This is a genomic window from Actinomycetota bacterium, assembly GCA_035759705.1.
Classification (GTDB): Bacteria; Actinomycetota; CADDZG01; order JAHWKV01; family JAHWKV01; genus JAJCYE01.
This window is the reverse complement of sequence record DASTUJ010000068.1, coordinates 1-45,896: the sequence shown is the minus strand read 5'-3', so window position 1 is coordinate 45,896 and position 45,896 is coordinate 1. Positions and strand designations below refer to the sequence as shown.

Here is a 45,896-nt window from a genome sequence, read left to right as displayed (position 1 = left end):
GTCGGTGCCGGCGTAATCGTCGGTCAAGTTGACGATGCTCTCGTTGGCGGCATCGGTCCCGGAGTGCCTCATGATCGTCATAGGGTGGGATACCTCATCTCAGCTCGATCTCCTTTGTGTAAAGCGGCTTGATCTCTCCCTGCGGCTGGTCTCGCCGGAGGGTCCGCTCCCAGAAGTTGCGGTCGTCGTAGGGCCGGTGCCTCCAGATGGAAAGCTCGAATCGGACCCGGCCGTTGGTGCCCGTCGACATCTTCACCACGCCGACGTTGTTGTCGATCATCGGCGTCCACGGCCCGTCGTCCTCGTCGACCTCCCAGGGCGCCTCCCTGCCGTTGACTATCGGGAACAGCCGGGCCGGCGGGGGCTCGGGGTTGGGCGTCTTGATGTAGGGGCCGATCCGGGAGGCCGGGGACGCAACGAACTCGTAGACCTTGCCCTCCCCGATGCCGGGGAAGGTGGCGGCGGAGAACCTCCCGCGGTGGATGTCGCCGGTCAGGATCATGATGTCGTGAGGGGTCCGGCCCTCGCCCTTGACGGTGCGTACGATCTGGTCGCACAACCGGCCGTAGTCGTCCTTGAAGTTGGACAGCGAGTGGTCCTTCATGTCGCCGTCCTTCTGGAACAGCGGCTGCCCGAGCACCAGCAGACCGGGGCCCTCGAGGGAGTTGAACCACGCCTCCAGGTCGACCCACTGTTCCTTGGGGATGAAGTTGTGCGGCTCATCCTTGATGTTCGTGCGCTGAGAGCGGGTGTCGCAGAAAAAGATCCCCACCGGGCCGATCTTGATGCTCTTCCAGGTGTTCCCCCCGCCGTTGGCCGAGTGCTGGAACAGCTGGTAGAGGTTGCCGGCGACCTCGCCGTACTCCTTGCCGTTCCTCCAGGTGCGCATGAGCTGTGCCTGGCGCTCCGGGTAGTCGTTCCAGAACTCGTGGTCGTCACACAAAAAGTAGTTCGGGGAGGCGCCGAAGACCTCCTGATACGCCGGGTCGCCCCAGTAGAGGCAGTACCGCTGGGCGTACAGCTCGGCCGAGCTCAGGCCGGTCAGCGGAGCCGGGGGCCAGTCCTGGTAGACCTGGTCGCCGATGAGCATCTTGAACGCCGGCTGGTGGAGCTTGGTGAGGGTGCGCATGCCGGCCCCGTAGGCGCCCTCCTTGTCGTTGTCCCGCCAGAAGCACGACGAGATGAAGAAGCTCACGGGCTCGTCGAGGCCCCCGGGCAGCGTCTTCCAGTGGTAGGTGTTGCCCAGCACCTTGATCTCGTACATGCGTGCGATGGGGTCCGGCGTCTTAAGTCGGATCTCCTGCACCGCCATCCGGCGCTTGAGGCCCTCGGCGAGGGGCAGCTGCTTCAGCTCCCCGGCGGTGAACTCAACCGCCTCGCCGCCGCGGCGGACGTCGATCTCGGGAGTTGGGACCTTCCCGGTGCCGGGCTTCGAGTACCAGATACGCCAGCCGGCGCCCCCATCCAACGGGGCACCCGGAACGACCCAAGTTGCCATGCAGTGCGAATCCTTCCCTGTGCGTCAGAGCCTTCAAGTATCGGGCCGGCATCAGGACGTGTAAAGGTGCCGAACGGCCCCGTCTTTCGGGTCCGAATGGCCCAGTTTCATCTGGGTAGTTCCGGCACCTGCCGGATCTAGGAGAGGTCGAGCGCCTCGTTGGCTCCGGAGAAGGCGAATCCCGGCTGCGGGCCGCCGGCCAGGACGTAAACCGTGTTGCCGACGGCGACGACGCCGAGCCCGTGCCGCGGCGTCGGGAGGCCCTCCAGGCGCGCCCAGGTCCCCTTCTTCGGGTCGTACGCCTCGACCTCCGGGAAGGTCTGCTCGGCCTCGCCGCCGGCGGCGACGATCAGGCCGTCGGACGTGCCGGCCGCAGCCAGGCCGCCCCGGGCGGTTGGCATGTCGTCCAGGCGGTCCCACTCCCCGGTCGACGGGTCGAACGCCTCCATTCGGTCGGTGTTCGGCGGCCTGCCGCCGGTCACGAACAGCTTCGCCCCGTCGGTCGCAACGCCCAGGTGTTCACGGGGCGTCGGCACCCCTGGAGCCTCCGACCACGTCCTTTCTGCGGTGTCGAACACCAGGGTGCTGTCCGCCAGGCCAACCGGCCCCACTCCCCCGGCGACGTAGACCTTCCCGTCTATGGCCGCCGCCCCGGCCGCCGCGCGGACCTCGGGCATCGGGGGCAGTTCTTCCCACCGGTCCTCCCGAAATGCGAACGCCCGGTCGGTCGGAGCGCTGAGGTCGGACTCGCCGGCGTAGCCGCCCAGGGCGTAGATCACCCCGTCGGCCGCCGCCGCCATGCCGTGGTTGACCGCCAGCGGCAGATCCGGACCGCGGGACCAGGAGTCGGCGCCGGTGTCGTAGACCTCGACTATGGCGACGGTTCGGCCCGGCGGGACGAAGCCCCCCATGACGTAGATCTTGCCGTCGACCGCAGCCGCGGCGACCTCCGTCCTCTGGTTGGGTGCGCTCTTGAGCGTCCTCCACCCGGCGGTCGAACGTTCGGGGGCCGGACTGGATTCCGGAGCATCGGAGCCGCAGGCGGCCATGAAGGCGACGAGCATCAGGATCGAGACGAGCTTGCCGCCGGACCTCTTTATGGAGTCGGGCGGGGGCATCTGGCGGCCTAGTCGAAGCTGGGCGGCTGCGGTCCCCGAACCGTACGAAGGCCCATCCACAGGCAGCCGTAGAGGCTGAGCAGAGCCACAACGGCCAGCCCGACGACCTCGTCGATGCCGGTGTTCGGCTCATTGGCCGAGTAGCCGAGCCAGGATCGGTAGGCCAGGTTCCCGAGGAACGCCGCCAGTAGGAGGAGCGTGACCTGGACGACCCGGAGGGCGCCCCTTTGGCGGGGCAGCGGCGGGGCGCCGCGGCGGCCCTTTCCCGATATCGCTTGTTTGACCATCTGGGAATTATGCCGCCAATCGGCGATCGGGCCAATGAGCCCCGCTTTCCGGACGCCATATGAACAGTTTGCTGAATTTGTCCTACGGGAAGATCTCTCAGCCCGAATGGGAAGAATTCGGGTTACGCTGAGTTATTCCTTTGAGAGACGGCTGAAACCGCAATGGCCGAAACAACCACCGACGAAACTTTCGTGCCGGCATCGTTTCCGGAGGCTCCCGAGCCCCCGGTCCAGCGTCTGATCAACCGCGAGCTTTCCTGGCTCGACTTCAACGACCGGGTCCTCGCCATCGCAGCCGACAACGATGTCCCGCTGCTGGAGCGGGTCCGCTTCTGCGCCATCTTCTCCGCCAACCTGGACGAGTTCTTCATGGTTCGGGTCGCCGGCCTCATGGGCCGGGCCCTCGCCGTTGCGTCGCTCCCCTCGGCCGACGGCATGACCGCCGCCGAAGCCCTGGCCCAGATCCGTGACCGGGCCCTGATGATGTTCAAGACCCAGACCCAGCTGTGGAGAAGCGAGCTGCAACCCCAGCTCGCCGAGGCCGGCATCCTGATCGGCCGGGTGGAGGATTGCACCGAGGAGGAGCTGGCCGAGCTGGAGACAAAGTTCAAGGAAGAGCTCTACCCCGTGCTCACCCCGCTCGCCGTCGGTCCGGGGCAGCCCTTCCCCTACATTTCCGGCCTGTCGCTCAGCCTCGGCCTGTTCGTTCGGGATCCCGCCACCGGCGAGGAGCGCTTTGCCCGGGTGAAGGTCCCCGAGGGTCTTCCGCGCTTCGTGACGGTCGGCACCAGGCACCTGATGATCCCTCATGAGGAGGTAATCGGGCATTTCCTCAGCTACCTGTTCCCCGGCGTCGAGATAGTCGAGCGGACGATGTTCCGGGTCACCCGGGATGCCGACTTCGAGGTGGACGACGAGGCCGCCGACCTGATGGAGGCCATCGAGCACGAGCTTCGCAGGCGCCGCTTCGGCGACGTGGTCCGCCTGGAGGTGTCCGACACCGCTTCTCCCAAGCTGCTGGACCTGCTGCGGGACGCCATGGACGTAGGGCCCGACCAGATCTACCCGATAGAGGGCATCCTCGACTTTGCCGACTTCTCGAACCTTGCCGACATCGACCGCCCGGACCTGCGGTTCGAACCCTGGGTGCCGCTGACCCAGCCACGGCTCCAGTCCAACCTTGCATCGGACTTCTTCGGCCAGATCCGCCGGGGCGACCTGCTGGTTCACCTTCCCTATGACTCCTTCACCACCAGCGTCGAGGCGTTCGTCATGGGCGCCGCCCGGGACCCCAATGTGATCGCGCTCAAGACCACCGTGTACCGGACGTCGGAGAAGTCCCCGGTTGTCCCGGCGTTGATCGAGGCGGCGGAGTCCGGCAAACAGAGCGTGGCCCTGGTCGAGCTGAAGGCGCGCTTCGACGAAGGCCACAACATCGAGTGGTCCAAGCGCCTCGAGCGGGCGGGCGTTCACGTGGTTCACGGTTTCCCCAACCTCAAGATCCACGCCAAAACCGTCCTTGTGGTCAGGCGGGAGGAGGGCGTCCTCCGCCGGTACGTCCACATCGGCACGGGCAACTACCACTCGGCCACCGCCCGGATCTACGAGGACTTCGGCCTGTTCACCGCCGACCCGGACATCGCCGCCGACGTCGCCGAGCTCTTCAATTACCTGACCGGCTTCAGCAAGCCGGTCCACTTCCGCAAGATCCTGGTGGCTCCTTTCGGGCTTAGGGCCGCCCTCAAGGAGCAGATCAAGCAGGTGGCCAAAGCGGCCGAGAACGGCAAGCCGGCAATCATCCGGCTGAAGCTGAACGCGCTCACCGACCCCGAGCTGATCGAGGAGCTCTACAGGGCGTCCGCGGCCGGCGTCGACATCCGGATCCTGGTCCGGGGCATCTGCTCGCTGCGGGCCGGGGTGCCGGGGATGAGCGAGAACATCACCGTGCGCAGCGTGCTCGGACGATTCCTGGAGCACAGCCGGGTATATAGCTTCGAGGCCGGCGACCGGATGACGTACTACATGGGAAGCGCCGACCTCATGCCCCGCAACCTCGACGAGAGGGTGGAGGTTGTCGTCCCGGTGGAGGACGAGGCGGTGCGCAAAGAGCTATCCACGGCCTTCGAAACCGGCTGGAAGGACGACGTCTTCTGCTGGGAGCTGCAGCCGGACGGACACTGGCTCCGGGAGAGCAAGTCCAGGCCCGGCCGCCTGGGGACCGGAAGCCAGGAGAAGTTGATGCTCGGCGCCAAAGCGGCGCACGGGGGCAAGAAGAAGAAGGCTAAGAAAAAGAAGAACTAAGCCTCTAGGTCTGGCGGGGGGACGTAGCGCATCGGCTCCACCCCGTTGTCGACCTTCTTCACCAGCCAGAAGCCCCCTTTTCGGTTGGGCGCCTCGGTGCCGACGATCTGTTCCACTACATCGCCGTGCGAACAGAGAACCGCTAGGCCGCCGTCCAGGCCGTCGATCAGTCCTTCGACCTCTTCGATGCTTGCCCCTTCGGCGAGCTGCTCGACCTCGAGCACCGGCAGCCCGAGCCGCTTGGCGAGCGGCTTCACCGTCTGGGTGCAGCGGAGGTAGGGGCTAGAGAGGACGTGCTTCACCGGGTAGTGGATGAGGCTGTCGGCCAGGGCTTCCGCCTGGCGCCGGCCCTTTTCGTCGAGCGGCCGCAGCCGGTCGTCGCCTTCCCAGTCCTTGCGGTTGCCGGCGGTGCCGTGGCGGACCAGCAGAGCCGAGGCTTCCCCAACCTCACGCACCATCAGCTCCTCCAGCATCGAAAGATCGTGTTCGTAGGAGAGCAGCCTCGCCGCCTCGGAAAAATTGACCCACCGGGCCTCGTCGACCTCGGAGTTCGGCACGAACTTGCCCGACACCACCGTCATGCTCCAGTACCGAACGGTTTTCGGCCGCCCCTTCCGGTCGGTGTACGCCGTGCCCGGAAGCTCCCGGCCGGTCTCGCAGAGCAGCCCGGTCTCCTCCTGAACCTCCCGAATTGCGCACTGCTGCTCACTTTCGCCGTTCTCCAGCTTGCCTTTAGGGAAGCTCCAGTCGTCGTAGCGGGGACGATGCACGATCAGCACCTCGGTCCCCCCGGAAGGCGCGGTGCGCGCGATGACCCCTCCGGCGGCACGTACCGCGGCAACCGTACCGAACAGGCGCTTCAGGACCACGCCTTCTTACCGCTCTTTTTGACCTTGCTCCAGACCGGCGGGAAATCCGATCGTACCCGGCGCTTCTTGATTGCCTCGAGCTCCGCCATCCGTCCGAGCACGAACGACTCCTGCGACGTGTTTGCGTCGGGGAGGAAGGCCTTGATCCGTTCTTCCGCCACCACCGAGTCCTGGAAGTCGCCGAGCACCTCCTGGAGCCGCTTGATGTCCTCCAGGTACCTGGCTACCTTCTTGCCGCCAGAGTCCTTGACCAGATCGGCCGTGTAGCGGGCCTTCTTGGCCAGGCGACGCACCCGGTGAAGGTCTTCGTCCTCGGGCGGCGAAGTCAGGTCCTTCACCGCCTTGCGCATCTTGCGGAACTGGCGGGCGGCGCCGGACTTGAGGTCGTCTTCTGCCGGACGCACCACCAGGGAGACGGTCGCCGCCTCCAGCGTCCTCAGCATCGCCAGGTAACGGTCGCTCTCGAGCCCCTCCAGCATCTGTTTGCGTGCCGCCTCCCGCTCGACGCCCAGGCTGGCGATGAACCGCTCCATGACGGCAGCCTCGCTGGGGTCGAGAAGCTGCATGTCGGCGCGGAGGTAGGGCACCATTACATCCAGGTCCCTCACCGGGTTCATCAGGTCTCCGATCCACTCCAGCTCGGCCCGCAGCGATGCGGACCACTCCGGCTCCAGCATGCGGGCAGAGCCCAGCAGGCTTCGAAGTTTTCGGATACCCACCCGGTGCTGGTGCAAATCCTCCGGGTCGTCGCCCAGGCGGGTGCCGGGGTCGTGTCGCAACAGGTTGCGGAACTGGTCCCGGATCATGCCCTGGATCTGTGCAAGCTCGGAGACCGGCCGCTTGTCCGAGTCGGGCTGGGCGACCACGATATCGAGCGCCTGCAAGAGCTTCGGCCGCTCGTCGCCCGTGAAGGCTCCGAGCGACTTGAGGGCCGATCCCAGCTGCCTGAGGTCGTCCTCGTTGCCGTCGAGCAGCTCTACTTCGATCTCGCTGAACCGGTTGACGATCGTGATCCCCTGCAGCACCTGGACCGAGTCGAAAACCACCTCGGCGACCTTCCGGTCGCCGTCCATGACCGTGGTGCCGGTGCGCAGGGTCCTCAGCTTGGCAACCACCTTCAACGGCTCGCCCATCAGGGGGGCGACGATCAGCTTTGCAAACGAGGGAGGCGGGCGGAGCGGCCCTCCCCTCTCCTCCAGCTCCATCCGGGCGTTCCCCCGGGGAAGCTTGAGCTGCCACAAACCCCTCCGGTTCTCCACGCGCCGCCGCATGGTGATGCCGGCGGCGGCCAGGCGAAAGTCCTCTGTGTCGAGGTAGGTCGAGGTGAACCTGCGCGGCCCAATCTGGGTGCCCGGGAACTGCGGTAGCGAGAACCCGGGAGGGGCCTGGAGTTTGATCTCCCGTTCGAGAGTGGATTTCACGCCCTCAGACTAACCAAAACCGGTCGCTGGATTCGATTGCAGCTTCCGCCATTTGTTCAAGTAACGGTCACCTGGGCGTAACCTTCCGTCAAGGGTGCGTTAACGCGGCGCTGCTAGCTTGTCGCCATGGCTTTCGAAGGCGGCACCCGGGTTAAGGACCGGAGCGATCACCCGCCCTCGTCCCGGGCCCTTCCCGAACCGACCCCTCCGAAAGCCGCAAGGTTGCAGGATTCCGACGAGGTGTCAGCGAGAACGCTCTCAGATGCGACCGAGGTCGTCCGGGCCCTCTACCACGCCACCGCCGAGATGATCGAGGCCGTGTACCTCCGCTAGTTCTTGCCCTCTTTGAACATGGCCACCGACTTGTCGATCCGGCGCTGCCGGGTTTCCGCCGCCTTCGCCCCTTCGATCGCCAGCACGTGCCGTCGCTTGTTGCTGTAGGAGAGGCCATCGAAGTAGCTCTTGGCCTCGGGCTCCCTCTCCAGCGCTTCCGTCAGGTCCGCAGGGATCTCGAGCACCCGGGGTTCGGTGTCGAGCTCAAGTTCGACCTCGATCTCTTCGCCGGCCTCGACACCGGCGCCCTCCCGGTGCTCCGCGCTCACCCCGAGCATGTAGACGCCGCCGTAAACCGCCACCGTGTTCCGGTAGGTGTAGCCGTTGATGGTCACCTTGACCGGCGGCTTCTTTCCTTTGCCGAGGGCCTCGACCACCTCGGGGGGAACGACGAATCCGGTAGCGGTCTTGCCGCCCAGTTCTAGCTTGGTGGTGAACTTCATGCCGGCTTCTCCAGCATCGTCTTGATCTGGCTCTCCAGCAGCGCCGGATCGATAGCTCCCAACGTCTTCGTCGTCCCACTCTGGCCAACCTGGCGGCCGGACCCGACTCCCACGAACACGCCCTCTTTGTCTATGAAGAACGTCTCGGGCAGGCCCCGCACGCCGAACTCCTTGTAGAGGGTCAGGTTGGGGTCACGGACGATCGGATAGGTCACGTCGAACTTGTCGGCAAAGGCAAGCGCGTCCTTCTCCGAGTCCTGCACGTTCACGCCCAGCACCACCACGTCCTGGTCCGAGTACTTGGCGTACGCCTCCTGCAGATCGGGCGCCTCTTTCACGCACGGCACGCACCACGAGGCCCAGAAGTTCACCACCACGGCCTTGCCTTCGAGGTCGGCCGAGGTCAGGCGCTCCTCCGAGCCGAGCTGCTCCAGCGAGAACTCCGGCATCTTCTCCCCCACCAGGGTGTCGGGCGGAGCGGTCTGGAACAGGGTGAAAGCGATAAAGGCGATGAACAGGGCCGGCACCATGGCGAACGCCAGAAACCGGATCACCTTCAGCTTGGGCGGGGTGACGATCTCGGGGGTTGGGGCTTCAGCCTCGATTGCTTCCATCGCTACCAAGAATAGTGGCCAGCAGGCGAATAGCTCCCGCCTTGTCCAGCGGCTCGTTGCCGTTGCCGCATTTGGGCGACTGCACGCATGAGGGGCAGCCGGTCTTGCACGGGCACCGGGACACCGCCTCCAGGGTGGCCGCCTGGTGCTCGGCCGCCTCGGCAAACCCACGGGCCGCGATGCCGGCTCCGCCGGGGTAGCCGTCGTAGACGAAGACCGTGGGCATGCCGGTGTCGGCCGAAAAGGCGGTGCTCACCCCTCCGATGTCCCACCGGTCGGCCATAGCAAACAGCGGCAGCATGCCGATCGCTGCGTGCTCGGCGGCGTGCAGGCTCCCGGGCAGGTCGGCCGCCGTCAGCCGGGCCTTGCGGATCACCAGGTCGTCGACCGTGTACCAGACCGCTACCGTCGACAGGATCGTCTCCGGGAGGTCCAGGTCGACCACCGCCAGGGTCTCGCCCGAGGCGATGTCCTTGCGGGCGAACGCCACCACCCGGTTGGTCACCTCGACCCGGCCGAGGTAGAACTCCGCCCGGCCGACCCGCTTGTGCTGCAGCGTCTCCAGCACCCGGATGTCGGAGGTCTCCCGGGACTGCGTGAAGTAGCGGCCCTTCGACGGCTCCACCAGCGCCACGTGGTTGGCCCGGTCAAGCTCCTGCACCTCCCAGTTGTCACCCTGGTGCAGGTAGACCGCCCCGGGGTGGATCTGGGAGAACGCCTTGCCTCCGTCGACGGTCCCCAGCAAAGCGCCGGTCTGAGCTTCGACTATCGAGTAGGTGGAGCCCATCGACCTGAGATCCAGGTCTCCGGGCTCGGTGTCGCCCCGGTAGTGGTACCGCTGGACGCCCTTGGCCTTGCGCAGAGCCAGCTGACCGGCCGCCTCCATCTCCTCCGCCTGCCGCAGCGCCTCCTCGCCGAAGTAGGTCGTGACGTCCTCCGGGGTGATCGGCTTCTCCCAGGCGGCGCACGCCAGGTGGGGCTGCAAGATGTTTGGGTTGGTGGTGTCGACCAGCGCCATTTCGAACGGTTTGGTCAGCAGGAACTCCGGGTGGGCGACGTAGTACTGGTCCAGCGGGTCGTCCCGGCCGACCAGGACGGCGACCGAGGCATCGGTAGACCTCCCGGCCCGCCCGGCCTGCTGCCAGACCTGGGCGACGGTCCCCGGAAAGCCGTTCATGACCACCGCGTCCATGCCCCCGACGTCGATGCCGAGCTCCAGAGCCGAGGTCGCCGCGACCCCGACCAGCTCACCGGAGAACAACCGCTTCTCGATCGCCCGCCGCTCCTCGGCCAGGTACCCGGCCCGGTAGGCGGTCATCCGGTCGCCGGTGTCGCCGGTGGCCATGGTCTTTGCGTACTTGGCGACCAGCTCGGCAGCCCGGCGGGACTTGGCAAAAGCAATGGTCTTGATCTCACGGTTGGCGAACGTGGCCATCAGCCGGGCGCTCTCCCAGTTGGCCGAGCTGCGGGTGGCGGTCGCCTCGTCGACGAACGGCGGGTTCCAGAAGGCGAACAGCCGCTCTCCCCTAGGGGCGCCGTCCTCGGTCACCTCGGTGAACGGCACGCCGACCAGTCGCTCCGCCAGCCCGCCCGGGTTGGGGATGGTGGCCGAGGTGAGGATGAACACCGGCTCGGCGCCGTAGTAGTTAGCGATCCGGCGCAGCCTTCTCAGAATGCAGCCCACGTGGGACCCGAAGACCCCCCTGAAGACGTGGCCTTCGTCGATCACCACTAACTTGAGGCTGGCGAAGAAGTTCGCCCAGCGGGAGTGGGAGCGCAGGATGCCGAAGTGCAGCATGTCCGGGTTGGTCAGCACGATGTTGGCGAACTTGCGGACCGATGCCCGCTCGTCGCCCGGGGTGTCGCCGTCGTAGGTCGCCGGGAGCACCTCGGTGAGCCCGAAGCCCCGCAGGGCCCGCAGCTGGTCCTGGGCCAGGGCTTTGGTCGGGTAGAGGTAGAGCGCCCGGGAGCGGCGGTCGGCCAGGATCTGCTCGATCGCCGGCAGGTTGAAGCACATGCTCTTACCGCTGGCGGTCCCGGTCGAGACGGCCACGTTCTCACCCCGCCGGACGGCGGAGAGCGCCTCCGCCTGGTGGGTCCACAGGCCGTCGATCCCCTTGGCCTGCAGCCTCCTTCTCAGGGTGCCGGGGAGCGGGGGCTCGGGCCGCACGGTGATTCCGGTCTTTGCCGGGAACGGGACGACCGCCTTCAGGCCCTCGCTCTCAAGCGTGGCCGACAGTGACTTCAGGAGCAGCTGCAGGTCGGAGCTAGTCGTTCTCAAACCGGATCTCTACCACCGCAGGCCGGTCCCAAAGCGCCCGGTTGGCGATGGCGACCATCGGGTTCATGCGCTTGAGCACCGCGCCGGGGTCCTCATCGGGGAGCAGCCGGATGGTTGCCGGGCGGGGCCGGTCGCCGCCGGCCTGGACCTGCACGGTGCCCGCAGCCCGGGCGTTGCGGTACCAGTCGGATCGCTCGCCGTGCTCGGAGACCGCCCACACAGTGTCGTCGTCGATCCGGACGTAGCCCATAGGCGTGGTCCGTGGCTTCCCGGACTTCCGCCCGACGGTGGAGAGGGTCATCACCGTCTTTCGGCCGATGCCCGGAAGCGGGATGCCCGAACGGATCAGGGCGAGAACGATTGGGTTCACCGTCAGCCGGCCGAAGTGCTGGACCGCCCGTTTCGGTGAGATCACTGCCGGAGCGACTCCGCCTCCCGGACCGCCCTGATGAACGAGCGGATCTTCACGCCGTCCTTCTTACCCGGCCCGGATTCGACGCCTCCCGAGACGTCCACCCCCCACGGCCGCATGCCCGACACCAGCGAGCCCACGTTTTGGGGGTTCAGCCCGCCGGCGACCACGAACCGGGCCGAGGAGATCCCATCGAGCCACTCCAGCGGAATCGGCGCCACCGCCTCGAAGGGGTTTGCCGGGTCACGGGGGTCCAGGAAGATGGCGTCGACCGGGAACGCTGCCGCCTGGGCGACGTCGTCGGCGGACAGGGGGCGGATGACCTTGAACACCGTGAGGGAGGGCATCGCTTTGCGCAGCTCGTCCACGAACTCAGGCGATTCGGAGCCCTGGAGCTGGACCCCGTCCAGGCCGGCCCGGTCGACGACCTCGCCGATCCGGTCGACCGTTGCGTTGACGAAAACCCCGATCCGATTGACCGCTGGGTGTAGATGGGAGGTGATGGCGGCGGCCTCGTTGGCGGAGACCCGCCGGAGGCTGCGGGCAAAGATGAAGCCGACCGCGTTCGCTCCGGCGCTCACCGCAGCGCGGGCATCGCTGAGCCGGGTGATGCCGCAGATCTTGATGAACGTCCGATCGGCAGAAACCATGGCTCTTAAGCCTAGTGCGTAAGGTGGGGTAACTAGTGCGGTTCGGGCTCCATCGGGCTCAAAACCAGGTCCAGGATCGCCTTCTCCGGGTCGGCGCCCCCGAAAAGGACCGAGTGGGTCATCTCCACCACCGGCAGCCGCATGCCGTGGCGCTTCGCCAGCAGAACGGCCTCCCGGGTGTTGTCGAAGCCCTCCACCGTGGTCCCCATGTGCTCGAACGCTTTGATCGGGTCCAGCCCGGCGCCCACCAGACGCCCGAACCGGCCGTTCCGGCCTCCGGCCACCGTGAGGTAGAGGTCGCCGGCCCCCGACAGCCCCAACACGGTTTCCTGCCGCCCCCCCAGAGCCACCGCCAGGCGGCCCATCTCCATCAGCCCCCGGGAGAACAGCGCGCCTTTGGTGTTGGTCATCGGGCGACCCTTGACCTCCTCCAGCCCGTCGCACATGCCGATGGCGATGGCCAGCACGTTCTTAACCGCCGCCCCCACCTCCACTCCGGCGACGTCGTCGGTGACGAACCCCCGCAGGGTGGCCGACGAAATAGCTCCGGCAACCGTGGCCGCCGCCGCCGCGTCCTTGCTTGCGCAGACCAGAGCCGTCGGCGTCCCGGCCGCAATCTCCGAAGCCAGGGACGGGCCCACCATCATCACGATCGGGTGCCCGGGAGAGACCTCCTCGATGAACTCGGACATCGGCCTGCCGCTCCCGGCGACCCACCCCTTGGTGGCAACCGCCCAGATGGCGTTCTTGCCGAGGTACTCCAGCGCAACGGTGACGCTGCTCAGCACGCCGACCGACGGCACCGCCAGCACTGCGATGTCTGCCCGGCGGAAGCCCCGGCTCCAGTGCCGGTAGTCGTGAATGTCGACTGCCTCGGGTATCCAGTGGCCGAGGGTCGGGTGTTTACGGTCCTTGCGGATCGCGTCGATGATGTGGCCGTCGAACTTGGTGGCGCAGATGGCGACCGAGTTGCCGGACCGGTGAAAGTGGATGCCCAGGGCTCCGGCCATTGCTCCGGCCCCGATGATCGCAACTTTCACAGGCGGACCCGGGGTTCCCCGGGGGTCAAACGCCCGGCCTGCCGGCCCCTACGTAGCCGCTCCGGAGCATCGACCTGACCGCCACCGGCTTTCCGTAGGTTGATGCGTCGATCATGTTGCCCCCGCCGACATACATGCCGACGTGGTGGATCGGGCTCCCGAAGAACACGAGGTCCCCGGGCTGCAGGTCCTCACGGGAGACCCGCTTGGTGGCGGCGTACTGCGCCCGGGATGAGTGCGGCAGGTTCACACCGGCCGCCCGCCAGGCGTAGCTGGTGAAGCCGGAGCAGTCGAAGGCGCCGGGGCCGCTGGCGCCCCACGAGTACGGAGTGCCCATCTTGGAATATCCGGCGGCCAGGGCCGCCCGGGCGTTGCCCGATCCCGGTAGGGGCGGGGCCGGGATCTTCGAGTCCTGGCGCAAAAGAGGCGTGAGCGGCCTGGTGCTGCGGCTGCGGGCAGCGGCTGCAGCACGGTTGCGTTCCTCGGCCGCAACCCGGGCCATCAGCGCCTCGTGCTCGTTTACCCGCTCCTGAAGCGCCGACCGCTTCTTGGCGATGGAGTTGCTTAGCGCCTTCGCCCGGTCCCGCTCCTTGCGAAGCTGCTCCTCCTTCTCCTGGGAGCGGTTGTTCGCAATCTCGAGCTCGGTGACGATGCCCGACTCCCAGTCGCCGACACGGCTGCTGATGCCCATCCGGCGAGAGAAGTCGTTGAAGCTCTCGGAGCCGAACAGGGCGAGGATCATGTTCGGCATGCCGATCCGATAGGAGGCGGCGGCGCGTTGCGAGGCGGTCTTGCGCAGCTCGGCGAGCTCCCGGTTGGCGTCCTCCTTCGCGATGCCCAGCTCCCGCATCTGCCGCTCGGCGGCGCTCAGCTGGATGCGAGCGTGGTTGTAGTCCTCGTCGAGCGATGAGATCTGGGTGGTTAGCTGGTCAACTTCCTTCTGCAGGTTGGCGCGCGAAGGAGCCGCATCGACCCTCGTAGCAGGGACCAGGGAGGCGAGGAGTAACAGTGACAAAATTGCGCCCGGTCTGCGCCTCATGGGCGCAATGCTATCCGACTCCGCCGACCGGTTGCTATACGGACGCCTCATTTAGCCGGTCGACCAGCTGGCGCAGCCGCCCGGCGTGGATTCGGTCGAAGTTGAGTGCGATCCTCGGCAGGTCCACCACGTCGTCGTCCCGGATCTCCCCCGACGACGGCCCCACCGCCACTACCGGGCCCTCCAGGATGTCGCCGAACTCCTCCGACAACGCTGCGAGCTGCGCCTCCGTGGGTGCCACATTCAACCGAAGGATCAGCCGGTTGTTGACGTAACGCTGCGAGTGGTAGACCCGGTAGAACTTCTCGATCTCGTTCACCGCCTGGTCTATGTCGTCGGTGTAGGTGAACAGGTTGAGGTCGCTCTCGTCGATGTACCCGTCGGCGAGCAGCTCCTCCCGCAGGTAGCGGTCGAAGGACTTCCAGTAGGTCCCGCCGGGCACGTCGAGCATGACGATGGGGTGCAGGTCGGACTTTCCGGTCTGGATCAGCGTCAGCAGCTCGAACGCCTCGTCGAGCGTCCCGAACCCGCCCGGCATCAGGACGAAGGCGTCGGACTCCTTGATGAACATCAGCTTGCGGGTGAAGAAATACTTGAAGTTGATGAGCTTGGGGTCGCCGGCAATGAACGGGTTGGCCGTCGCCTCGAAGGGCAGGACGATGTTCACGCCGAAAGACCTGCTGCCGCCGGCGCCCTCGTGGCCGGCCTCCATGATTCCCGGCCCGGCGCCGGTCACGATCATCCAGCCCCGGTCGGCGATGGTTCGGGAGAAGTCCCGGGCGAGGGCGTACTCGGGCCGGCCCTTGGCCGTGCGGGAGGAGCCGAAGATCGTCGCCTTCCTCGTGTTGCGGTAGGGGGCGAACACGGCGAAAGCTCGCCGCATCTCCTGTAGGGCGGAGTTGGCTATCTTGCGGTCGAGACGGGAGATGGGGGCTTCGGCCAGGGCAAGCGCGGAGGTCATCATCTCGAAGACCAGCTGGGCGTCGCCGGGTGGAAGTTCGGAGACCATCTCCCGCAGCCGCTCGTCCACCTGCGGGTCACCCGTGGTGGCGGCGGGTTTGGGTTCTTTCATTGCTTCCATGGTAGCGGCGACCCGCTACCCCGCCTGTTGGCCCCTGGCGTAGCCATAGGAGGTCTTCAACAGCTTGAAGACCACGTCAAGCTCCTCCTCGTCCCGGGGGCCGTAGACCATGAGGGTGTTCATGGGGATCAGACCCATCTTTGCCACCGGGTGCTGCTCCCCCCAGCCGCGCTCCACCACCTGCCGGACGAGATGCGGTGGGAGGACCATGTGAAGGCTGCCGTCGTAGGACGGGTGGATGTGGGCGTACTCCCGGCCGATCATGAAGACCTCCGACGCGGGCGTGGGGGACGAGTCGTCCAGCACGAAGGCCCGGGATCCGGGCATCGAGATCAGGCTGGGGGCGATGTAGGTCCCCGAAAGCAGGCGGCCGCGCTCCACCAGGGCGTCCTGCATCTCGATCGGAGCGATCTGCGTCAGCTGGCGGTGGGGGTCGTCCGGAGTGGTCCGGGGAGGGTTGCCCGACCGGTACTTCAGCCACTCGCGCCGGGGGTCGTCGGGTTCCATCAACCGATTTTATGTCCGCCCTTATCCTTGTATTTATGTACTGGGTAAAAGTCGATCTCACCAAAGTCGCCGATTTCGCCCGGGACCAGCACTTCATCAACTACGTCTGGGACCTCGTCGAGCGCAAAGAGGGCGAAGAGTACGAGCAGGCTCGCTTCCACGGACAGTCGCTCGGGGTAATCTCGGAACCGCCGGGCTACGTTGCCCAGGTTGACTGGGCCAGGTGCCGCAAATGCGGTAACGAAGACCTGACCGTAAAAGGGCTCTGCCGCAACTGCCGCGGGCCGCTGATCTAAGGTGGCCTCACATGACTGATTACTGCAAACACGGCGTCGACCTGGCCAGGACCTGCCGCAAGTGCGGACGCATCATGGTGGTGGAGGCGCCCGAATTCGCGGCCAAGAAGTTGGGGTTCACCAGCAGCATCGGCAGGCTCGAGGAGACCGTCCGCCAGATGAACGCGGAGCTGGCCCGGCCCGTCACCTCCGCTCCACCGACCTGGGCCACGCCGGCGAAGCCCGAACCTGCGCGGTCGGATGACGACGATGACGACAACCCCCCGCCCCCGCCGCCCGTCGAAAGGTTCCCGTGGCAGCGAAGGTAGTTCGGCGCCTGGCCGTAATCGCCCTGGTGGCGGCCCTGGCCGGGTGCTCCCGCTCCGCAGACACCGACCCGACCCCATCGGCCTCCCCCAGTCCCGAGGAGGAGGCTTCGCTCGAAACCGCGGTCTGGGAGGGCAGGTGGGAATTCAACTACACGCTCGTCCGGCTGGTCGGCGCCACCCAGGAGGAGACCTCCTTCCAGCCCGGGAACAAGATCCGGCGCATCTGGGAGGTCACACCCGGCTGCGAGGACCGGCCCTGCAACTCGGAGATCTCGGCCACCAACCCCGACGAGCCCGACGGCGGCGCGGTCGTCTCCACCGTCACCTACGACGCCGGCGTCTACAAGATCGGCCAGACGTTCCCGCCCGAGGTGAGCAACTCGTGCAAGGGCTCGGACGGCAAGGTCATCCCGCAGGCTTTCGAGGCCACGAACACCGTGGAGGTGACTCCGACCGACTTCGAAGTCAAGGACGGAAAGGCGGTGGTCACACAGATGAAGGCGACCAAACGGACCGCATTCGTGCCCAAGGGCGAGGCGGAAGCCGCCGGCGGGACCTGCGAGCAGAAGTCCGCCGAGTGGGCTGCGACGGTGACTCCGGCGGCCGCAGAAGCCGATTAGATTTTTTCGCGCACCTTGCCGCGGACCTTCACAGCCCGGTAGGCTAGTATCGAAACTGAACCCAACAACCAGGAGGTAGGCATGAAGGCATCGAGGGCCATGGGTATGGTCGCTTTGGCGGTGACCGTCTTCTTCCTTCTTACGGTTGTTGCGTACGCGGAGAACAACTGCAACGGCGACAACGCCCAATGCACCCAGACCGCTGAAATGACCACCGGCGACACCGGCCCCTCGGGTGCCACCGGCAGCGGCGGCAGCGGAGCCCGCAGCGGCGACTCCGGCGACGGCGGCAGCGGCGGGCCCACCGGCGCATCGGTCGGGGGCGGCGGTAACGGCGGCAGCGGCGGACCCGCAAACGCGGCCCCCGGAAGCACGGCCGGCGACGGCGGCAGCGGTGGCGGTAACGGCGGCGGAGGCGGAGGCGGAGGCACCGCAGGCGGCAGCGGCGACCACTCCGGGATCACCCAGGACGAAGATCCCCCCGCAGGAGCCAGCGCCTCCAACTGGGCCGCTCCCTCAACCGGCAACGCAACGCTGAAGGCTCCCGCGAAGGTGGGTTCGGCCGCGGCATCGTCATCCAGCACCGCCACGGTTCCGGGCGGCGCGGGCGGCGGCAACGTCCAGGGCAACGCCGGTGGCAGCATCGGCGGCTTCTCCTTCGACCTCGGGGTCTAAAACCCCCCTGCAAACAATTTCCCGACTGGACTTTTCTTTTGCGCGCCCAAACGTCAGGATTCAGCCCAAAGTAATCGAGAACTCGTAATTAAAGGTCTGGGGTTTCTGCCGATAGATACATGACCCAACTCGATATCTGGGGTGACTCGAGGTTGGAATCTCAGCCTTCACGCCTCATCGGACGGAAAGGAATATCCGGACGTGAGTAAGAAAGTTAAGTGTCCTTCGTGTGACATGGCGGGCGACCCCGCGGGTGATGACTACGCTCTGGTCACCACTTACCACGGCCGTCCGGTCCTGCAGTGCTTCTGGTGCGACTCCCACGTCATGATTCGCAAGATGGGCGGGGCCATGGTCCTCGACCTCAACCACAAGGCCATCCGGCACCTCCGCAGCGACCTGGACCACGAGGAGATGGTTTCCCTTCTGCTCGACGAGGAGGCGGAAGACCTCGCAGTCATCGCCCAGGAGTCGGCTCCGGCCGCGGCTCTGGAGGAAGTGGCTCCGATCGAGGTTGCAGAGTCCGAGCTTCTGGTTGCAGCTGTCGAAGCTGCCCCTGAGGAGGCCGCCCCGAAGCGCAAGAAGGCCCGCAAGACCGCTCCCAAGCCCGCACTTCAGCTCGGCGACTTCGAGCCGGCGATGATGGCGGAAGAGACCGTCGTCGACAACACCCCGGTTTTGCTGAGGCCCTCCGACGACTACTCCAACACCCCTGTCGGCACCGAGGCCGAACTGGTCTCGAGCATTCCGGTCACGGCACGGGCACTGGATCACCAGAGCCTGATCCACATCGCCAAGCAGGTCGGCTGGACCTACACCCCTTCGAACCCCAAGTACCGCTCCGAGTGGCTGAACTTCGACTACCAGCTGCCTGAGGTCGTGCAATTGAGCCCGTTCAGGGAGAAGCTTCGCCAAACCATCAACATGATGAAGTACTTCCGGGTCAACGCCGGCAGCAAGGACCAGCGGCGGATGGAGACACTGGCCAGGCGCCAGCGGCTGCAGGAGTACCGCAGGCGTGTCTTCACCGACAGGCTCGACGTCCTGAACGCCATGCAGGCAATCGAGTACAAGCCCAAGACCATCTAGATCCGCAAAGCCCCAGGCCCCCGGAGGGATTCCTTCCGGGGGCTTTTGCGTTCAGCTGCCGGATTGGACGGCTCGCCGCGGAAGTGGTTTAGGATTGGGGCAGATGGCACCCCCCAAGAAGCGCCCCCCTCAGAAACGACCCGCAGGCAAGAAGCCTCCCCAGGCGCGCAAGCCTGCCGGGGCGGCTGCCGGCGCGGGCGCAGCCAAAGCCGCATCGGCTCCAGGAGGCGACGCCGAAAAGGCGACCTCCGAGGCTGCAGAGAACGCCGCAGCAGGCGCTTCGGCAGCGCAGCTCAGCAAGTCGGCGGAGGAGAAGAAGCTCAAGCGAGAGGCCGCCCGTCAGGAACGGGTCGCCGCCGCCCGGAAACGCCAGCAGGCCAAACGGCGTAAGCAGGTTCTTATCTCGATAGTCCTGCTCGTCGCCCTGGGCGCCGCAGTCTTCTATGGGATCCAAAGGTCCAAGGGCGAGAGGGCGGCTTTTGCAGCCGCCGCCGACGAGGCGGGTTGCGGCGACATCGAGTCCTTCCCGGACGAGCTGGACGAGAAGCCCCACCTGGGCGCCGACGAGACCTTCGACGACTACAAGACCAACCCGCCCACCTCAGGTGTCCACCGCGGCCAGACCTCCCCGTGGGGCTCCTACCGTGAGGCGCCGGACCACGAGACCCTGGTTCACAACCTCGAGCACGGCGGGATCATCATCCACTACAAGGATCTTTCCGACGAAGAGATCGACGAGGTGGACGCCTTCGCCGACTCGTTCATCGACGGCGTGATCTCCATCCCCAACCCGGACATAGAGAAGCCCATTGCCCTGGCCTCCTGGAGACACATGCAGGAGTGCGACGAGTTGAACACCAAGGCCATCGAAGGGTTCATCGACGACCGCTGCAACAAGGGCCCGGAGAAGCTCGGCATCACCTGTAACAGGGAGTAGCTCCCCCGGCTATGCCGGGTGCGGCAGGCGTACCGTGAAGGTTGAGCCGGAGCCCAACTCGCTTGCCACCTCCACCACTCCCCCGTGGCTCTCGGCCACGTGCCTCACTATCGCCAGACCCAGGCCGGTGCCTCCGGTGTCGCGGCTGCGGGCCTTGTCCACCCGGTAGAAGCGCTCGAAGATGCGCTCCAGGTCCGTTGTGGGGATGCCGGAGCCGGTGTCGGCCACCTTCAGCTCGAATGCCTCGCCGGCGTCGGCCATCGTTACCTCGATCGAACCCTCCGCGGTGTAGACGAGCGCGTTCTCCAGCAGGTTGCGGACCATCAACGCCAGGTCCTCCTGCACCCCCAGGACCTCGACCTCCCGGTCCAGCTCGACGGTCAACGCCAGGCCCTTTCTCTCGATGCGCTCCCGAAGCGAGTCGACCTCCTCCTCGACCACCCCCACCAGGCGCAGCCTGATCCGCTCCCCCTGCCCCCTCTCCAGCCGGGCGAGGTCGAGCAGATCCTGTACCAGGGCGCTCAGGCGCCGGGCCTCCCGGACCAGGTTGGCGGCGAACCGTTTGGCGTGGGTTATGTCCTCGTCGATGGCCCGCTCGACCGTCTCCGCAGTGACCATGATCCCGGCGACCGGAGTCTTGAGCTCGTGGGAGGCGTTGGCCACGAAGTCCCGGCGGATCGACTCCACCCGCTTGCGTTCCGTCTCGTCCTGGATCACCACCAGGGTGCGGCCGTCGGCCAGCCTCACCGACGTCGACCTCAGCTCGCGCCTGCGGGGGTGGTGGATCGTGAGCTCGTGCTCCCCGGGCTCCTCGAGCTGGGCGGGCAGCAGATCCCGCGGACTGCGCCCGAACATGTCATGGGCGGCCTGGTTGGCGTAGATCACCTCTCCGTAGCCGTCGGCCAGCACCACTCCCTCCCGCATTGAGGCCAGGATCTGCTCCCGCAGCGCGGTCTCCGACCGCAGCTCGTCGATGACGCCGGCCAGCTCCTCGGCCATGCCGTTGATGGCCTCGGAGAGCTTCACCGTCTCCTGGGGGCCGCTGGCCGTGACCCGGTCCGAGTGCCCACGAGCGATAAGAGCGAGATCCCGTGCCAGCAGCTCCAGCGACTGTTTGATCCAGTTGGCGGCCATCGACGAGGCAGCCAGGGTCGCCAGGAGGACGCCGGCACCGACGAGCACGAACGGCCCTCTGGAAGACCCCAGGCGGTCGCCGAGCACCAGGTAGAGCGCAACCAGACCTGCGAGCGTCACCGCGACCTGAACTCCCGCGATCCTGGAACGGAGGGCCGGCGCCCGCTTCACGACACTTTGGGCTTGACGCGGAACCGGTAGCCGACGCCTCGCACCGTCACGATGTAGGTGTAGGCAGAAGGCACCTCAACCTTGCGGCGCAGGTTTTTGATATGGGTGTCGATGGTGCGGGTGTCGGTCATCTTGTCGTACCCCCAGACCTTGTCGGCCAGCTCGGCACGGGAGAACAGCCGGCCCGGCTCGGACGCCAGGGTTGCCAGGAGGGTGAGCTCCTTGGGCCTCAGGTCGACCTCGGTTTCCCCCACCCAGCACCGAAAGTCCCGGGTCACCAACCTCAGGTCCCCGAAAACCAGTTCGGCCGGTGCTCCGGAGCGCAGCGCCTCCACCCGGGAGCGCCGCAGCAGCGCCTTGACCCGGGCCACCAGCTCGCCCATCGAGAAGGGCTTGGCGAGGAAGTCGTCGATGCCCGAGCCGAAACCCTGCAGCCGGACCTTCTCCTCGGAGCGGGCGGTGAGCATGAGGATGATCAGGTCGTGGCGCCTCTGGCGGATCTCCCGGGTGATCTGCATACCGTCGATGCCGGGAAGCATGAGGTCCACGATCATCATCGAGACATCCGGCGAGTTGGCCTTTGCCAGGCCGGTTTCACCGTCCGCGGCGGTGTCGACGTCGAACCCCTCACGGCGAAGGTTGTAGGCGAGCATCTCGCACATGGTGGGATCGTCCTCCACCACCAGCACCTTGGACACCGATTCGCTCCGATGTTCAGAAAGAGTTCAGATTCAGACCACCATAACAGTGGCCCATGTTCCTAGTGTGGCGGTAGATGCGTGACGCTAGCAGCCGATCCACCCCCATATGTACAGCCCGCCGGCTCCTACCGGCGTTGCTGGCCCTGGCGATGGCAGCCGCAGGCTGCGGCGGAGACAGTGATGAAACGGGCCTCAAGGGCACCATCGTGATCTCGGGGTCGTCCACCGTCGAGCCCATCTCCATAGGCATCGCCGAGGTGTTCGACGACAACAACCCCAACGTCAAGATCTCGGTCGACGGTCCCGGAACCGGTGACGGCTTCGAGCTGTTCTGCCAGGGCGACACCGACATCTCAGACGCCTCCCGGGCGATCTCCGAGGAGGAGGTCGAGTCCTGCCGGCAGGCCGGCGTCGAGTACCTCGAGCTGAAGGTCGCCAACGACGGCCTCGCCGTCCTGACCTCACCCGACAACGACAGGATCGGCAGGTGCCTGTCCTTCTCCGACATCTACGCCCTTACCGGGCCCGAGTCCAAAAACGTCGACAACTGGGAGGAGGCCAACGAGCTGGCCGCCGAGGTGGGCGGCAGCAAAGGGGCTCCCTTCGCGAGCGCCCGGCTGGCCATCACCGGCCCGGGCGAAGAATCCGGCACCTACGACAGCTTCGTCGAGCTGGTGCTCGCCGGCATCGCAGAGGCACGGGGCCAGGAGCCCCAAACCCGGCCCGACTACCAGGCCTCGGCCGACGACAACGTCATCATTCAGGGAATCGGGGGCTCGAAGACCTCGTTCGGGTGGGTGGGTTACGCCTTCTACGACGCGAACCGGGACCAGTTGAAGGCGTTCGAGGTCGCCGGCGAGAACGGCGTATGTGTGGCCCCCAGCCACGAGACGATCGCCGACAACTCCTATCCGGTCTCCCGGCCGCTGTTCATCTACGTCAACAAAGCCAAGCTCGCTTCCAAGCCCGCCCTGAGGGCGTTCGTCGAGTACTACGTAAGCGAACGGGGACTGGCCACGGCCGGCGAGGTCGGATACGTGAACCTGAACCCGGATGAGGCTGCGGCCACCGCCAGGGCGTTCGAGGAGAGCGGAATCTAATGGCATCCGGACCCACGGAGGAGAACTTCAGCCTGGCGTCGCTTCGTGGGGAGCGTGGCCGCATGCGCAAGGAATCGGTCATCCGGGCGGCGTTCCTCGGAACCGCGGCCCTGTCGATAGTCATCAGCGCCCTGATCGTCCTGACGCTTGCCCGGGAGACATTCACCTTTGTCACCCAGGTCGACCTCTCCTCGCTCTGGAGTGAGGGCTGGTTCCCCCGCCGGGACCTGTACGACATCCGCACGCTCTTTGTCGGGAGCGTGCTGGTCACGCTGATCGGCATGCTGGTGGCCGCCCCGCTCGGGATGGGGGCTGCGGTCTTCCTGGCCGAGTACGCCAAGCCGAAGGTGCGGCGGGTTCTCAAGCCGATCCTGGAGATCCTGGCCGGCATCCCAAGCGTGGTGCTCGGGTTCTTCGCCCTGACCTGGATCTCGCCTCAGATCGTCCAGCGGATGAACGAGGAGGCGGCCCTGTTCAACCTGATGGCCGCCGGCATCGGCGTCGGGCTCCTGGTCACGCCGCTGGTGGCTTCGATTGCCGAGGACGCCATGAAGGCGGTGCCGAAAGCTCTGCGAGAGGCGTCCTACGGCATGGGGGCCCGCAAGGTGACCACGTCGATCCGGGTGGTAATCCCCGCCTCGGTGTCCGGGCTGGTGGCTGCGTTCATCATCGGGATCTCCCGGGCCATCGGGGAGACCATGGTCGTCGCCATCGCTGCCGGAGCCAGCGGCGGCTCGCTTTTCAGCATGAACGTCTTCGACCGGGGCCAGACGATGACCGCCGCTATGGCGTCGATGGCGGGGGGGACCGACGCGGTCAAGGGCGCCGGCCTCACCTTCCAGAGCCTGTTCTTCGTCGGCATGATGCTTTTCCTGATGACCCTGCTGCTCAACACCTTCGCCGGTAGGTTCGTCCGCCGGGTCAGGCAGAAGTACTGATGTCCTCGAGAGCCGTCACGAGCTCCCCCGAGTACGTAAAAGCGCGCCTCAAGGGCAAGCGGTTCGACACCGCCGGATTCTTCTTCCGGCTGCTGCTCCTGGCGACCATGTTCATCACCCTCTCCCTTCTCGCTCTGCTTCTGTTCGACGTGGTGTCCGGCGGGTGGGGTGTCCTGTCGACCAGGCTGGGTGACTTCGTGACCGGCAAGCTCGGCATCACCGCCGCCCGCGCCGGCATCAGCCAGGGCCTTCGGGGCACCTTCTTCATCGGGATGTTCGTGGTTCTGATCGCCTTCCCCCTCGGGGTCGGGGCCGCCATCTACCTCGAGGAGTACGCCCCCCAATCCCGGCTCACCCGGTTCATCGACGTGAACATCCGCAACCTCGCCGGAGTCCCGTCGGTGGTCTTCGGGCTGCTCGGGTTCGCGATCTTCGTGAAGGCGCTGCGCTTCATCACCGGGCCCGAGTCGAACGGCGCCACGGTGGTTTCGGCCGGGCTGACGCTGGCCGTCCTGGTGCTGCCGATTGTGATCATCACGTCGGCCGAGGCGCTACGAGCGGTCCCGGACTCCCTCCGGGAGGCCGGCTTCGGCGTCGGCGCCACCCGGTGGGAGGTGGTCCGCAGCCACGTCCTCCCCTATGCCGGCCCCGGCATCCTGACCGGAACCGTGCTCTCTCTTGCCCGGGCGCTGGGGGAGGCGGCGCCCCTGATCCTGGTCGGTGCGACCACGGGCTACCTGTCGGAGGGCGCCGGCTACAGCCTGTCGTCTTTGCAGGAGCGCTTCACCGCCATGCCGATCATCATCTATACGTGGGCGGGAAGGCCCCAGGCGGGCTTTAGGGAGTCGACCTCCGCGGCGATTGTGGTGCTTTTGGTGGTGGTACTGTTGGCTAATACGGTCGCCATCCTGTTGCGTAACAAGTACGAGAAGAGGAGATGAGCGACGTGCCCCCGGACTCCAAACTGAAGCCCCCGAACAGCCCCTCCCCCCGGTTGGACATCTCACGCTCCCCTAAAGACGTCCCGCTCACCGACACCGAGGACGTCCCCGTCTTCGAAGTCAACGACCTGTCGGTCTACTACGGCGCCTTCCGGGCCATCCGCAACGTCAACATGACCGTCTGCGAACGGCAGATCACCGCGTTTATCGGCCCCTCGGGGTGCGGCAAGACCACGCTGCTGAGGTGTTTCAACCGCATGAACGACCTGGTGGAGATTGCACGGGTCGAGGGCAGCATCCTGTTCCACGGGGTCGACCTGTACCACCAGGATGTGAACGCGGTGGAGGTCCGCCGGAGGGTCGGAATGGTCTTCCAGAAGCCGAATCCGTTCCCCAAGTCGATCTACGACAACATCACTTTTGGCCCGAAAATCGCCGGAATCAAGGGCGATATGGACGAAATTGTCGAAAAATCGCTAAGAAGGGCTGCTTTGTGGGACGAGGTCAAAGACCGCCTGAAGGACTCCGCCATGGGGCTTTCGGGAGGACAGCAACAGCGGCTGTGCATCGCACGCGCTCTGGCGGTCGACCCCGAGGTGATCCTCATGGACGAGCCCTGCTCGGCCCTGGACCCCATCGCAACCGGGCGCATCGAGGACCTCATGGAGGAGATCAAGCACGACTACAGCATCATCATCGTCACCCACAACATGCAGCAGGCAGCCCGGGTAAGCGACATGTGCGCCTTCTTCACCGCGGAGGTCAACGAGACATCCGACACCAGAACCGGGATCCTGGTCGAGTACGACAAGACCGAGAAGATGTTCTCCAACCCCTCCGACGAGCGGACCGAGAACTACGTCACCGGCCGGTTCGGTTAGGAGCTGTCTGATGGGCCAGGAGGAGAGCGCCCCGCCCGGCATCCGGATCCACTTCGACGCCGAGCTGGACCAGGTGCGCCTGCAGGTGGAGGTCATGGCGGTTCGGGTCGGGGAGGCCCTCAGCCGGATGCGAACCGTGCTCGCCACCGGCGACCTTGCGGTGGCCGCGCTGGCCCTCGGGGCGGACGACGAGATCGACGCCATGCTCGTCTCGCTCACGGAACGCTGCTACGACATGCTGCGCCGGCAGGCCCCGGTCGCATCCGACCTGCGGTTCATCGTCTCGGTGCTGAGGCTGCTCGAGGAGCTGGAGCGCATGGGCGACCTGGCGCTGCGGGTGATCAAGCACGCCCCGGAGATTCCGGCCGGGTCGGAATTGTTCGTCTCACTGGACTCCATGGCCGAGATCGCCCAGGAGCTCTACCGGACCGCCGTGGGCGCCTGGTCGAGCCAGAACCTGGAGCTGGCGAGCACCCTGGTGGCCCGCAACCAGGACATGGAGGGACGCTACACCCGGCTGCTGGAGCAGATTCTTCGCCTGGACGGCCCGGGCGCGACGCAGATCGCAGTGAGCGCGGTCTTGATGGGCAAAGCCCTGGACCGCATAGCCGATCACAGCGTGATCGTCGGGGAGAGGCTCCAGTATCTGCTCACGGCCGACCCCGCCTACCTGGCATCGGAGGTGCGTTGAGGAAAAAGCTTGCCGATTGAGACTTAAGTGCCATGATTGAACGGTGATGGTTCAGACCCAGCCGTCAACAAATTTTCAGGGAGGTTGAAAATCACCACCGTACCGGACTCAACCCCCCACATCCGCAGGCGGCTGGACCACGACCTTCGGGACCTGAAGGTCATGATTCGCTCGATGGGCGCGGCCGCCCAGACGATGTTCGAGAACTCCCTGGACGGAATCGTCAACAACCACGCCGACATCTTCGACCACGTTATTGCCAGCGACGACGAGGTCGACCAGCACTACATGGAGATCGAGCGCCGGATCCTGGACGTTCTCTCCCTCCAGGCTCCGGTAGCCTCGGACCTTCGCTTCATCACCGCCCTGCTTCACGTCAGCCTGCACCTGGAACGGGTGGCCGACATGGCCGTGAACATCGCCAAGATCGGTTCCTTGATCGCCCACCTTCCGCGCAACGAACAGGTGGTGACCACCATCAGGGAGATGGGCGGGATCGCCCTCGGGATGATCGAGGCCTCAATGGACGCCTTTGCCAATCGGGACCTCGAATTGTGCCTGCAACTGCCCACAATGGACGACCCGGTGGACCGGCTGAACCGGGGAATCATCCAGGAGATCCTGCCGATGTGCAACGACATGCGGCTGCTCGAGTGGGGTATGCAGATCCATGTGGTGGCCCGCCAGATCGAACGGGTCGCCGACCACGCAGTGGACATCGCAGAGCAAACTGCGTTCTTGATCACCGGTGAATTCAGGGAGTTCACCGACGCCTCTCACCCGGAAAACGCCGGTCTCTAAGCGGTCCACCTCGGGGTTCCCCGGGCCGATTTATACCCTCGAACGTCTGCTGGGCGTCTATCGCCGATTTGCGTAATCACACGCTTGTAGCTTAGAGTCGCCGCCTAATCCCAGAACGCAGTCGCGATTCAACGCGCAACACTTAAGCCGAAAGCTTGGTTTCGGCTGCCTTCTGGTTAGCCCCGATAGCTAGGAGGTCGCATGTTTGGCGAGAATAGCCATGCGTAAGTGGATTTGTGTAGGAGTTCTCGGAGGACTTCTCGAGTTTGGAATCGTCTATCAGGTTGCATTCTCCGGTAGCGATTCCCCGGCCCCCGAGACCCTTCGGTCCGCCGAGAGCAGCGGCTCGAATACCAGCCGCGACGCAAAAAGGGCGGGCCGGCGCACCCCTCGCCACATCGCCTCAGCAGCGGGAAGCGCCGATCAGGCTGCTCCCGTCAACCCGACGGTTGCGGTAAACGTCCCGACCGGCGCGGGGAACCCCCCGGCAGTTCCGGCTTCCCCGGCCGCCGGCTCACCAACTCCCCCCGTTCAAAACTCCGCGTCCACTCCCCCGGCCGACGACCCGTTGACCGCCACCCTCAAGGCCGCAGCATCAGCGGTCGCCGCGCTGCCGATGAACCTCGGTCTAAGCGGCGCCCCGGTTGACGGCGCTCTGATTCCGGGTCTTCCGGTCTCCCTGGCCGGCCTGCCTCCGATAGACGGAGTCGAGGACCTGGCGAAGGTGATTCCGCTGCCGACTGCGGCGCCGGTGCCTGCCCCCGTGGACGTCTCCAAACTCCCGGTCGAAGAGCTGATCCGTCACATCTTCGGCGCAGAAGGGGACAAGGCGGTTGCGGTGGCACGATGCGAGTCGACGCTGCGCACGCACGCCAAGAAGGGACAGTTCCTCGGCTTGTTCCAAATGGGAGCCAACGAGCGGGCCGACTACGGACACGGGCCCGATGCGCTGGCTCAGGTGCTTGCCGCCCACGCCCTGTTCCTGGACCGGGGCTGGCAACCGTGGGCATGCGCCTAAAACTAGCTCGTCTGTAGCGGGCGGGACGTGATGTGCAGGATCGCCGAGGACGGTTGGATCACCACCACCAATCCAACGTCCGGGCGGCCCTGCACATCCGCCCACCCGTCGACGATCAGGGCGTGCTGGCCCGGCGCCGGAGCCGGCCAGAGGAGGGCAACAACGTCGTTCTGCCTGATGTTGGAGGCGGTCTGACGCCCGCAGCCGCCTTTCAGCACCCCGTCCTCCATGGCCAGCACAACCGAAGCGGCGTGGGGGGTTGAATCGGGCGCCACGGTGATCAGGTAGGGGGTCGACCCGAACCGGGCAACCTGCTCTGGGAGCTCACCGAGAGAGACCGGGATGGACATCGCATCACTCTACGACGATGCTGTTTCTATGGCAGCCGAAGATCAGCTGGAACGTCTCCGTTCGATCTGCCTCGCGATGCCGGAGGCAACCGAGCGGTTGAGCCACGGCGAGCCGACCTGGTTCGTCCGGGGCAAGAAGACCTTCGTCATGTACGCCGACCACCACCACGACGACCGGCTGGCCTTCTGGTGCGCCGCCCCGGACGGGGTACAGGCGGAGATGGTCTCGGCGGAGCCCGAACGATTCTTCGTCCCCCCGTACGTCGGGGTGAGAGGCTGGCTGGGCGTCCGGCTGGACATCTCCACGGACTGGGACGAGATTGCCGAGATAGTCACCGAGGCCTACCGGCACGTGGCGCCCCGCAAGCTGATTGCCCTTCTCGATTCCAACCGGGGGCCGGCAGCCAATGTTTAGCCGGCGCGGGTTCCGGCAACCCTTGGAGTCGCCTGAAGCAAGAGGGTTCTCGGGGGGTCAACCGGCCGCCGGGGGTACCATGGTGACCTGGTATTTGCCGGGTCTCTAGGACTAAGGTGTCGCCATGTCGATACGGCTGCTCTTCAAGTGTGAGATTTGCTCCGCCGCCCCGGACAAGCTGACGCAGGGAAGCATCGAACGCCAACTCCTGAACGCCCGGTTCGGTCAGTGGGTCGACGCGTACCCGGAGAAGTGGCTCATCTGGAGCGGGAACGGCATCTACGGGGCAACCCTCTACGCCTGCGGCAAACACCGGGGCGAGCTCAAGTCGTTCATCCGGGAGCACTACGGCGCGATCGGCTGGCACCCCTGGTCGATGGATTCGTATCCGTGCGTTCCCCCGGACGACCTGGAGAAGGCGCGCAAACGCCTGCGCCACACCGGCTCGAAGTTCACGGCCATCTAGCTGTCAAATGGCAGCGCGGGCCGTTGGGTCAACAGGTTGAAGCCTGGCGGCGATTGCCTGCCGGTATCGGGTTGCGTTAACTTGGCAACCCTACAAAACTAGCCAATCCGGCCCATGGCCCCTGGCCGGACGGAGGCCCGGCAACGCGCAAGACTGTTAGTCCCGAGAACATGGACCGTGGGAAGGTCGCTTCCCCTCAAACAACGCCGGCGTCCAACCCCGCCGTCCGGCGCTCCTCCGGACCGCCATGGATCCACGACGGTGCGACCCTTCTCGACCTTCAGCGATCAGCGGGCAACCGCGCCGTGTCGGCTCTGGTCGCGACTTCAAAATCCAACGGGTCGACAGCGCGGAACTCGAAAGAACCCGGCGGGTTGCTCCCGCCCATCCAGCGCTTAATGAGCAGCGCAGCCTTCATCCGTGGATATCCCGCCCAAATTGAGGGTGGAGCCGCGCTGATGCTTGCCGGATTGCTCGAGGAGTATCACTCGACCTGGGGAATCTCGATAGGTCCATACGAGTACCTGGGCAAAGAGCGGCGGCAAAAACGAATCCAACTGCTATCGGAGATGCAGCACGAGATTCATCGGCACTTCCGGGATTCAGCCGCGCAAGAGATCAAGGATTCTCCCGAGTCGAAACTACTCCTCCTACTGCTCGACGAAATCCAGGAGGAGCACGAAAAGCAGATCCAGAGGCTTAGCGAAGAGTCCGACGAGCTTCCGATAGACGAGAGGGGCCTAAGCAGCGTGGAGAAGGCCGAGGTCCTGCAACTCTGGCAGAGCATCGTCACCGGCACCGGAAATCTAAAGATAACGGAAGAACAGGTGAGCCACGTCACCCTGCCCCCCACCAAACGCCAGCACGCGGGCTTTCGATCCAAGGCATTGTCCAGTCTGGCTCGGCTGCTACAGCACAAACAAGGCAGGAAGCTGATCAGGGAGGCGAATCGAGGCGGGAGTGATCCTTCGATGCACATAACCATCGCACCCAGTAGCAAAACCGCTTCGCCGCCGGATAAGTGGGGTGGTGTCACCTTCGCTGCCGGAAGTTGGGAGGCCTCCGGAATCGATCCTTCGAAGGGCTCGCCGCAGAAGACCGGTGACGAGGACGAGGAGCTCACGGATCTTCCCGACAGTCCCGAGGCCCTGGCTGCCTACGAAAAGGCGGTGCGCTCGAAAGCGACCGGCGTGCAGCTTCCGGACGGTACCCGATACAGGTTCGGCCCCGGAACCGGCTCGCTTGTCTCCTACATAAAGGAGCACAAGGACTCGGAGAACCGGGTACTTGCAACCACCAAACGAGAGGGACTTAGTCCCACGTTTATCGCCCTGGGCCACGAGCTGGGCCATGCCCTTCGCCTTCGCCGGGGTGCGAGCGTTTCGGGAGGGGCGGCGCCGGGAGGGTTCCTCGAGAAAAGTCACGGCGTGACCAGCACGCGAAAGAAAGGTCTCTGGACCGAGCCCGAGGAGCTGCTGAACATCAAGTTGGTCGAGAACAAACTGCTGGTGGAGAACGACCTCGCCCCCCGCCTCTATCACAAGGACTACGCGGAGTACCAGCAGTCCTAGACCGGAATGCGGCTACTCGGTGGAGATAGCCTCCAGCACGTTCAACCGGGACGCCCGCCGGGCAGGGAAGAACGCAGCCACCACACCGGCCGCAGCTGCAAGGCCCACGTAGCTCAGAAGCTGCCCATAAGGGATGGTGAGCACCGAAATTCCCTCGCTCTCCAGGCTCTTGACCAGAGCCCAGCCGAAGAAAAGGCCTATGGCCAGACCGAGGACCGCACCGATGATTGAGATGATCACCGCCTCCCAGCGAATCATCCTCCTCGTCTGGCGCCGGGACATGCCCACCGCTCGCAGCAGGCCCAGCTCACGCGTCCGCTCGAACACGGACAGGGCCAGCGTGTTCGTGATGCCGAACAGGGCGATGACCAGCGCCAGGCCGAGCATGGCGGTGACCATGCCGAGCAGCTGGTTCACCTGGGTCGCTTGCTTTTCCTTCGTCTCGGTCTGGTTCTCCAGATTCAGCGCCGGGTAGTCCTCGAGTACGCCCTCAATTGCGTTGCGGGCGGATGAGAGCTTCACGCCGTCGGCCACCTTCACGAAGACCTGCAGGTCGACCTTCTCCGGGAAATGGGCCTCGTACGTCGGGATGGCGAGCACGTAGTCGCTCTGTACGAGGGATTTGTTGTCGAACAACCCCGCGATCTTCAGATCTTGTTCGCCGGTTGCTGCGAACTCCATCACGAACGTGTCCCCCACCTCCAGCTCCAACTCCTCGGCGACGTCGGCAAAGAGGAAGATTTCTCCCTCGCCCAGCGAAGCCAGCGAGCCATCGGTGACACCAATGTCGGTTACTGCTTCGAGACCCGCCGGATCCACGCCCACAACGAAGGAGGAGCCGCCGTCTTCCCGCCGAAACTGGCCCAGGCGGATGGAGGCAGTCACGTCCACCTCCGGGAGCTTGGCGATGTCGGACGCAACCTGGGGACTGATGAAGGAGGGCGCAAAGCCCCCGGTGGCGACCGTGAAGTCCGCCTCCAGCGACTCGTCGAGCACCTTGTTGGTCGAATCCTTGATCGACGACCCCATGATGCTCACCAGGGCAACCAGCGCCAGGCCGATCATCAGGGCTGCGGCGGTGGCCGCGGTTCGCTTTGGATTGCGGGCAGCGTTACGGCGGGCCAGCTTGCCGGGCATCCTAAGCACCTGCATGGGCGAGCCGATCAGGTTAGCCAGGGGCCCGGCAAAGAGCGGGGTCAGGATGGCAACCCCCAGGAAGGTGACGAACGCCCCGGCGCCCACGAGCTGAGCCGGCTCCCCGATGTCGCCGAAAAGTCCGGCAAACAGGATCCCGACACCGAGCAAGGTCACCGCCAGGCCGGCGATGGTACGGCGCGGCGAGAACCTGGCGGCCTTCGGGGCGTTTTCGCGCATAGCCGCCATGGGCGAAATCTTCGCTGCACGGCGGGCGGGAGCGATTGCCGAGATCATGGTCACCGAGATGCCGAGCACCGCCCCGACGATCCCGGTACGGGGCAGGAATACTAGTCCCTCCGACGGAAGATCGATTCCGAAGCTCTTGAGCAGGGCCTGCAGACCCAGGGCAATTCCGAACCCGGCCGCAATTCCTGCGGCGGACGCCACGATGCCGATTACCAGTGCCTCCAGGAAGACGGCGCCGGTCACCTGCCTTCCGCTGGCCCCGAGTGCCCTCAGCAGTGCGAACTCCCGGGTCCGCTGGGCGACGGTGATCGAGAACGTGTTGAAGATCAAAAAGGCGCCCACGAACAGCGAGATTCCTGCGAAGACAAGAAGAGCGGTGTTGAAGAAGCCGAGGCCCTCCTTGATGGCACCGGAGATCTCCGCCGCCACCTCCTGCGCGTCGGCCGCCTCGACTCCGTCCGGCAGAACCTCCTCCAGGCTTTCCCTAAGCTCCACAACCGATACGCCGTTCTCGGCCGAGATGTCGATGCTGTCAACCTCTCCCGGCTTGTTGAACACCTCCTGCGCGGTCGGCAGGTCGAAGATCGCCAACGTGGCCCCGCCCAGGTTGTCCGCCTCGCCGAAGCCTGCGATGCCGGTGACCTCGAACTCCCGGGGAGCGATCTGGGTGATGACGGTGATCCGGTCGCCCACCTCGAAGCCATGCTTGTCCGCCGTCGCTGCGTCGGCCACCACCTGATCCGGGCCCACGGGCGCCTCACCCTCCCGTATAACGACCGACCCCTCCGGTTCGTCGTACCAGCTCGCTCCCAGCGTCGGCGCACCTCCGGTAGTCACCGCCTCGCCGTCCTCGGTGACGAATTGGGCGTACCCCCCGACGTTGCCGGCGGCCGCGTCGACCCCGTCGACCCCGCGGACCGTCTCGATCAGGGTGTCCGGTATGGGCTGTCGGGATCCGCCCAGCTGGCTTTCGAACTCGCTCTCGGAGCGAACAATCACGTCCAGCCCCTCGTTCACGTCGCTGAACAGGTTGTCGAAAGCAGAGTTCATCGTGTCGGTGAGAACAAAGGTCCCGGCGACGAAACCTACGCCGAGAACCACCGCCAGGGCGGTCATGGCCAGCCGCAGCTTGCGCGCCTTGAGGTTTTTTATCGTCAGCTTCCACACGGGTCAGCTCTCCAGGGTTTTGATGAGGTCCAGGATCTGGTCCGCCTTGGGATCCATCATTTCCTCGACCACCCGGCCGTCGGCCAGGAACACCACCCGGTCGGCCACACTGGCGGCGAACGGGTCGTGGGTGACCATGACGATGGTCTGCCCGAACTCGTCGACCGTGCGCCTCAGGAACTGCAGGATCTCCTGCCCACGCCGTGAGTCGAGGTTGCCGGTCGGCTCGTCGGCAAATACGATCTCGGGCCGGCTCGCCAGGGCCCGGGCTGCGGCCACCCGCTGCTGCTGGCCGCCGGAAAGCTCGCCGGGAAGGTGGTGCAGGCGGTCCCCGAGCCCGACTGTTTTGATCAGGTAGTCCATCCACTTCTTGTCCGGCGGGCGCTTGGCCAGGTTCATGGGAAGGGAGATGTTCTCCATGGCGTTCAGGGTGGGGACCAGGTTGAACGCCTGAAAGATGAAGCCGACCTTGTCCCGGCGCAGAATCGTGCGCTCCTTCTCGTCCAGGCCCGAAATCTCGACGCCGCCGATGAAAACCTTGCCCGACGTGAGGTCGTCCAATGCCGCCAGGCACTGCAAAAGCGTGGACTTGCCGGACCCCGAGGGGCCCATGATCGCCGTGAACGTCCCCTTCGGAACCACCAGGCTGACGCCGTCCAGCGCCCGAACCGCGGCTTCGCCCTCTCCGTAGACCTTCGTCACGTCGACGGCAACGACCGCCGCCCGGCTCAACAGGTCTTCGACGTTGCTGACCGGCGCGGCCGGTCCGGTCCTTCTAAGGCTCATAGTCCCCCCTGAAATGTGCTCGACCCTGCCGGATAACTATCGCAGGACGTGGACCAACGTTACCAGGGGTTTAGTTGCAGTCCGACCGATTTTCGACGACCCGTTTCTACCCCGCGAGAATCCTCACGATCGCCACAATTCCCACCGCCAGGACCGCCGCCCGGAGCACCCCGGCGGGCATCCGCCGGCCAACCTTGGCCCCGACCTGGCCCCCGATCACCGACCCGGCACCCAGCAGAAGGGCGACCTGCCAGGACACGTCGGCCACCAGGACGAACAGCACCGCAGGAACGGTGTTGACGGTGGCGGCGATCACGTTCTTGGCGGCGTTCACCCGCTGGAGGTGTTCGTTCAGCCCGATCCCGAGCAAGCCGAGCAGCAGCACCCCCTGCGCGGCCCCGAAGTAGCCGCCGTAGATCCCGGCGAGGTAGACACCCGCCAGCAGACCGACGCCCACGTCGGGCCTGGCCAGTCCTTCCCGGGCCGACGTTCGGTTCTCAAGCCGCCGGGCGACCGCGGGCTGCAGCAGCACGAGGACGCACGCAAGCGCGATCAGAAACGGGACCACGCCCTCGAAAACCGCCTCGGGCATGGCCAGAAGGATCAGCCCGCCGGACAGGCCGCCCAGCCCCCCGGCAGCGCACAGGCGTAGGAGCCGGGGCCGCTGCCCCTCTAGTTCCCGCCGGTAGCCGAAGGCGCCGGAAACCGAGCCGGGTATCAGGCCGACGGTGTTGCTGACGTTGGCGATCACCGGCGGGTAGCCGATGGCCAGCAGCAGTGGAAACGTGATGAGGGACCCGGCTCCGACGATGGTGTTGACTGCTCCCGCCGCCATGCCCCCGAAGAACACAGCGACCTGCTCCCAGCCGGTCAATTCGGCTTCACTCCGATTCGGGCTCCGGGGCTGCGGTGCGCTTGGCTGCCGACTCCCTCATGGCCTTCAGGCTTTCGGCGACCTCCTCCGGTTCCAGGTCGTTGGCCAGCTCACCCGGCGGGTCCGACAGCACGGCTTCCTGCTCGAAGAACTCGCGCCGGTCGGCGACGACCGGGATGTTGAAGTCGAAGCCCTTCTCTTCTTGCGTGCCCATGCCTGCCCCCCGTTCCAAACCGATTTCGGAACTAGAGGCTAGCAGGCCGCCGGGTGGGTTCCGGGAGCGTATTAGTGCCCTGTCCGCCAACAGGGCACTAGGCCGGCTTGCGCGCCCGGATGATGGCCGACCCTGCGCTCGAGTGAACCCGGTGCGTCTCCGTGATCTCCGCCTCCACCAGACCGGCGGCGGCCAGGTGGCCCAGGAACTCGGACCGGGTCAGCGCCCCGGCCACGCAGCCGGTCCACTGCTGCATGTCCAGGCGGGTCGCCTCGTCCATGTCGTCGTCGGCAATAACGTCGCTCACTGCAAAACGGCCCCCGGGGCGAAGCACCCGGGCGGCCTCGGCCAGGACCTGCGCCTTGTCCGACGAAAGGTTGATCACGCAGTTGGAGATCACCACGTCCACCGACGCGTCGGGAAGCGGGATGTGCTCGATGTGCCCCTTGAGGAACTCGACGTTGCCCACCCCGGCGTCGGCTGCGTTGCGGCGGGCGAGGTCGAGCATCTGGTCGGTCATGTCCAGGCCGTACGCCTTCCCGGACTCGCCCACCCGTCTTGCGGACAGGAGTACGTCGATGCCGCCGCCCGACCCGAGGTCGAGCACAACCTCACCCTCGCTGAGCTCGGCGATAGCAGTCGGGTTGCCGCAGCCGAGCGATGCGTTCGCCGCCAGTTGCGGGAGTGCGGCCAGGTCGGCCTCCCCGTAGCCGGAGGGACCAAAACAGCAATCGCTCCCCTCCCCGCAACAGCTGACCCCTCCGTCTACCGCCACGACCGCCAGCTCGGCATAACGGGTTTGTACGGCTGCCCGGATCTCAGAGTCCTCCACGTGGTCCTCCTCACATCGATGATTGTCGATATGAACGTTGCCAGACTTATCGATAGCTGTCAATATGAATTCATGAAACGAGAGCTAGACCTGTTGTCGGTCACCGAAGGCGAGTGTTGCGATCCGATTGAGCAGCCGATCTCCGAGGCCGATGCGGCGGGCATGGCGCGGGGCTTCGCTGCTCTGGCCGACCCGGCGCGTCTGAGGCTTTTTTCGCTGATTGCCTCCCAGCCCGGTCAGGTCTGCGCTTGCGCCCTGGTGGAACCGGTGGGCCGCTCCCAACCGACCGTCAGCCACCACCTGAAGGTCCTCTACGAAGCGGGCCTGGTGGACCGGGAGCGCCGGGGCTCATGGATCTGGTATTGGGCGGTGCCGGGCAAGGTCGGCGAGCTCGTGTCGGCCCTGGGTCTCCCCGATAGGGTCTCGCCCGCCCGCTGAAAGGTTCGCATCAAAAAGGACGGGCCCCCTTTCGGGGACCCGTCCTCTTGTTTCTGGTCAGCGGTTTAGCAGTTGTTGTTGTTGTCGGCATCGGCACAAACGTCGCCGGTGTCACCGGAGTCGCCGCTGTTGCCGCTGCGTCCGCCACGTCCTCCGTCGCCGGAGTCGCCGCCTTCGCCGCCTTCGCCGCCGTCGCCGGACTCGGCATCGCCGCCGTTGCCCTCGCCGCCGTCGCCGCCGGTACCCGAGCCGCCGTCGCCGCCGTTGCAACCACCGGAGTCGCCGCCGTTGCTGCTGCCGTCACAGGCGCCGTCGCCGCCCGCACCGCCGCTGCCGCCGCCGCCGTCGCCGCCGCCTGTGGTGGCGCCGGCAAACTTGCCGCTGCCTCCCGCTGCGCCGCCGCCGCCGCCCGCACCGCCGTTACCGCCTCCGCTTCCACCGGAGCCGCCGGTACCTGCTCCGCCGTTACCGCCGTCGCCGCTGCCACCCCGGGCGCTGCCGGAGTCGCCGCCGTCGCCGCCATCTCCTGCGTCGCCGGAAGCACCGCCGTCGCCACCGTCGCCCGTGGCGCCGGTGTCGCCGGAGTCGCCGCTGGTCAGGTCGAACTCCTGGGTACACGCGGTGGTGTCCGCACCTGGGCCGTTGGCGTCACAGTTGTTCTCTGCGCTCGCTGGAGGCACTGCCAGCACAGCCAAAAAGCATGCAATGACTGCAAGCTTGAAGATCTTCAAAGGAAACCCCTTTCCTTCCTGCCGATTACTGACCTGAAAACCAACCGGGGGCATCGATTGGCCTGAGATATTTTATGCCCCGCCTCGAATTACTCCAAGCAAAATTTGAGGAAAATCGAGTCCTGCAATCGGCCGTCTAATGGTTCGGGATCGAATGTGAGCCCTCTGCCGTCAACTGAAGATATGATTTCCGCTATGCAATTCCGCTTTGGTTGACCTTCCCTAGCCCCCGAAACACGCCGGCTTAGCCGGCTTGTAGTCGGATGGGCAACGCTTGCCGACACCGTGCCGCTCTACGCGGTCTACGCGCTGCTCTTCGCCGACACCGGCCTTTCCGACGCAAAGATCTCGGTGCTGTTCATGCTCTGGTCGACCACGGCCATCGTTGCCGAGGTCCCTTCGGGAGCCCTCGCCGACCGGTTCTCCCGCCGGGCAGCCCTGATCGCATCGAGCCTGTTTCAGGCGGTGGGCTTCGGTTTGTGGATCGTGCTCCCAGGGTTTGTCTCCTTCGCCGCCGGCTTCATCCTGTGGGGATTTGGGGGCGCACTGGTCACCGGCGCCTACGAGGCGCTGCTCTACGAGGGGCTGGTGGAGCGCAGCGCAGAGCAGCACTATGCCCGCATCAACGGGTGGGTCAACTCGCTGGCGCTGTTGTGCCAGATTCCGGCCGCCGGGGCGGCAGCGCTACTTCTCTCGGTCGGGGGTTACGAGCTGGTCGGCTGGGTCAGCATCGGGATCTGCCTGGCTGCTTCACTCCTTGCAACCCGGCTGCCCGAGCCCGCCCGGATCAAGGGAGAGGACGGCGGCGGTCCGAGCTACTTCGAGGTGCTGCGTGCGGGCATCCGGGAAGCGACCACGTCCCCGGTGGTTCGTGCTGCCGTGGTCGCAGCAGCGCTGATCGGGGGCCTCGACGGCCTGGAGGAGTACTTCCCTCTGATGGCCAGGGACTGGGGTGTTCCGACGGCGGTGATTCCACTGGCCGTAATCGGCCTTCCGCTGGCCGGTGCGGCCGGTTCTGCCTGGAGCGGGCGGGGTGACAGGCTGGGCGCGGGAGCGCTGTCGTCGGTCATGTTCGGAGCGCTGGCCCTGCTGGGGGCGATGGCCCTGATCGCGCTGCCGGCCGGGCTGCTGGGCGTTGCGGCGTTCTACTGCCTGCACCAGATGGTGCTGGTGGTGGTCGGTGCCCGGGTCCAGGACCGAATCGAGGGCCCGTCCCGGGCCACCGTGACCTCGGTTGCGAGCCTGGGGACCGAGATCGTCGCAATCGCTTTGTTTGCGGCATGGGCGGTGCAGGGTCTGTTGCTGGTCGTCGGGATCTGGCTGCTGGTGGCGCTCGCCCTGCCCGTGTGGCTGAAGGAGCGGGGGGTCTAGCCTTCTCCTACGCTCGGTTCGGACGGCTGGCGCTCACTCGGAGGGTTGGGGACCCGGGTGGACCAGGCTTCGTGATGCCCGGGCATGCCTAGGCTCGGGTTGGAGACGACCACCGCGAGCAGCCGCTGCTCGGGCTGGGTCAACGCGGTCACCGGAACATTCTCGGCCAGGAAGAAGCACGCCATGCGTCCTTCGGGCCGGTCGGCGGAGTGTGTGTAGTGCCAGGTGTCCTGGCTGGGGACGCCGGCTTTGCAGCCGCCCGGCCTAAGCGGGAGGTTCAGATGCCCGATCTGCTCGTCGAAGTGGGCATCCATGGCCGCCACGGTCACATACCGCGTATAGAAGGCGCGCGTGAGGCCTTCGGAGCACTCCAGGGTCTCGTAGGCGAAGCCTTTGTTGTCCATCGGGATGCAGTACTGCCGGTACTTGGCGGGAACCCGGTAGATGAGGTCGCTGGTGGGGAGCAGCGCCGGCGCCGGCGAAGCGTTTGGGTCCGGGGCCGCCTCAGTTGGGGCCTGGGGTTCGATCTGGGGCGTGACCCCGTCCCCCGGCAGGGCGAGCGCCAATGCAGCGAGAACCCATATGAGGAGGACGATGCGCGCGCCGGAGCCGCGGCGCCGCTCCAGCGGGCGCTGAATTCCGAGGTCCTGGGTTCCGTCCATACCGCTCTCCGTCTGGGTTCAATCGGCTTGTGGCGGAAGTGTTGTACCCACTATCGGCCAAGTGCGCCGGAATTCGGCGGAATGCCTCCGGGGGGCTCGGGCCGCAAGCAGGGGTGGTAGCGTCTAGGTACGCACGAAACTTCAAGCGCAACCACAGGGGAGCCCCGCACGGGGCTGAGAGGCCGAAAGGCGACCCTTGAACCTGATCCGGGTAATGCCGGCGGAGGGAGGCCCACATGAGCACATCCGAGTTGATCCCAGTCGAGGCCCTGACCAAAAAGCCTGACGCCGCGCGCCCGGAGGACAGCTTCCCGTCCAGCAGCAAGGTCTACGTGACGGGCAGCCGCCCCGACATCCGGGTCCCATTCCGACAGATCGTCCTCTCCCCCACCCCCGGGTCGGCGGGCGTCGAGGACAACCCGCCGCACCGGGTGTACGACACCAGCGGCCCGTACACCGACCCGGCCATCAGGGTCGACGTCGAGAAGGGGCTCGCCCCCCTCAGGCGCGACTGGATCACCGGCCGGGGCGATGTGGAGCCGGTGGCCGGCGCCGTGACCGACCCCGCTTTCCAGCGCCGCGAGGGCGTCCTTCGCGCAAAGCCGGGAGCAACCGTCACCCAGATGCACTACGCCCGCCGGGGCACGATCACGCCGGAGATGGAGTTTGTCGCCATCCGCGAGGGCCTCGCACCGGAGTTCGTTCGGGAAGAGGTGGCCCGGGGCCGCGCGATCATCCCCTCCAACATCAACCACCCGGAAGCCGAACCGATGGCGATCGGCCGCAGCTTCCTGGTCAAGATCAACGCCAACATCGGCAACTCTGCCGTCACCTCGTCCGTGGCCGAGGAGGTCGACAAGATGGCGTGGTCGACCCTCTGGGGCGCCGACACCGTCATGGACCTGTCGACCGGGTCCGACATCCACAAGACGCGGGAGTGGATCATCCGCAACTCGCCCGTGCCGATCGGCACGGTGCCGATCTACCAGGCGCTGGAGAAGGTCCACGGCAAGATCGAAGACCTCAGCTGGGACGTGTTCCGCGAGACCCTGATCGAGCAGGCCGAGCAGGGGGTCGACTACTTCACCATCCACGCCGGCGTGCTGCTGCGTTACGTTCCGCTGACCGCCCGGCGGATGACCGGGATCGTCTCCCGGGGCGGGTCGATCCTGGCCGCATGGTGCCTGGCCCACCACAAGGAGAACTTCCTGTACACCCACTTCTCGGACATCTGCGACATCATGACGGCCTACGACGTCGCCTTTTCGCTGGGCGACGGCCTGCGGCCGGGCTCGATCGCAGACGCCAACGACGCCGCCCAGTTCGCCGAGCTGGAGACGCTCGGGGAGCTGACGAAGGTCGCCTGGGAACGGGACATCCAGGTGATGATCGAGGGCCCCGGCCACGTGCCGATGCACAAGATCAAAGAGAACGTCGACCTGCAGATGAAGATCTGCGGCGAGGCCCCCTTCTACACCCTCGGCCCCCTGACCACCGACATCGCGCCCGGCTACGATCACATCACCTCGGCGATCGGCGCGGCGATGATCGGCTGGTACGGCACGGCGATGCTCTGCTACGTCACCCCCAAGGAGCATCTGGGTCTGCCGGACCGCAAGGACGTGAAGGACGGGGTGATCGCCTACAAGATTGCGGCGCATGCCGCGGACCTGGCCAAGGGCCACCCGGGCGCCCAGGCGTGGGACGACGCCCTGTCGAAGGCCCGCTTCGAGTTCCGGTGGGAGGACCAGTTCAACCTGTCGCTGGACCCGGTCACCGCGCGGAGCTACCACGACGAGACGCTCCCTTCCGAGCCGGCCAAGAAGGCGCACTTCTGCTCGATGTGCGGCCCGCACTTCTGCAGCATGCGGATCAGCCAGGACGTGAGGGACTACGCGAAGCAGCACAACCTCGACACCGCCCTAGCCCTGGAAGAGGGGATGAAGGAGAAGTCGGCGGAGTTCAGAAAGCAAGGCGGTGGCTTGTACCAAGAATGACCGACACGAGAGAAGCCGCCGCACGACTTTATAGAAACGCTCTTTACAGCTGGACACTCAAGAGGCCGCCCCTGAGGGGCGGCCTCTTGATGTTCCAAGTTCGGCTAGCGCGACTTCTGCAGGTGCGCCTCCAGGAACCACAGCTGCTTGTCCACCTCGCGGCTGACCTCGATCAGCAGGTCGTTGGTGTCCATGTCCTCCAGCTGCTCGGCCTCGTCGGCCGACTCCCGGAGTTTCAGGGCAAACATCGCGTAGCGGTCCGCCAGGGCGTCCGCGCTGTCCATGCTGCCGTAGGCGTCCCGTGGGAACTCCTTGAGGGAGCTCGATGAAGCCGCCATCCGGACGGTGCCCAGCGCCTCCCCGCCCAGGGCCGTGGCCCGCTCGGCGATCAGGTCCGCGAAGGGCAGCAACTCCTCGGCCAGGCGGTCGTACATCTCGTGCAGCTGGTAGAAGTCCGACCCCTTCACGTTCCAGTGGGCCTGCTTTGCCTGGGTGTACAGGTCGGTCACGTCGGCCAGCCGGGAGTTCAACAGGTCGACCAGCTTCGAGCGGTTGTCCTTCGGGATATCGATGCGAGTCTCGAACATCTTGGCTTCCACAACCAGCTCCTTTCGGGGGCCCCAGTGTTTTACTTTTCCCTGGGATCCTTCCCGGAAGGGCTGTTTCCTACACGGGCCGGGAGGTTGCCTGGCCCTTCGCCAGGGTGTCCCTGACGATATGCTGGGCCAGCTCCCGCACCTTGATGTTGGCGCTCTGGGAGATGCTTTTGATCTTCTCGAAGGCCTCGTCTGCCGATATGCCCTGCGTGACCATGAGGATGCCTTTGGCCTGGTCGATGACCGCCCGGGACTGCAAAGCCTCGTTCAGCTGGGCCGAGAGTGCGGTGGCCGCTTCGTACGCCCTGGCGTTCGACAGCAGCACGGCCGCGCCGTCGGCAAAAGCCTGAGCAACGGCCGCCTGATGGGCGCCGAAGGCCTCCTCCTGGGACGAGTAGAAAACAACGCTTCCGATAACCTGGCCGTCGCCCGAGAGCGGGCAGGCCAGAACGCTCTGGGCCCCGCAGTACAGCGCACGGTTGGTGAACTCGGGCCACCGCTTCTCCACGATCAGGGAGCGAACGACCTGGGCCCTTCCCTGCCCCGCTGCGTCCGATCCGGGACCGGGTTCCGGCGCGGCCGCAAGACTTTCCAACTCGATCCGGCCGTTGCCGGCGAACGCGCTCAGGGAACCCTTCTTGAGGGGCAACGACACCACTGCGGCATTCGTGTCCGGGGAAAGTTCGAGGGCCCGGTCCGCAACCAGCTGGAGCACCTGCTGGAGATTCGTCTTGCCCAGGATGACCCGGGAGAAGATTTCGGCGGACCGGCCAAGCATCGGGTCGTGCGATGGGGCGGTCTCGACACGAAGCTCGGGAACTGCGTACAGCTCGGTGGACCTCAACCCGTTGCCCGGGGCACTCACGCCGTGGCCTGGGCCGCGGAAAACTCCGACTCGCCGGCCATGTCGATCTCAAATACGGCGTCCAGCCCGGTTACCTCCAGGACCCGCCTTACGAGCTGATTCGGCGATACCAGCACCAGGGAGCGATCGAACGATTGCAGGAGCCTGCGAGTGTTCAGGAGGACGGCCAGCCCGCTCGAGTCGATGAACGAAAGCTCTTCCAGGTTCAAGAAGAGATCCTTCCGTTCCGATTGGATCTGGTCGTTCAGGTAATCCTGGAGGAGTTGCGAGTTTGCCATGTCCACCTCGCCCGAAACAGTCACACCGGAACGGCCGCTCAACTGATCCTTCTTTAAATGCAGGTCCAAGAAGTTGCCCCTTTACTTGAGTAGAAAGGGGACAATAAAGAGAATTCTTGGGATTGTCGGTCCGCAACCGTACATTGCGGCAAATGTCAAGGGCCCTCTTGCGGCTTGACTTTGACCGCTTACAGGCCCAATGTGGAGAGGAAGCGACACTTCTGTCATTCGACCTCGACGCAGCCGATGATCATGCTGCCGTCCCCTCGGCCCTGGGCCAGAGCCTCTTCAATGAAGGGCCGATCATGGATCGTCTAGCAACTCCGGCAGTCTCGTTCAAGGACAACCTGCTCCTTTCGAACCTGTCCGCAGAGGTCAGAGACCGTCTTATGGATGACTCCCGTTTGGAGCACCTCGACCTGGCGAAGGTTCTGTTCGAGCCCGGGCAGCCGATTGAGTACGTGTACTTTCCGCTGTCCGGAGTTATCTCTTTGGTCACGATCCTCATCGAAGGCGATCTCATCGAGATGGCGACGGTGGGGTGCGAGGGCCTGGTCGGCGCCCCCATGACCTACGACCCGGCAAAGGGTTCCAACGCCCGGGGCGTCTCACAGATCGAGGGCGACTCCATCAGGGTCCCGGTCCGTGTCTTCCGGACCGAGCTTGCCCGGTCCCCCGAGCTCGCCGGCCTGGTCAACCAGTTCAGCTATGCCCTGTTCAGCCTCGTCGGGCAGAACGCAGCCTGCAACCGCCTGCACAACATCGAGAAGCGCTGCGCGCGCTGGCTTTTGATGACCCGGGACCGTGTGGAGGAGGATCGGTTCCACCTCACCCAGGAGTTTCTTTCGCAGATGCTGGGGGCCCGGCGAGCGTCGGTCACCGAGGCGGCAGCGGCCCTCCAGGAAGCGGGAGCCATCTCCTACGCCCGGGGCGAGATCACCATCCGGGACCGGGCGATGCTCGAGGGCATGTCCTGCGAGTGCTACGAGGTAGTGCGCCGTGCCTTCGACCGGTTGTACGGGGACCCCTCGGCCTAGCTGCGGCGCTCCTGGGCGGTCGCGCAGGCGACGCAGAGCCGGGCGACCGGCCGGGCCAGAAGTCTCTCCACCGCAATAGGCCTTTCGCACCCCTCGCAAAGCCCGTAGGCGTTGGTGTCCAACCGCTCGAGCGCCGCCTCCACCTCAGCCAGGCGGGCGCGGGAGTGGGTCAACATCGCCGACACCTTCGATCGCTCGAACGCCACCGTGGAGCCGTCCGGGTCGTGCTCGTCGTCGGTCGCCACGAACTGCGACGATGCGATGATCTCCTCCAGCTGTGCGGTCATCGCAGAGATCTGGCCTTCGGCCAGCCGGCGCTCCTGAGCGAGGCGGGAGCGCAGGTCGGTAGACTGGCCCGGTGAGCGCAATGGATCCCTCATTCGGTGACCTTCCTTTTCGCCGGCTGGGTGAGGCGGCCCTTTCCCGGGCCCGGGATCTGGGCGCAACCTACGCCGACTTCCGCTTCGAGCGGGACCGGAACCAGGGCATCCACGCCCGCGACACCTCCCTGGAGAGCATGTCGACCACGGAAACCCTGGGGTACTCGGTGCGGGTCGTCGCCGATGGGGCCTGGGGCTTCGCCTCCAGCGTAACCCTTACCCCGGACGCCGCCGCCGCTACCGCAGCCACCGCGGTGGAGGTCGCCTCCGCGCTGGCCTCCCTCAACCGGGAGCCGGTGGAGCTCGCCCCCGAGCCCACCTATCGGGACACCCACATCTCCAGCTTTGAGGTCGACCCGTTCTCGGTCCCCGACGACGAGAAGGTCGCCTTCTTCCTCGGCGTCAACGAGAAGGTGCTGGGTTCGGGAAAGGTCGACCACGTCGACTTCTCCGCCCTGCTGGTGCTTGAGAACAAATATTTCGCCAACCTGGAGGGCACCGAGACCACGCAGCAGCGGGTCAGGGTGCACGGCGAGTTCGACGCCACGAAGATCGATCCCAGCACCGGCGCCTTCGAGACAATGCGCAGCTGCACCCTCCCGCAGGGGCGGGGCTGGGAGCACTTCTCGCAGGAGGTCTACAGCGGGTGGGCGGACGAGATCCCGTCGCTCCTGGAGGAGAAGATGTCGGCTCCGTCGGTGGAGCCGGGCCGTTACGACCTGGTGATCCACCCGTCCAACCTGTGGCTGACCATCCACGAGTCGATCGGCCACGCCACCGAGCTCGACCGGGCCCTGGGCTACGAAGCGGCTTACGCCGGGACGTCTTTTGCGACCCTCGACAAGCTGAACAACCTCCAGTACGGCGCGCCGTTCATGCACGTGACCGGGGACCGGACCGTGGAACACGGGCTGGCGACGGTCGGCTACGACGACGAGGGGGTGGCCGGGCAGACCTGGGACCTGATCCGTGACGGCGTCCTGGTCGGCTACCAGCTCAACCGGCAGATGGCGCTGAAGGAGGGATTCGGCCGGTCCAACGGGTGCGCCTTCGCCGACTCGGCGTCACACGCTCCGCTCCAGCGGATGCCGAACGTCTCCCTGCAGGCTGGGGCCGAGGAGGTGTCACTGAACGACCTCGTCGGTGGAGTGGAAAACGGCATCTACGTTGTCGGCGACAAGAGCTGGAGCATCGACATGCAGCGCTACAACTTCCAGTTCACCGGCCAGCAGTTCTGGCGCATTCGCAACGGACGGCTGGACGGGCAGCTGAAGGATGTCGCCTACCA

51 protein-coding genes and 1 riboswitch are annotated in these 45,896 nt (G+C 65.9%); of the genes, 23 read left to right on the top strand and 28 right to left on the bottom strand.

Annotated elements, in window-relative coordinates:
* Positions 1–94 precede the first annotated feature (94 nt).
* The 3 genes from VFV09_04620 to VFV09_04610 form a co-directional block, all read right to left on the bottom strand.
* Positions 95–1,498 carry an alkaline phosphatase D family protein gene (locus VFV09_04620; protein HEU4866996.1) on the bottom strand — a complete coding sequence of 468 codons (1,404 nt, stop codon included), beginning with the start codon at positions 1,496–1,498 and terminating at the stop codon, positions 95–97.
* A gap of 137 nt (positions 1,499–1,635) precedes the next feature.
* Complete coding sequence (locus VFV09_04615; protein ID HEU4866995.1) at positions 1,636–2,616, bottom strand: kelch repeat-containing protein; 981 nt, start codon at positions 2,614–2,616, stop codon at positions 1,636–1,638.
* A gap of 8 nt (positions 2,617–2,624) precedes the next feature.
* Complete coding sequence (locus VFV09_04610) at positions 2,625–2,903, bottom strand: hypothetical protein (GenBank protein ID HEU4866994.1); 279 nt, start codon at positions 2,901–2,903, stop codon at positions 2,625–2,627.
* 162 nt (positions 2,904–3,065) lie between these two features.
* Between VFV09_04610 and ppk1 the strand changes: the two genes are divergently transcribed.
* Positions 3,066–5,204 carry a polyphosphate kinase 1 gene (gene ppk1 / locus VFV09_04605; protein HEU4866993.1) on the top strand — a complete coding sequence of 713 codons (2,139 nt, stop codon included), beginning with the start codon at positions 3,066–3,068 and terminating at the stop codon, positions 5,202–5,204.
* On the opposite strand, the gene VFV09_04600 is transcribed toward ppk1, so the two are convergent.
* Positions 5,201–6,073, bottom strand: a complete 873-nt coding sequence (locus VFV09_04600; protein HEU4866992.1) for an NUDIX hydrolase — start codon at positions 6,071–6,073, stop codon at positions 5,201–5,203. The two genes, ppk1 and VFV09_04600, sit on opposite strands and share 4 nt — an antisense overlap.
* On the bottom strand, positions 6,064–7,494 hold the full coding sequence (locus tag VFV09_04595) for a CYTH and CHAD domain-containing protein (protein ID HEU4866991.1): 1,431 nt from the start codon (positions 7,492–7,494) through the stop codon (positions 6,064–6,066). The genes VFV09_04600 and VFV09_04595 overlap by 10 nt, the downstream gene beginning before the upstream one ends.
* A 126-nt stretch (positions 7,495–7,620) precedes the next feature.
* On the opposite strand from VFV09_04595, the gene VFV09_04590 reads away from it, so the two are divergent.
* A complete protein-coding gene (locus VFV09_04590) occupies positions 7,621–7,827 on the top strand; it encodes a hypothetical protein (GenBank protein HEU4866990.1) in 207 nt (68 codons plus the stop codon).
* Here the strand turns inward: VFV09_04590 and VFV09_04585 are convergent.
* The 9 genes from VFV09_04585 to VFV09_04545 are packed head-to-tail and all read right to left on the bottom strand — an operon-like array spanning position 7,824 to position 15,894.
* The gene (locus VFV09_04585) at positions 7,824–8,270 is read right to left on the bottom strand and encodes a YdeI/OmpD-associated family protein (protein ID HEU4866989.1); all 447 of its coding nucleotides are present in this window, start codon (positions 8,268–8,270) and stop codon (positions 7,824–7,826) included. The two genes, VFV09_04590 and VFV09_04585, sit on opposite strands and share 4 nt — an antisense overlap.
* Complete coding sequence (locus VFV09_04580) at positions 8,267–8,884, bottom strand: TlpA disulfide reductase family protein (protein HEU4866988.1); 618 nt, start codon at positions 8,882–8,884, stop codon at positions 8,267–8,269. Before VFV09_04580 ends, VFV09_04585 begins: the two co-directional genes overlap by 4 nt.
* Complete coding sequence (locus VFV09_04575) at positions 8,865–11,165, bottom strand: DEAD/DEAH box helicase (protein ID HEU4866987.1); 2,301 nt, start codon at positions 11,163–11,165, stop codon at positions 8,865–8,867. The genes VFV09_04580 and VFV09_04575 overlap by 20 nt, the downstream gene beginning before the upstream one ends.
* The gene (locus VFV09_04570) at positions 11,152–11,580 is read right to left on the bottom strand and encodes a nitroreductase family deazaflavin-dependent oxidoreductase (GenBank protein HEU4866986.1); all 429 of its coding nucleotides are present in this window, start codon (positions 11,578–11,580) and stop codon (positions 11,152–11,154) included. The genes VFV09_04575 and VFV09_04570 overlap by 14 nt, the downstream gene beginning before the upstream one ends.
* The gene (locus tag VFV09_04565) at positions 11,577–12,227 is read right to left on the bottom strand and encodes a phosphoribosylanthranilate isomerase (protein HEU4866985.1); all 651 of its coding nucleotides are present in this window, start codon (positions 12,225–12,227) and stop codon (positions 11,577–11,579) included. The genes VFV09_04570 and VFV09_04565 overlap by 4 nt, the downstream gene beginning before the upstream one ends.
* A gap of 32 nt (positions 12,228–12,259) precedes the next feature.
* On the bottom strand, positions 12,260–13,267 hold the full coding sequence (locus tag VFV09_04560) for an NAD(P)H-dependent glycerol-3-phosphate dehydrogenase (GenBank protein HEU4866984.1): 1,008 nt from the start codon (positions 13,265–13,267) through the stop codon (positions 12,260–12,262).
* A 25-nt stretch (positions 13,268–13,292) separates the two neighbouring features.
* Entirely contained in the window at positions 13,293–14,306 is a 1,014-nt protein-coding gene (locus tag VFV09_04555; GenBank protein ID HEU4866983.1) for an NlpC/P60 family protein, read from the bottom strand.
* A 34-nt stretch (positions 14,307–14,340) separates the two neighbouring features.
* Entirely contained in the window at positions 14,341–15,378 is a 1,038-nt protein-coding gene (locus VFV09_04550; protein ID HEU4866982.1) for a TIGR00730 family Rossman fold protein, read from the bottom strand.
* A 24-nt stretch (positions 15,379–15,402) separates the two neighbouring features.
* Entirely contained in the window at positions 15,403–15,894 is a 492-nt protein-coding gene (locus VFV09_04545) for a luciferase family protein (GenBank protein ID HEU4866981.1), read from the bottom strand.
* Between the two features lie 35 nt (positions 15,895–15,929).
* Between VFV09_04545 and VFV09_04540 the strand changes: the two genes are divergently transcribed.
* The 6 genes from VFV09_04540 to VFV09_04515 all read left to right on the top strand — a co-directional run bounded on the left by VFV09_04540 (position 15,930) and on the right by VFV09_04515 (position 19,819).
* Complete coding sequence (locus VFV09_04540; protein HEU4866980.1) at positions 15,930–16,190, top strand: hypothetical protein; 261 nt, start codon at positions 15,930–15,932, stop codon at positions 16,188–16,190.
* Positions 16,191–16,201: 11 nt separating this feature from the next.
* Positions 16,202–16,498 carry a hypothetical protein gene (locus VFV09_04535; GenBank protein ID HEU4866979.1) on the top strand — a complete coding sequence of 99 codons (297 nt, stop codon included), beginning with the start codon at positions 16,202–16,204 and terminating at the stop codon, positions 16,496–16,498.
* Positions 16,483–17,118 carry a hypothetical protein gene (locus VFV09_04530; protein HEU4866978.1) on the top strand — a complete coding sequence of 212 codons (636 nt, stop codon included), beginning with the start codon at positions 16,483–16,485 and terminating at the stop codon, positions 17,116–17,118. Before VFV09_04535 ends, VFV09_04530 begins: the two co-directional genes overlap by 16 nt.
* 81 nt (positions 17,119–17,199) lie before the next feature.
* Positions 17,200–17,793, top strand: a complete 594-nt coding sequence (locus VFV09_04525; GenBank protein HEU4866977.1) for a hypothetical protein — start codon at positions 17,200–17,202, stop codon at positions 17,791–17,793.
* A 201-nt stretch (positions 17,794–17,994) separates the two neighbouring features.
* The gene (locus VFV09_04520; protein HEU4866976.1) at positions 17,995–18,882 is read left to right on the top strand and encodes a hypothetical protein; all 888 of its coding nucleotides are present in this window, start codon (positions 17,995–17,997) and stop codon (positions 18,880–18,882) included.
* A gap of 103 nt (positions 18,883–18,985) precedes the next feature.
* The gene (locus VFV09_04515; GenBank protein ID HEU4866975.1) at positions 18,986–19,819 is read left to right on the top strand and encodes a DUF3105 domain-containing protein; all 834 of its coding nucleotides are present in this window, start codon (positions 18,986–18,988) and stop codon (positions 19,817–19,819) included.
* 9 nt (positions 19,820–19,828) lie between these two features.
* Here VFV09_04515 and VFV09_04510 read toward each other — a convergent pair whose 3' ends face one another.
* Both VFV09_04510 and VFV09_04505 read right to left on the bottom strand, forming a co-directional pair.
* Entirely contained in the window at positions 19,829–21,073 is a 1,245-nt protein-coding gene (locus VFV09_04510) for an ATP-binding protein (protein HEU4866974.1), read from the bottom strand.
* 47 nt (positions 21,074–21,120) lie between these two features.
* Positions 21,121–21,822, bottom strand: a complete 702-nt coding sequence (locus VFV09_04505) for a response regulator transcription factor (GenBank protein HEU4866973.1) — start codon at positions 21,820–21,822, stop codon at positions 21,121–21,123.
* A 77-nt stretch (positions 21,823–21,899) separates the two neighbouring features.
* On the opposite strand from VFV09_04505, the gene VFV09_04500 reads away from it, so the two are divergent.
* The 7 genes from VFV09_04500 to VFV09_04470 all read left to right on the top strand — a co-directional run bounded on the left by VFV09_04500 (position 21,900) and on the right by VFV09_04470 (position 28,195).
* A complete protein-coding gene (locus VFV09_04500; GenBank protein HEU4866972.1) occupies positions 21,900–22,925 on the top strand; it encodes a substrate-binding domain-containing protein in 1,026 nt (341 codons plus the stop codon).
* Complete coding sequence (pstC, locus tag VFV09_04495) at positions 22,925–23,863, top strand: phosphate ABC transporter permease subunit PstC (GenBank protein ID HEU4866971.1); 939 nt, start codon at positions 22,925–22,927, stop codon at positions 23,861–23,863. Before VFV09_04500 ends, pstC begins: the two co-directional genes overlap by 1 nt.
* The gene (pstA, locus tag VFV09_04490) at positions 23,863–24,804 is read left to right on the top strand and encodes a phosphate ABC transporter permease PstA (protein HEU4866970.1); all 942 of its coding nucleotides are present in this window, start codon (positions 23,863–23,865) and stop codon (positions 24,802–24,804) included. The genes pstC and pstA overlap by 1 nt, the downstream gene beginning before the upstream one ends.
* Positions 24,801–25,685 (top strand): phosphate ABC transporter ATP-binding protein PstB, encoded by an 885-nt coding sequence (gene pstB, locus VFV09_04485; protein ID HEU4866969.1) that lies wholly within the window; start codon positions 24,801–24,803, stop codon positions 25,683–25,685. The genes pstA and pstB overlap by 4 nt, the downstream gene beginning before the upstream one ends.
* A 10-nt stretch (positions 25,686–25,695) precedes the next feature.
* Positions 25,696–26,376 (top strand): PhoU domain-containing protein, encoded by a 681-nt coding sequence (locus VFV09_04480; GenBank protein ID HEU4866968.1) that lies wholly within the window; start codon positions 25,696–25,698, stop codon positions 26,374–26,376.
* Between the two features lie 84 nt (positions 26,377–26,460).
* Complete coding sequence (gene phoU, locus VFV09_04475) at positions 26,461–27,177, top strand: phosphate signaling complex protein PhoU (protein ID HEU4866967.1); 717 nt, start codon at positions 26,461–26,463, stop codon at positions 27,175–27,177.
* A 220-nt stretch (positions 27,178–27,397) separates the two neighbouring features.
* Positions 27,398–28,195 carry a hypothetical protein gene (locus tag VFV09_04470; GenBank protein HEU4866966.1) on the top strand — a complete coding sequence of 266 codons (798 nt, stop codon included), beginning with the start codon at positions 27,398–27,400 and terminating at the stop codon, positions 28,193–28,195.
* 2 nt (positions 28,196–28,197) lie between these two features.
* Here the strand turns inward: VFV09_04470 and VFV09_04465 are convergent, their stop codons facing one another.
* On the bottom strand, positions 28,198–28,545 hold the full coding sequence (locus VFV09_04465) for a hypothetical protein (protein ID HEU4866965.1): 348 nt from the start codon (positions 28,543–28,545) through the stop codon (positions 28,198–28,200).
* A 28-nt stretch (positions 28,546–28,573) separates the two neighbouring features.
* Here VFV09_04465 and VFV09_04460 point away from each other — a divergent pair, with 28 nt between their 5' ends.
* The 3 genes from VFV09_04460 (at position 28,574) to VFV09_04450 (ending at position 30,997) form a co-directional block, all read left to right on the top strand.
* A complete protein-coding gene (locus VFV09_04460) occupies positions 28,574–28,960 on the top strand; it encodes an MmcQ/YjbR family DNA-binding protein (protein ID HEU4866964.1) in 387 nt (128 codons plus the stop codon).
* A gap of 124 nt (positions 28,961–29,084) precedes the next feature.
* Positions 29,085–29,426 (top strand): hypothetical protein, encoded by a 342-nt coding sequence (locus tag VFV09_04455; protein ID HEU4866963.1) that lies wholly within the window; start codon positions 29,085–29,087, stop codon positions 29,424–29,426.
* 458 nt (positions 29,427–29,884) lie between these two features.
* Entirely contained in the window at positions 29,885–30,997 is a 1,113-nt protein-coding gene (locus tag VFV09_04450; GenBank protein ID HEU4866962.1) for a hypothetical protein, read from the top strand.
* Between the two features lie 12 nt (positions 30,998–31,009).
* Here the strand turns inward: VFV09_04450 and VFV09_04445 are convergent, their stop codons facing one another.
* From VFV09_04445 to arsM, 5 genes are all read right to left on the bottom strand, one after another.
* Positions 31,010–33,547: an FtsX-like permease family protein gene (locus VFV09_04445; protein HEU4866961.1), complete on the bottom strand. Its 2,538-nt coding sequence runs from the start codon at positions 33,545–33,547 to the stop codon at positions 31,010–31,012.
* A 3-nt stretch (positions 33,548–33,550) separates the two neighbouring features.
* Positions 33,551–34,333: an ABC transporter ATP-binding protein gene (locus VFV09_04440; protein HEU4866960.1), complete on the bottom strand. Its 783-nt coding sequence runs from the start codon at positions 34,331–34,333 to the stop codon at positions 33,551–33,553.
* Between the two features lie 106 nt (positions 34,334–34,439).
* Entirely contained in the window at positions 34,440–35,207 is a 768-nt protein-coding gene (locus VFV09_04435; protein HEU4866959.1) for a sulfite exporter TauE/SafE family protein, read from the bottom strand.
* Between the two features lie 7 nt (positions 35,208–35,214).
* Positions 35,215–35,421 carry a hypothetical protein gene (locus VFV09_04430; protein ID HEU4866958.1) on the bottom strand — a complete coding sequence of 69 codons (207 nt, stop codon included), beginning with the start codon at positions 35,419–35,421 and terminating at the stop codon, positions 35,215–35,217.
* Positions 35,422–35,518: 97 nt separating this feature from the next.
* Positions 35,519–36,253, bottom strand: a complete 735-nt coding sequence (gene arsM / locus VFV09_04425) for an arsenite methyltransferase (GenBank protein ID HEU4866957.1) — start codon at positions 36,251–36,253, stop codon at positions 35,519–35,521.
* A gap of 72 nt (positions 36,254–36,325) precedes the next feature.
* Here arsM and VFV09_04420 point away from each other — a divergent pair, with 72 nt between their 5' ends.
* Positions 36,326–36,691: a metalloregulator ArsR/SmtB family transcription factor gene (locus VFV09_04420; protein ID HEU4866956.1), complete on the top strand. Its 366-nt coding sequence runs from the start codon at positions 36,326–36,328 to the stop codon at positions 36,689–36,691.
* Between the two features lie 65 nt (positions 36,692–36,756).
* Here the strand turns inward: VFV09_04420 and VFV09_04415 are convergent, their stop codons facing one another.
* Positions 36,757–37,422, bottom strand: a complete 666-nt coding sequence (locus VFV09_04415) for a hypothetical protein (protein ID HEU4866955.1) — start codon at positions 37,420–37,422, stop codon at positions 36,757–36,759.
* 285 nt (positions 37,423–37,707) lie between these two features.
* On the opposite strand from VFV09_04415, the gene VFV09_04410 reads away from it, so the two are divergent.
* Positions 37,708–38,793: an MFS transporter gene (locus tag VFV09_04410; GenBank protein HEU4866954.1), complete on the top strand. Its 1,086-nt coding sequence runs from the start codon at positions 37,708–37,710 to the stop codon at positions 38,791–38,793.
* Here VFV09_04410 and VFV09_04405 read toward each other — a convergent pair.
* On the bottom strand, positions 38,790–39,455 hold the full coding sequence (locus tag VFV09_04405) for a hypothetical protein (GenBank protein ID HEU4866953.1): 666 nt from the start codon (positions 39,453–39,455) through the stop codon (positions 38,790–38,792). The two genes, VFV09_04410 and VFV09_04405, sit on opposite strands and share 4 nt — an antisense overlap.
* A gap of 154 nt (positions 39,456–39,609) precedes the next feature.
* Positions 39,610–39,685: riboswitch (TPP riboswitch) on the top strand.
* A 6-nt stretch (positions 39,686–39,691) separates the two neighbouring features.
* Between VFV09_04405 and thiC the strand changes: the two genes are divergently transcribed.
* A complete protein-coding gene (gene thiC / locus VFV09_04400; protein ID HEU4866952.1) occupies positions 39,692–41,452 on the top strand; it encodes a phosphomethylpyrimidine synthase ThiC in 1,761 nt (586 codons plus the stop codon).
* 104 nt (positions 41,453–41,556) lie between these two features.
* Here the strand turns inward: thiC and dps are convergent, their stop codons facing one another.
* The 3 genes from dps to VFV09_04385 all read right to left on the bottom strand — a co-directional run bounded on the left by dps (position 41,557) and on the right by VFV09_04385 (position 43,260).
* A complete protein-coding gene (dps, locus tag VFV09_04395; GenBank protein HEU4866951.1) occupies positions 41,557–42,051 on the bottom strand; it encodes a DNA starvation/stationary phase protection protein Dps in 495 nt (164 codons plus the stop codon).
* Positions 42,052–42,118: 67 nt separating this feature from the next.
* A complete protein-coding gene (locus VFV09_04390) occupies positions 42,119–42,913 on the bottom strand; it encodes a GAF and ANTAR domain-containing protein (protein HEU4866950.1) in 795 nt (264 codons plus the stop codon).
* On the bottom strand, positions 42,910–43,260 hold the full coding sequence (locus tag VFV09_04385) for an STAS domain-containing protein (GenBank protein ID HEU4866949.1): 351 nt from the start codon (positions 43,258–43,260) through the stop codon (positions 42,910–42,912). Before VFV09_04385 ends, VFV09_04390 begins: the two co-directional genes overlap by 4 nt.
* 236 nt (positions 43,261–43,496) lie before the next feature.
* Here VFV09_04385 and VFV09_04380 point away from each other — a divergent pair, with 236 nt between their 5' ends.
* A complete protein-coding gene (locus tag VFV09_04380) occupies positions 43,497–44,228 on the top strand; it encodes a Crp/Fnr family transcriptional regulator (GenBank protein ID HEU4866948.1) in 732 nt (243 codons plus the stop codon).
* Here the strand turns inward: VFV09_04380 and VFV09_04375 are convergent.
* Entirely contained in the window at positions 44,225–44,608 is a 384-nt protein-coding gene (locus VFV09_04375) for a TraR/DksA C4-type zinc finger protein (GenBank protein ID HEU4866947.1), read from the bottom strand. The genes VFV09_04380 and VFV09_04375 overlap by 4 nt on opposite strands.
* Between VFV09_04375 and VFV09_04370 the strand changes: the two genes are divergently transcribed.
* Positions 44,596–45,896, top strand: a 1,301-nt coding sequence (locus VFV09_04370) for a TldD/PmbA family protein (protein HEU4866946.1), incomplete at its 3' end; no start/stop codon positions are given. The two genes, VFV09_04375 and VFV09_04370, sit on opposite strands and share 13 nt — an antisense overlap.

Bases quoted from the DNA above. Each gene is read 5' to 3' on its own strand.
- VFV09_04620 (HEU4866996.1), bottom strand. From the start codon at position 1,498: ATGGCAACTTGGGTCGTTCCGGGTGCCCCGTTGGATGGGGGCGCCGGC.
- VFV09_04615 (HEU4866995.1), bottom strand. From the start codon at position 2,616: ATGCCCCCGCCCGACTCCATAAAGAGGTCCGGCGGCAAGCTCGTCTCG.
- VFV09_04610 (HEU4866994.1), bottom strand. From the start codon at position 2,903: ATGGTCAAACAAGCGATATCGGGAAAGGGCCGCCGCGGCGCCCCGCCG.
- ppk1 (HEU4866993.1), top strand. From the start codon at position 3,066: ATGGCCGAAACAACCACCGACGAAACTTTCGTGCCGGCATCGTTTCCG.
- VFV09_04590 (HEU4866990.1), top strand. From the start codon at position 7,621: ATGGCTTTCGAAGGCGGCACCCGGGTTAAGGACCGGAGCGATCACCCG.
- VFV09_04585 (HEU4866989.1), bottom strand. From the start codon at position 8,270: ATGAAGTTCACCACCAAGCTAGAACTGGGCGGCAAGACCGCTACCGGA.
- VFV09_04580 (HEU4866988.1), bottom strand. From the start codon at position 8,884: ATGGAAGCAATCGAGGCTGAAGCCCCAACCCCCGAGATCGTCACCCCG.
- VFV09_04565 (HEU4866985.1), bottom strand. From the start codon at position 12,227: ATGGTTTCTGCCGATCGGACGTTCATCAAGATCTGCGGCATCACCCGG.
- VFV09_04555 (HEU4866983.1), bottom strand. From the start codon at position 14,306: ATGAGGCGCAGACCGGGCGCAATTTTGTCACTGTTACTCCTCGCCTCC.
- VFV09_04550 (HEU4866982.1), bottom strand. From the start codon at position 15,378: ATGAAAGAACCCAAACCCGCCGCCACCACGGGTGACCCGCAGGTGGAC.
- VFV09_04545 (HEU4866981.1), bottom strand. From the start codon at position 15,894: ATGGAACCCGACGACCCCCGGCGCGAGTGGCTGAAGTACCGGTCGGGC.
- VFV09_04540 (HEU4866980.1), top strand. From the start codon at position 15,930: ATGTACTGGGTAAAAGTCGATCTCACCAAAGTCGCCGATTTCGCCCGG.
- VFV09_04535 (HEU4866979.1), top strand. From the start codon at position 16,202: ATGACTGATTACTGCAAACACGGCGTCGACCTGGCCAGGACCTGCCGC.
- VFV09_04525 (HEU4866977.1), top strand. From the start codon at position 17,200: ATGAAGGCATCGAGGGCCATGGGTATGGTCGCTTTGGCGGTGACCGTC.
- VFV09_04515 (HEU4866975.1), top strand. From the start codon at position 18,986: ATGGCACCCCCCAAGAAGCGCCCCCCTCAGAAACGACCCGCAGGCAAG.
- VFV09_04500 (HEU4866972.1), top strand. From the start codon at position 21,900: ATGCGTGACGCTAGCAGCCGATCCACCCCCATATGTACAGCCCGCCGG.
- pstC (HEU4866971.1), top strand. From the start codon at position 22,925: ATGGCATCCGGACCCACGGAGGAGAACTTCAGCCTGGCGTCGCTTCGT.
- pstA (HEU4866970.1), top strand. From the start codon at position 23,863: ATGTCCTCGAGAGCCGTCACGAGCTCCCCCGAGTACGTAAAAGCGCGC.
- pstB (HEU4866969.1), top strand. From the start codon at position 24,801: ATGAGCGACGTGCCCCCGGACTCCAAACTGAAGCCCCCGAACAGCCCC.
- VFV09_04480 (HEU4866968.1), top strand. From the start codon at position 25,696: ATGGGCCAGGAGGAGAGCGCCCCGCCCGGCATCCGGATCCACTTCGAC.
- VFV09_04470 (HEU4866966.1), top strand. From the start codon at position 27,398: ATGCGTAAGTGGATTTGTGTAGGAGTTCTCGGAGGACTTCTCGAGTTT.
- VFV09_04465 (HEU4866965.1), bottom strand. From the start codon at position 28,545: ATGTCCATCCCGGTCTCTCTCGGTGAGCTCCCAGAGCAGGTTGCCCGG.
- VFV09_04460 (HEU4866964.1), top strand. From the start codon at position 28,574: ATGGCAGCCGAAGATCAGCTGGAACGTCTCCGTTCGATCTGCCTCGCG.
- VFV09_04455 (HEU4866963.1), top strand. From the start codon at position 29,085: ATGTCGATACGGCTGCTCTTCAAGTGTGAGATTTGCTCCGCCGCCCCG.
- VFV09_04450 (HEU4866962.1), top strand. From the start codon at position 29,885: ATGCTTGCCGGATTGCTCGAGGAGTATCACTCGACCTGGGGAATCTCG.
- VFV09_04440 (HEU4866960.1), bottom strand. From the start codon at position 34,333: ATGAGCCTTAGAAGGACCGGACCGGCCGCGCCGGTCAGCAACGTCGAA.
- VFV09_04430 (HEU4866958.1), bottom strand. From the start codon at position 35,421: ATGGGCACGCAAGAAGAGAAGGGCTTCGACTTCAACATCCCGGTCGTC.
- VFV09_04420 (HEU4866956.1), top strand. From the start codon at position 36,326: ATGAAACGAGAGCTAGACCTGTTGTCGGTCACCGAAGGCGAGTGTTGC.
- VFV09_04405 (HEU4866953.1), bottom strand. From the start codon at position 39,455: ATGGACGGAACCCAGGACCTCGGAATTCAGCGCCCGCTGGAGCGGCGC.
- thiC (HEU4866952.1), top strand. From the start codon at position 39,692: ATGAGCACATCCGAGTTGATCCCAGTCGAGGCCCTGACCAAAAAGCCT.
- VFV09_04380 (HEU4866948.1), top strand. From the start codon at position 43,497: ATGGATCGTCTAGCAACTCCGGCAGTCTCGTTCAAGGACAACCTGCTC.
- VFV09_04375 (HEU4866947.1), bottom strand. From the start codon at position 44,608: ATGAGGGATCCATTGCGCTCACCGGGCCAGTCTACCGACCTGCGCTCC.